General features: G+C 52.9%; 57 protein-coding genes and 1 tRNA gene. 31 read left to right on the plus strand and 27 right to left on the minus strand.

Annotated features, from left to right (window positions below):
* The first annotated feature begins 123 nt into the window (after positions 1 to 123).
* Both P3X23_RS09455 and P3X23_RS09460 read left to right on the plus strand, forming a co-directional pair.
* Complete coding sequence (locus P3X23_RS09455) at positions 124 to 492, plus strand: thioredoxin domain-containing protein (protein WP_300875895.1); 369 nt, start codon at positions 124 to 126, stop codon at positions 490 to 492.
* Positions 493 to 505: 13 nt separating this feature from the next.
* The gene (locus P3X23_RS09460; protein ID WP_300875898.1) at positions 506 to 1,663 is read left to right on the plus strand and encodes a DUF58 domain-containing protein; all 1,158 of its coding nucleotides are present in this window, start codon (positions 506 to 508) and stop codon (positions 1,661 to 1,663) included.
* Positions 1,664 to 1,666: 3 nt separating this feature from the next.
* Here P3X23_RS09460 and P3X23_RS09465 read toward each other — a convergent pair whose 3' ends face one another.
* Positions 1,667 to 4,357 (minus strand): CHAT domain-containing tetratricopeptide repeat protein, encoded by a 2,691-nt coding sequence (locus P3X23_RS09465; RefSeq protein ID WP_300875900.1) that lies wholly within the window; start codon positions 4,355 to 4,357, stop codon positions 1,667 to 1,669.
* A gap of 454 nt (positions 4,358 to 4,811) precedes the next feature.
* On the opposite strand from P3X23_RS09465, the gene P3X23_RS09470 reads away from it, so the two are divergent.
* Together P3X23_RS09470 and P3X23_RS09475 are read left to right on the plus strand one after the other, a co-directional pair.
* On the plus strand, positions 4,812 to 5,072 hold the full coding sequence (locus tag P3X23_RS09470; protein WP_300875903.1) for a hypothetical protein: 261 nt from the start codon (positions 4,812 to 4,814) through the stop codon (positions 5,070 to 5,072).
* A 156-nt stretch (positions 5,073 to 5,228) separates the two neighbouring features.
* Entirely contained in the window at positions 5,229 to 5,444 is a 216-nt protein-coding gene (locus P3X23_RS09475; protein WP_300875906.1) for a hypothetical protein, read from the plus strand.
* On the opposite strand, the gene P3X23_RS09480 is transcribed toward P3X23_RS09475, so the two are convergent.
* Both P3X23_RS09480 and P3X23_RS09485 read right to left on the minus strand, forming a co-directional pair.
* Complete coding sequence (locus tag P3X23_RS09480; RefSeq protein WP_300875909.1) at positions 5,441 to 6,886, minus strand: DUF58 domain-containing protein; 1,446 nt, start codon at positions 6,884 to 6,886, stop codon at positions 5,441 to 5,443. The genes P3X23_RS09475 and P3X23_RS09480 overlap by 4 nt on opposite strands.
* Positions 6,883 to 7,824 carry a MoxR family ATPase gene (locus P3X23_RS09485; protein ID WP_300875912.1) on the minus strand — a complete coding sequence of 314 codons (942 nt, stop codon included), beginning with the start codon at positions 7,822 to 7,824 and terminating at the stop codon, positions 6,883 to 6,885. Before P3X23_RS09485 ends, P3X23_RS09480 begins: the two co-directional genes overlap by 4 nt.
* A 129-nt stretch (positions 7,825 to 7,953) precedes the next feature.
* On the opposite strand from P3X23_RS09485, the gene P3X23_RS09490 reads away from it, so the two are divergent.
* The gene (locus P3X23_RS09490; RefSeq protein ID WP_300875915.1) at positions 7,954 to 8,682 is read left to right on the plus strand and encodes a hypothetical protein; all 729 of its coding nucleotides are present in this window, start codon (positions 7,954 to 7,956) and stop codon (positions 8,680 to 8,682) included.
* Between the two features lie 129 nt (positions 8,683 to 8,811).
* The gene (locus P3X23_RS09495; protein ID WP_300875918.1) at positions 8,812 to 11,340 is read left to right on the plus strand and encodes a glycogen/starch/alpha-glucan phosphorylase; all 2,529 of its coding nucleotides are present in this window, start codon (positions 8,812 to 8,814) and stop codon (positions 11,338 to 11,340) included.
* Between the two features lie 55 nt (positions 11,341 to 11,395).
* Here P3X23_RS09495 and P3X23_RS09500 read toward each other — a convergent pair whose 3' ends face one another.
* A complete protein-coding gene (locus P3X23_RS09500; RefSeq protein WP_300875920.1) occupies positions 11,396 to 11,758 on the minus strand; it encodes a DUF6464 family protein in 363 nt (120 codons plus the stop codon).
* A gap of 123 nt (positions 11,759 to 11,881) precedes the next feature.
* Here P3X23_RS09500 and P3X23_RS09505 point away from each other — a divergent pair, with 123 nt between their 5' ends.
* Complete coding sequence (locus P3X23_RS09505; protein WP_300875922.1) at positions 11,882 to 12,532, plus strand: exopolysaccharide biosynthesis protein; 651 nt, start codon at positions 11,882 to 11,884, stop codon at positions 12,530 to 12,532.
* Between the two features lie 155 nt (positions 12,533 to 12,687).
* Positions 12,688 to 13,314 (plus strand): hypothetical protein, encoded by a 627-nt coding sequence (locus P3X23_RS09510; RefSeq protein WP_300875925.1) that lies wholly within the window; start codon positions 12,688 to 12,690, stop codon positions 13,312 to 13,314.
* 201 nt (positions 13,315 to 13,515) lie between these two features.
* Here P3X23_RS09510 and P3X23_RS09515 read toward each other — a convergent pair.
* The 5 genes from P3X23_RS09515 to rsmH form a co-directional block, all read right to left on the minus strand.
* Positions 13,516 to 13,588, minus strand: a tRNA-Ala gene (locus P3X23_RS09515).
* A 16-nt stretch (positions 13,589 to 13,604) separates the two neighbouring features.
* Positions 13,605 to 14,156, minus strand: a complete 552-nt coding sequence (gene psbP, locus P3X23_RS09520) for a photosystem II reaction center PsbP (protein ID WP_300875928.1) — start codon at positions 14,154 to 14,156, stop codon at positions 13,605 to 13,607.
* Positions 14,157 to 14,180: 24 nt separating this feature from the next.
* Positions 14,181 to 15,947 carry a penicillin-binding protein 2 gene (locus P3X23_RS09525; RefSeq protein WP_300875930.1) on the minus strand — a complete coding sequence of 589 codons (1,767 nt, stop codon included), beginning with the start codon at positions 15,945 to 15,947 and terminating at the stop codon, positions 14,181 to 14,183.
* 5 nt (positions 15,948 to 15,952) lie between these two features.
* Positions 15,953 to 16,393 (minus strand): hypothetical protein, encoded by a 441-nt coding sequence (locus P3X23_RS09530; protein WP_300875933.1) that lies wholly within the window; start codon positions 16,391 to 16,393, stop codon positions 15,953 to 15,955.
* An 88-nt stretch (positions 16,394 to 16,481) separates the two neighbouring features.
* Positions 16,482 to 17,354, minus strand: a complete 873-nt coding sequence (rsmH, locus tag P3X23_RS09535) for a 16S rRNA (cytosine(1402)-N(4))-methyltransferase RsmH (protein WP_300875937.1) — start codon at positions 17,352 to 17,354, stop codon at positions 16,482 to 16,484.
* Positions 17,355 to 17,413: 59 nt separating this feature from the next.
* Here rsmH and P3X23_RS09540 point away from each other — a divergent pair, with 59 nt between their 5' ends.
* The 4 genes from P3X23_RS09540 (at position 17,414) to P3X23_RS09555 (ending at position 20,541) form a co-directional block, all read left to right on the plus strand.
* Positions 17,414 to 17,956: an Npun_F5560 family protein gene (locus P3X23_RS09540; protein ID WP_300875940.1), complete on the plus strand. Its 543-nt coding sequence runs from the start codon at positions 17,414 to 17,416 to the stop codon at positions 17,954 to 17,956.
* Positions 17,957 to 18,119: 163 nt separating this feature from the next.
* Positions 18,120 to 18,269: a hypothetical protein gene (locus tag P3X23_RS09545; protein WP_300875942.1), complete on the plus strand. Its 150-nt coding sequence runs from the start codon at positions 18,120 to 18,122 to the stop codon at positions 18,267 to 18,269.
* 286 nt (positions 18,270 to 18,555) lie between these two features.
* Positions 18,556 to 19,194 carry a hypothetical protein gene (locus P3X23_RS09550; protein ID WP_300875945.1) on the plus strand — a complete coding sequence of 213 codons (639 nt, stop codon included), beginning with the start codon at positions 18,556 to 18,558 and terminating at the stop codon, positions 19,192 to 19,194.
* 27 nt (positions 19,195 to 19,221) lie between these two features.
* Positions 19,222 to 20,541: an OB-fold nucleic acid binding domain-containing protein gene (locus P3X23_RS09555; protein WP_300875948.1), complete on the plus strand. Its 1,320-nt coding sequence runs from the start codon at positions 19,222 to 19,224 to the stop codon at positions 20,539 to 20,541.
* Here P3X23_RS09555 and P3X23_RS09560 read toward each other — a convergent pair.
* Positions 20,538 to 21,788 carry a SufS family cysteine desulfurase gene (locus tag P3X23_RS09560; protein ID WP_300876038.1) on the minus strand — a complete coding sequence of 417 codons (1,251 nt, stop codon included), beginning with the start codon at positions 21,786 to 21,788 and terminating at the stop codon, positions 20,538 to 20,540. The genes P3X23_RS09555 and P3X23_RS09560 overlap by 4 nt on opposite strands.
* A gap of 292 nt (positions 21,789 to 22,080) precedes the next feature.
* Between P3X23_RS09560 and P3X23_RS09565 the strand changes: the two genes are divergently transcribed.
* Positions 22,081 to 23,319, plus strand: coding sequence for a DUF4912 domain-containing protein (locus P3X23_RS09565; RefSeq protein ID WP_300875951.1), 1,239 nt, complete (start codon positions 22,081 to 22,083; stop codon positions 23,317 to 23,319).
* A gap of 56 nt (positions 23,320 to 23,375) precedes the next feature.
* Here P3X23_RS09565 and P3X23_RS09570 read toward each other — a convergent pair whose 3' ends face one another.
* Positions 23,376 to 24,251 (minus strand): alpha/beta hydrolase, encoded by an 876-nt coding sequence (locus tag P3X23_RS09570; protein WP_300875953.1) that lies wholly within the window; start codon positions 24,249 to 24,251, stop codon positions 23,376 to 23,378.
* Positions 24,252 to 24,372: 121 nt separating this feature from the next.
* Entirely contained in the window at positions 24,373 to 24,693 is a 321-nt protein-coding gene (locus P3X23_RS09575; RefSeq protein WP_300875957.1) for a DUF1815 family protein, read from the minus strand.
* A gap of 346 nt (positions 24,694 to 25,039) precedes the next feature.
* Between P3X23_RS09575 and P3X23_RS09580 the strand changes: the two genes are divergently transcribed.
* On the plus strand, positions 25,040 to 25,471 hold the full coding sequence (locus P3X23_RS09580) for an NUDIX hydrolase (protein WP_300875959.1): 432 nt from the start codon (positions 25,040 to 25,042) through the stop codon (positions 25,469 to 25,471).
* A gap of 5 nt (positions 25,472 to 25,476) precedes the next feature.
* Here the strand turns inward: P3X23_RS09580 and P3X23_RS09585 are convergent, their stop codons facing one another.
* From P3X23_RS09585 to P3X23_RS09605, 5 genes are all read right to left on the minus strand, one after another.
* The gene (locus P3X23_RS09585; protein WP_300875962.1) at positions 25,477 to 26,193 is read right to left on the minus strand and encodes a metal ABC transporter ATP-binding protein; all 717 of its coding nucleotides are present in this window, start codon (positions 26,191 to 26,193) and stop codon (positions 25,477 to 25,479) included.
* Positions 26,190 to 27,248, minus strand: a complete 1,059-nt coding sequence (locus tag P3X23_RS09590; protein ID WP_300875965.1) for a metal ABC transporter substrate-binding protein — start codon at positions 27,246 to 27,248, stop codon at positions 26,190 to 26,192. Before P3X23_RS09590 ends, P3X23_RS09585 begins: the two co-directional genes overlap by 4 nt.
* A gap of 127 nt (positions 27,249 to 27,375) precedes the next feature.
* Positions 27,376 to 27,591: a 30S ribosomal protein S18 gene (gene rpsR / locus P3X23_RS09595; RefSeq protein ID WP_181494593.1), complete on the minus strand. Its 216-nt coding sequence runs from the start codon at positions 27,589 to 27,591 to the stop codon at positions 27,376 to 27,378.
* A gap of 14 nt (positions 27,592 to 27,605) precedes the next feature.
* Positions 27,606 to 27,800: a 50S ribosomal protein L33 gene (gene rpmG / locus P3X23_RS09600; protein WP_300875968.1), complete on the minus strand. Its 195-nt coding sequence runs from the start codon at positions 27,798 to 27,800 to the stop codon at positions 27,606 to 27,608.
* A 35-nt stretch (positions 27,801 to 27,835) separates the two neighbouring features.
* The gene (locus tag P3X23_RS09605; protein ID WP_300875971.1) at positions 27,836 to 28,372 is read right to left on the minus strand and encodes an RDD family protein; all 537 of its coding nucleotides are present in this window, start codon (positions 28,370 to 28,372) and stop codon (positions 27,836 to 27,838) included.
* Between the two features lie 88 nt (positions 28,373 to 28,460).
* Here P3X23_RS09605 and P3X23_RS09610 point away from each other — a divergent pair, with 88 nt between their 5' ends.
* The 3 genes from P3X23_RS09610 to P3X23_RS09620 are packed head-to-tail and all read left to right on the plus strand — an operon-like array spanning position 28,461 to position 33,389.
* Positions 28,461 to 30,236, plus strand: coding sequence for an NFACT RNA binding domain-containing protein (locus P3X23_RS09610; protein ID WP_300875973.1), 1,776 nt, complete (start codon positions 28,461 to 28,463; stop codon positions 30,234 to 30,236).
* Between the two features lie 38 nt (positions 30,237 to 30,274).
* Positions 30,275 to 30,733: a photosystem II protein PsbQ gene (gene psbQ, locus P3X23_RS09615; protein WP_300875975.1), complete on the plus strand. Its 459-nt coding sequence runs from the start codon at positions 30,275 to 30,277 to the stop codon at positions 30,731 to 30,733.
* Positions 30,734 to 30,770: 37 nt separating this feature from the next.
* Positions 30,771 to 33,389 carry a DNA polymerase III subunit alpha gene (locus P3X23_RS09620; RefSeq protein WP_300875978.1) on the plus strand — a complete coding sequence of 873 codons (2,619 nt, stop codon included), beginning with the start codon at positions 30,771 to 30,773 and terminating at the stop codon, positions 33,387 to 33,389.
* Here the strand turns inward: P3X23_RS09620 and tmk are convergent.
* Complete coding sequence (gene tmk, locus P3X23_RS09625) at positions 33,324 to 34,040, minus strand: dTMP kinase (protein ID WP_300875980.1); 717 nt, start codon at positions 34,038 to 34,040, stop codon at positions 33,324 to 33,326. The two genes, P3X23_RS09620 and tmk, sit on opposite strands and share 66 nt — an antisense overlap.
* 193 nt (positions 34,041 to 34,233) lie before the next feature.
* Here tmk and P3X23_RS09630 point away from each other — a divergent pair, with 193 nt between their 5' ends.
* From P3X23_RS09630 to P3X23_RS09650, 5 genes are all read left to right on the plus strand, one after another.
* Positions 34,234 to 34,587, plus strand: a complete 354-nt coding sequence (locus P3X23_RS09630) for a hypothetical protein (protein ID WP_300875983.1) — start codon at positions 34,234 to 34,236, stop codon at positions 34,585 to 34,587.
* Positions 34,584 to 35,699, plus strand: coding sequence for an FAD-binding oxidoreductase (locus P3X23_RS09635; protein WP_300875986.1), 1,116 nt, complete (start codon positions 34,584 to 34,586; stop codon positions 35,697 to 35,699). Before P3X23_RS09630 ends, P3X23_RS09635 begins: the two co-directional genes overlap by 4 nt.
* A gap of 33 nt (positions 35,700 to 35,732) precedes the next feature.
* Complete coding sequence (psbM, locus tag P3X23_RS09640; RefSeq protein ID WP_298613563.1) at positions 35,733 to 35,843, plus strand: photosystem II reaction center protein PsbM; 111 nt, start codon at positions 35,733 to 35,735, stop codon at positions 35,841 to 35,843.
* A gap of 74 nt (positions 35,844 to 35,917) precedes the next feature.
* Positions 35,918 to 37,039, plus strand: coding sequence for an iron-containing alcohol dehydrogenase family protein (locus tag P3X23_RS09645; RefSeq protein ID WP_300875990.1), 1,122 nt, complete (start codon positions 35,918 to 35,920; stop codon positions 37,037 to 37,039).
* Positions 37,040 to 38,236: an aspartate aminotransferase gene (locus tag P3X23_RS09650; RefSeq protein WP_300875993.1), complete on the plus strand. Its 1,197-nt coding sequence runs from the start codon at positions 37,040 to 37,042 to the stop codon at positions 38,234 to 38,236.
* A 36-nt stretch (positions 38,237 to 38,272) separates the two neighbouring features.
* Here the strand turns inward: P3X23_RS09650 and P3X23_RS09655 are convergent, their stop codons facing one another.
* A complete protein-coding gene (locus tag P3X23_RS09655; RefSeq protein ID WP_300875995.1) occupies positions 38,273 to 39,544 on the minus strand; it encodes an ABC transporter substrate-binding protein in 1,272 nt (423 codons plus the stop codon).
* A gap of 13 nt (positions 39,545 to 39,557) precedes the next feature.
* Positions 39,558 to 39,974 (minus strand): large conductance mechanosensitive channel protein MscL, encoded by a 417-nt coding sequence (mscL, locus tag P3X23_RS09660; protein ID WP_300875998.1) that lies wholly within the window; start codon positions 39,972 to 39,974, stop codon positions 39,558 to 39,560.
* A 223-nt stretch (positions 39,975 to 40,197) separates the two neighbouring features.
* Between mscL and P3X23_RS09665 the strand changes: the two genes are divergently transcribed.
* The 4 genes from P3X23_RS09665 to P3X23_RS09680 all read left to right on the plus strand — a co-directional run bounded on the left by P3X23_RS09665 (position 40,198) and on the right by P3X23_RS09680 (position 43,499).
* Positions 40,198 to 41,190 carry a 30S ribosomal protein S1 gene (locus P3X23_RS09665; protein ID WP_300876000.1) on the plus strand — a complete coding sequence of 331 codons (993 nt, stop codon included), beginning with the start codon at positions 40,198 to 40,200 and terminating at the stop codon, positions 41,188 to 41,190.
* A 1-nt stretch (position 41,191) separates the two neighbouring features.
* A complete protein-coding gene (gene pdxA, locus P3X23_RS09670; protein WP_300876003.1) occupies positions 41,192 to 42,217 on the plus strand; it encodes a 4-hydroxythreonine-4-phosphate dehydrogenase PdxA in 1,026 nt (341 codons plus the stop codon).
* Positions 42,218 to 42,302: 85 nt separating this feature from the next.
* Positions 42,303 to 42,626, plus strand: a complete 324-nt coding sequence (locus tag P3X23_RS09675) for a DUF1825 family protein (RefSeq protein ID WP_300876006.1) — start codon at positions 42,303 to 42,305, stop codon at positions 42,624 to 42,626.
* A 12-nt stretch (positions 42,627 to 42,638) separates the two neighbouring features.
* On the plus strand, positions 42,639 to 43,499 hold the full coding sequence (locus P3X23_RS09680; RefSeq protein WP_300876008.1) for an aminotransferase class IV: 861 nt from the start codon (positions 42,639 to 42,641) through the stop codon (positions 43,497 to 43,499).
* 27 nt (positions 43,500 to 43,526) lie between these two features.
* Here the strand turns inward: P3X23_RS09680 and P3X23_RS09685 are convergent, their stop codons facing one another.
* Both P3X23_RS09685 and P3X23_RS09690 read right to left on the minus strand, forming a co-directional pair.
* On the minus strand, positions 43,527 to 44,648 hold the full coding sequence (locus P3X23_RS09685) for an aldo/keto reductase (RefSeq protein WP_300876010.1): 1,122 nt from the start codon (positions 44,646 to 44,648) through the stop codon (positions 43,527 to 43,529).
* A 1-nt stretch (position 44,649) separates the two neighbouring features.
* Positions 44,650 to 45,165 carry a bifunctional nuclease family protein gene (locus P3X23_RS09690; protein WP_300876013.1) on the minus strand — a complete coding sequence of 172 codons (516 nt, stop codon included), beginning with the start codon at positions 45,163 to 45,165 and terminating at the stop codon, positions 44,650 to 44,652.
* Between the two features lie 125 nt (positions 45,166 to 45,290).
* Between P3X23_RS09690 and wecB the strand changes: the two genes are divergently transcribed.
* Positions 45,291 to 46,433, plus strand: a complete 1,143-nt coding sequence (gene wecB, locus P3X23_RS09695) for a non-hydrolyzing UDP-N-acetylglucosamine 2-epimerase (RefSeq protein ID WP_300876016.1) — start codon at positions 45,291 to 45,293, stop codon at positions 46,431 to 46,433.
* Between the two features lie 14 nt (positions 46,434 to 46,447).
* Positions 46,448 to 47,095: a diacylglycerol/polyprenol kinase family protein gene (locus P3X23_RS09700; RefSeq protein WP_300876018.1), complete on the plus strand. Its 648-nt coding sequence runs from the start codon at positions 46,448 to 46,450 to the stop codon at positions 47,093 to 47,095.
* Here the strand turns inward: P3X23_RS09700 and P3X23_RS09705 are convergent.
* Positions 47,087 to 47,731 (minus strand): dienelactone hydrolase family protein, encoded by a 645-nt coding sequence (locus tag P3X23_RS09705; protein WP_300876020.1) that lies wholly within the window; start codon positions 47,729 to 47,731, stop codon positions 47,087 to 47,089. The two genes, P3X23_RS09700 and P3X23_RS09705, sit on opposite strands and share 9 nt — an antisense overlap.
* A gap of 1 nt (position 47,732) precedes the next feature.
* Positions 47,733 to 48,689, minus strand: a complete 957-nt coding sequence (locus tag P3X23_RS09710) for a LysR family transcriptional regulator (protein WP_300876023.1) — start codon at positions 48,687 to 48,689, stop codon at positions 47,733 to 47,735.
* Between the two features lie 98 nt (positions 48,690 to 48,787).
* On the opposite strand from P3X23_RS09710, the gene P3X23_RS09715 reads away from it, so the two are divergent.
* Entirely contained in the window at positions 48,788 to 49,531 is a 744-nt protein-coding gene (locus tag P3X23_RS09715; protein ID WP_300876026.1) for a pentapeptide repeat-containing protein, read from the plus strand.
* A 9-nt stretch (positions 49,532 to 49,540) separates the two neighbouring features.
* Here P3X23_RS09715 and ispF read toward each other — a convergent pair whose 3' ends face one another.
* The 3 genes from ispF to uvrB form a co-directional block, all read right to left on the minus strand.
* Positions 49,541 to 50,023 (minus strand): 2-C-methyl-D-erythritol 2,4-cyclodiphosphate synthase, encoded by a 483-nt coding sequence (gene ispF / locus P3X23_RS09720; protein ID WP_300876029.1) that lies wholly within the window; start codon positions 50,021 to 50,023, stop codon positions 49,541 to 49,543.
* 80 nt (positions 50,024 to 50,103) lie between these two features.
* Positions 50,104 to 50,613, minus strand: coding sequence for an allophycocyanin subunit beta (gene apcB, locus P3X23_RS09725; RefSeq protein ID WP_300876032.1), 510 nt, complete (start codon positions 50,611 to 50,613; stop codon positions 50,104 to 50,106).
* Between the two features lie 157 nt (positions 50,614 to 50,770).
* Positions 50,771 to 52,780: an excinuclease ABC subunit UvrB gene (uvrB, locus tag P3X23_RS09730; protein ID WP_300876035.1), complete on the minus strand. Its 2,010-nt coding sequence runs from the start codon at positions 52,778 to 52,780 to the stop codon at positions 50,771 to 50,773.
* Between the two features lie 343 nt (positions 52,781 to 53,123).
* On the opposite strand from uvrB, the gene pyrR reads away from it, so the two are divergent.
* Together pyrR and P3X23_RS12025 are read left to right on the plus strand one after the other, a co-directional pair.
* Positions 53,124 to 53,672, plus strand: coding sequence for a bifunctional pyr operon transcriptional regulator/uracil phosphoribosyltransferase PyrR (gene pyrR, locus P3X23_RS09735; protein WP_300876041.1), 549 nt, complete (start codon positions 53,124 to 53,126; stop codon positions 53,670 to 53,672).
* A gap of 117 nt (positions 53,673 to 53,789) precedes the next feature.
* Positions 53,790 to 53,947: winged helix-turn-helix domain-containing protein (locus P3X23_RS12025; RefSeq protein ID WP_367186592.1), on the plus strand; the 158-nt coding region annotated here is incomplete at its 3' end.

Genomic DNA, 53,947 nt, shown 5'->3' on the forward strand with positions numbered 1-53,947 from the left:
GGGCATCATTGTCTAAATTGTCTAAGCTATTTTTGATCCTACGGCATTCTATCGCCGCAAATCCCTACTGCAAAACTGCCGCTGGCTGTTACCATGATCCCAAGACAAAACGAGATAACAAACGTGAAGGGCATTCAGAAACTTAGTCTTGAAGGATTTCAGCGGCAAATTCGCAGTGCTCCTGGGCCTGTGATTGTACATTTCTGGGCCCCTTGGTGTGGCCTGTGCCGCCTCATTGATCCCCTGCTGGATCAACTGGAGCAATCACTGCCGCAGCGGTTGCAAATTCTCAGAATCAATGCTGATGAAAACTTTGCCTTGAGTCGTCACTTTCAATTGCAAAGCTTACCAACCCTTCTTTTTTTTGATCGCGGGGAATTGGTGCAGCGGTTTGATCCTGTCCTTGTCAAGGGGGACTTGCGTCAAGCCTTTCAACAACTGCTTGCCCACTCCTTTCCCAGCCTATTGCCTGTTGAGTCGCATCGCTTTTAAGACCAACATTCCGATGACGAAACTGCGTCGTCTCAATCAGTTTTTAGAGGAACGCTGGGTAACCCCTGCCTATGCGGGACTGCTGTTGCTGGGCATGAATTTATTTCTCTTTGCAGCAGCCATTAACTCGATGGCGGGTTGGCTCTATGTCATTACAGGGATCATTGTTGGTCTGCTCTTGGTGGCCGCGATCCTGCCGCCTCGGTACTTGCGGGGATTGGTGTTGGAGCGAGCTAAGGCGGATCCAGTGCATGCGGGCGATCGCCTGCGCCTCACGGTCTTTCTCACAAATGTTACCCAAAGACCCCGCCATGACCTGCAAGTGATTGACCCTGTTCCCCGGGGCCTCTGGTCAGCCACCCAGCGAGAATTTCCCCAGCAAGCAATTGAGGAGTTGTTGCCGCAACAAACTGTTCCTTGGCAGTACGATCTCATTCCACCGCGGCGGGGGATTTATGAGTGGCAGCAACTTTGCCTCCGCACCGCTGCCCCTCTGGGACTCTTTTGGTGTCAGCGCTCATTTCCGGTGCCGCAACAGGTGGTGGTTTATCCACCGGTTTTGCAACTGCAACAGTGTCCTTTACTGGATCAACTGGGGCAAGAGATTTCCCAAGAGTGGCGCGATCGCCAGCATCATCTGCACGTGGCTCAAGAGGGGATTACCCGCTCATTACGTCCCTACCGCTGGGGAGACCCTTTGCGTTTGGTGCATTGGCGCACCAGTGCCCGTTATGGCGAGCTGCGGGTACGCGAGTTTGACACCTTTAGCGGCGGCAATGCGGTGACCGTTGCCCTTGATACCCGTCCCCACTGGAGCGGAGAAGACTTTGAGCAGGCGGTGATTGCGGCGGCCAGTCTTTATCTTTACAGTTTGCAACAGCAAATTCCTGTGCAGTTTTGGAGTCCCGCCACGGGGATGCTCCACGGTCAATCAACGGTACTGCGGGCACTGGCGGCGATCGCCCCCTGCGAAACCTATGCTGAGTATCCCATTGATTCCCTTGTCTGGCTCACTGGTCAATGGCCGAGCCCTGAGCCTTTGCCCCCTGGCAGTGTCACTGTACTCTGGGGAGAGCCGCCACTGCGTCAGCAGGGGGCAATTCTCTGGATTGATCGCGATCGCCCCCTAGGGATACAGCTACAAACCGCGATCAATTACCCCCTGGCTTAGGGTCTAGGGAAGTGGGCGCCACTCACCACTGCTGACAAACGCCGCCCAAAAATAGGGAATTTGCTTACGGGGGTCATTGATTAACTGCAACTGCGCTTGCCGTAGGGCTTCACTGCGTCCCTTGCCTGCCGCTAAGTTTTGATAAAAGGCAACCATGAGTTGTTGGGTGGTGGTGTCATCCACCTTCCAGAGAGAACTCACTTGAGTACGTGCCCCTGCCAAGGTAAAGGCTCGCCGTAGTCCATAGACCCCATCGCCATTGAGAATATCGCCGCGTCCGGTGTCACAGGCAGACATCACCACTAACTCCGTACCATCGAGGTTCATGCCGGTGACTTCAAAGGCGGTTAGCACGCCATCATCCACCCCACTCTGCCGTTGATTGAAGCCCGCCAGCGCAAGGCCAGAGCGCAGGAGGGGGTTTTCACCACCAAAGGGGACATAGGCATTGAGACCACGGGTATTTTGCAGCACTTGGGAAGACAGGGGTGGACTTTCTAAGAAAAATCCATGGGTAGCCAAGTGGAGAATACGCGGGCGCTGGGTTGCTTTGAGCGCCGTTTCCGTAGCATCGCTGCCTGTGAGCACTTGGGCTTGCGGCAAAAGCGTACTCAGGGCTTTTACCTCGGTGGCCGTCCCCGGCAATTCGGTGAATGTGAGGCTGCGCAAATCCAGCGATCGCGGGTTTATCCCCCGCTGACTACCTGCTCCAGCACGACGACTCCCCTGACTAAACGTGGGATTCCCTACTACCAAGGGGGGATTTGCGGGTTTACCCCGCTGTTGTAGCCGCAGTAAGTCGCGGCCTGAAGTCAGCAGCGTGATTGTATAGGACTGCACCAGATAGCGCTCCTGCCGATCCACCAAGGCCTCAAAGGATAGGGTATTCAACTGGCCATCGGGAGCCACCAGCAGATGGGTACTGCCTGCGAGAAAGGATTCCAGAGGAGCCAAGAGGCGCTCATAGGCTGCCTTCAAAGAGGGCTTAGTTACCGTAGCCGGCAATCTTGGATCCGCCATTCCCTGTCGTGCTGCCTTGATTAGGGGATTCACCTCCGCCACAGTGCCCAAGTCGCGCCATTGGGGAGCGCCACTATTCTTCAGGGCATAGAGGGCGTAGCGGGGGGCTTGCCAACGGTTGGTTTTCGGGTTGTAGGGGACATATTCAATAAATTCCAGCAACACGGCATGGGCGGGAATTGCTTGCTGTACCGCACCTAGGGTAACGGGGGTAACTTCTAAACGGAAATTAGCATTTTGGCTCACCAGTTGTGCCTCCAGTTGGTTGGCACGCTGTGCCAGTTGGCTAATTTGGCTGGCTAGGGGTGGGCGATCGCGGACAAATGTAAGGCTGGCAATCTGGGTTCGCAGCCGAATGAGTTCATCCAGTTGCGGCTGGCTGGATGCATCCAGTTGACTGCGCAGACGACTGGCCGTTGCTGCCAAAACATCCAACAACCGACCTTTGCGGCGCAAAATGGTTGTCAACGCTAGGTTGGCCACTGCTGGATTTTGGGGATTCCCTTGCAAATGGAAGGCAATGGCTGTATTGGTTGAGTCCTGAAACGTTGCCAGATAGTTGCGTTTATATTCCTCAGAGCCAACCACTAGGTTACGGCTGAGGTTGACCTCTTCGATGTCAAGAGCATGGTTGAGAGCGGTTAAAGCCTCATTGATGGTTCCCTGGGCCCAGTAGGCTTTTGCTAAATTAGCAAGACTCAGCGCCAAGTAGGGATGCTCGCCTCCAAGGGTGCGCTGCCGCAGGGCGATACTGCGTTGATAGAGAGGAAGCGCTGCCCCATAATTGCCCTGTACCCGATACAGTTCAGCGAGATTGTTGAGGCTCGTAGCTACATCGGGGTGATCTGTGCCGAGAACCTTTTCGCGGATTGCTAAACTGCGTTGATAGAGAGGAAGCGCCGCCCCATAATTGCCCTGAGCGCGATAGAGTTCAGCAAGGTTATTCAACACCGTTGCCACTAGGGGATGTTCTTGCCCCAAGGCAGGTTCAAGTAGCCCCAGACTGCGCTGATACAAGGGCAATGCCGTGGCTAAGCTGCCCTGCAAATGGTACATCACTGCTAAGTTGTGCACACTCAAGCCCACATCGGGATGGTTCTTGCCAAGGGTTTGTTCACGAATTGCTAGGGCGCGTTGATAAAGAGGTAAGGCCTCGCCGTAGTTACCCTGATCGGTGTAAAGATTGGCGAGGTTATTGAGGCTGGTGGCCACCTCAGGGTGAGTTGCGCCTCTGGCTTTTTCACGGATAGCTAAGCTGCGCTGATAAAGGGGAATTGCTTCACTAAAGTTGCCCAATTCTTTGTAGGTAACAGCAAGATTATTCAAGGTAGCGGCAACCGTGGGGTGATTGGCTCCTAAGACCCGCTCGGCGATCGCCACTAATTCCCGCGACGGTGCCACTGCTGCGCCATAATTCCCCTGTTTTTGCAACTGCTCAATCTGGTTGGTTAGGGCAATAACATGACGACTGTCGCCGCCAAAGGGCGTTTTGCGAATTACCTCTAGCTCACTAACGGCTGCCTGATAGCGCTGTTGCAGGGTATCCAATCGCTGCATAATATCGCGCAGTTGCTGGGCTTCATTTTGCGCCAATCCCCACCGCTCAAATCCTGTGGCTGTGGCGATCGCCAATAGCATTGCAAACCAACACCGCTGGCTGAACAACTGTTTCATAGGGCACCTGCCGCTGCTACTACCTTCATCCTAGATAATGACGTTTGGAATGCATTCTGATGTAACAACAAATTACAGCTGTTCTCCAGTTGCTGGCGGTTGTTTATAATAGAGATGTTACGGTTGTTAATAATTTCAAAATCTCTCATTTTCAAGACCTCTCAGCCACAGCAATGGTAGCCTGAATAACCTAAGAGCAACAGTTTTAGCCACTCTTGAAAATACTGGCAAAAATCAAAATAGAAGCTACAGCAAGCTTAACTGGACATCCATCTAGCCACCATAAGTATGTAAATAAAGATGATTAATTTTTTGATGAATTTTTTCAGTGTTTTCAATGACTATAAGGTATTAACCATGACGAGAGATGACGCCTGTGTGCTGAACAGGTCATCACTATCAATTAACGTCTCTTCAGTCCATGTTCTGCATCAACCTAGCCGAGAACCATTTTATGGATAGCGATGGTTATTCGTCAGAGATTTTTACCCTGTTGCGGCAGTTTTTCCCCTTGCTAATCAGTCTTTTGGATGATGTCTTGGCGGTTGCCCTCGCTCGCTTTGGCTGCCATGTTCCTTGGTTGGAGAAGATCATGCCTTTTGTCTTCAGTGGAGTGACACTTTATGTTGTCATTCACGCTGGCAAGGTAATCTACGAGTTTTGGCAGCGGAAACGCCACTTCTCCTCCCCGCCAAATGTGTCGTCCTTGCAATAGTGTTCGCAAATTCCCACAAATCCCACGGCATTTTCGTCGTCACTTTTGCAATTGCGAGCGATCGCCTTATGATTGAGGTGAGGCCTATCATCTGTTTGATGGGGGAAGCGCACGGAAGCCTGTGTACCGTGAACAACGGTCAATGGGAGGCAGTCTATGAAACCACAACGTTCAGATTTCCCAGCCAGTGAGCAGGAATTTATTCGACGCCAAGTGGTGAGTCAACTGCTGCAAGCGCGTCTGCGGGCAACCTGTGGACTGGCACAGACCGCGACACCCCTCCTTCTAGCAACACCAACGGGCGATCGCCCACCCCTACAGCCATTGCCAGAAACGGGGGATAGGAGCGTCATCGAGCCTAGCCAAACCTAGAGTCGGCCACGGGCTTTTAGCAACAGATAGCGATCCACCAGTTGCTCACTCACCTGATCTGCTGGCGCATCGAGCACAAGAACCCCCTGTTGTTCAAGGTGGGTAAGAGCACGCTGTCGCTGATGCAGCAGATCGAGGGCTACAGCCTGCTCATAGAGGCTGGCAACTTGATCCACGGGAGCCAATGACTGTGGCCTCAAAGGGCGGTGGGCAAGGGTTTCGATGTGGCGATCGCGCAAAGCAACACAGAGGGATAAAAAACGGGGGGTGAGGCGAGCCATGGCCGCGAGTAGTTCTTGGGAGGCGACTTCATCAATCACTTCCGTAAGAACCACCACAAGGGCACGACGGGGATAGTGTCCTAAAATTGCACTGACTGTTCCCCCATAGTCGGATTCTGCAAGCACCGGTTCACAGCAATAGACCTGATGGAGGATCTGCCCGAGATGGGAATTCCCACTTTGGGGAGCAATCCAGGTATGCAGTTGCTGATCAAAAATCCCCAAGCCCACCTTATCTCCCCGTCGCAAGCCCGTCAAAGCCAGTGCTAATGCCGCGTTTAAGCCCCAGTCAAAGCGTTTCAAACCCGCTACAGTAGCAGTCATCATGCGTCCCCGATCCAAGAGAATGATGAGGGTTTGATCCCGTTCTGGCTCCATGGCACGCACCAGCGGTCGTCCTCGGCGGGCACTGGCCTTCCAATCCATGAGGCGCAGATCATCCCCCAAATGGTACTCCTGCAATTCCGCAAACTCGGTTCCCCCTAAGGCATAGCGTCGTCGCCGTAAGCTGCCACTGGACTCTAAACTGAGGCGAATCGAAAGCGATCGCAACCCGATTAAATCAGGATAGACCTCCACTTCAGTGACAAGCGGGGCAAACCAGCGTCGCCACGCCAAACCCCAAGAACTGCGCAGACGCACATCACAGCCTGACCATTGAAAGGCACCGCGTCGTGGGGGAAACACATGGTACAGGAGTTCCAGCGTCCTCTGGGGAAGTGCCATAAAGGCAAAGTAGGGAGTATCGCCTGTAAACTCAGCAGGCACATCGTCGTAGAGTTCAACCCAGATCTGCTCCCTCAAGGAAACCTCACCACAGGTGTGTAGCTTGAGGCGAATCGGGTTTTGCCGACCAATGGAGAGCCGTGACTCACAGGTGCGCTCTAGGGTAATCTGCCAGCGACCCATACGGATGTAGTCCCACACAGACACGCCGAAAAGCACCAGATCGTACAGCACCATCAGCACCAGTCCTAACCCCAAAGACCAATAGCGCAACCGTTCCTGCAGTACTCCTGGGGGAACCACGTCGGCGATTGGCCACAGTTCTGCTGGCAGGAAAGCAAAGAGTATCCCTAGGAGCAACAGGCCATAGAAACGCACGGTGGGAACCCAGCGGGGGCGATGGCGACCAAACTGGTAACTAGCAGGTGCTTTCATCGAGGGACAGCAACTTTAGCGAGAATACCTTGGATGACTTGGGAAATTGTGATGCCGTCTAACTGAGCTTCGGGCTTGAGAATCAAACGGTGTTGCAGCAGTGGGGTGGCGATCGCCTTTACATCTTCAGGGGTAACGTAGGTGCGATCCTCTAACCAGGCCTGTGCTTGAGTGGCACGTAACCAGCCGATCGCCGCTCGTGGGGAAGCCCCCAACAGCAGTTCTGGATGTTGACGACTGGCCTGCACCAAGGCCAACAGGTAATCGAGCACTGCAGGCTCCACATGGACTTGCCGCACTTGTTGCCGTGCCGCCAAAACTTGCTCAACCGTAATCAATGGCTTCACATTCAGTTGATCGAGATCCCGAGCTTCAAACCCCGCAAGGACATTCTCGAGCATTTGCCGTTCGGAGGCCGCCTCCGGGTAGGGCACTACTAATTTGAATAGGAAGCGATCGAGTTGGGCTTCCGGCAGCGGATAAGTGCCTTCAAACTCTAGGGGGTTTTGGGTGGCCACTGTCCAAAATAAACCGGAGAGGGGAAGGGTGGTGCCGTCTAGGGTCACCTGCCGTTCTTCCATAGCTTCTAGGAGAGCTGCTTGGGTTTTGGGGGGGGTGCGGTTAATTTCATCCGCCAGCAGCACTTGAGTAAAAATTGGCCCCTTGCGCAGGCGAAATGTGCGACTATTAAAGTCAAAGATACTGGTACCGAGAATATCAGCGGGGAGGACATCGGGCGTGAGTTGGATACGGCGAAATTCCGCTGCAATAAGACGAGCGAGCAGCTTCACAAGAAGGGTTTTGGCGGTTCCCGGCACCCCCTCAAGGATGACATGGCCTTCGGCGAGGAGCGCCACAATTAACCCTTGGGCGATCGCCCCTTGACCGACAACTATCTCATTGAGATGCTGCTGAAGGCTACGAAAAAGCTCTTTCACACCAATTCTGTCACTCCTAGACTCCCCCAATGCTAGCAGAGGCTTTGACAATCTCCCTTAAATTGCAATTAATTGATTGCAGCCGAGGGAAATTGCTAAAATACCCGCTGAGGGATCTTTAGCAAACCTGTGACCCCAACCACTTCTACGACTGCCACCGCTGCCCAACAAATCCTCCAGCACCCCCAGCACAGCCGCCTTTTTAAGCTACTGTATGCTCTTCAGCAGAATCAGTGGCCGACCCAGGCGCCGTCGTGGACCCTCAGCGATGTGGAACAGGCACTCATCCAAATCCTTGAACAACTGAAAACCCCCACCCTCTTAGGACAGCGCCTAACTGCCATTGTCAATAGTCTCAATAAAGCACATGCCTATCAGGTTCTCTCAGCAGCACTGCTGCAAATTTTGGTGCCCCTCTACACTCAATCCCCTACAACAACACTGACCATTGAGGCACCAACCCTCAGCACTGCAGAACTCTACGAGTTGCGCTTAGAAGTGACTCGTTACTGTACCCCCTTGCACATGAAACTCCTCGTGGCTGCCCTGTTGACCCCTAAGCCGGTTCATCCCCAAAGTCTAGAGCGGTTTACCCTCATTGATTTACTGCAACGTCTGACTCGCCGCTATGGTGATCTAGAGCTCCTACAGATGCAGATGACTAGTGCTTTGGCGCGTTTGCCGGATGATCCCCTCTATGCCAGTGGGGGCGATCGCCTGATCAAACTTCTGAGTACACTCTATCAACGCTATCAACAAAGCCAAGCCCCAGACGCTACCCTTGACAGTCCCCCTCCACCTGACCCCTTAGAAGCTGAGGAAGAACTCACTTGTCAAGTGTTTCCCCAAGGTCAATAACATAGGGAAAGGCTTGCCCCCTTTGCTAGTAAAAAGATTCTGTACTTCGCAGGGAATCTTTAGCAATCGCGGTAAAACAGAAGGGAAGGGCTGATTATATCGCGTTAATTCTTTGCGAGGATTTCTCCAATGACCAGTCTCATTCCGCCCGGTTGTCCCGCGGTGCTGACGGAAGACGACCGCACCGGTACGAGTATTGAAACCCTGCGCCGCGCCTTTATGGATAATCTCTTCTTTATCCAGGGCCGATTTCCCGAAGTGGCGACGAAAAATGATTACTATTTGGCATTGGCCTACACCGTACGCGATCGCCTGCTGTTGCGCTGGCTGAATTCCGCGAAAACTTATCGCGATCAAGAAAGTCGCACCGTTTGCTATCTCTCAGCCGAATTTTTGCTAGGGCCGCACCTTGGCAATAACCTAGTTAACCTCGGACTCTATGAGGCGGTGGAGGAAGCTGTACGCCAAACAGGGTTGAATCTCGAGGAACTCCTGAATCAGGAAGAGGAGCCTGGCCTGGGGAATGGGGGGCTAGGGCGCTTGGCTGCCTGTTATATGGATTCCCTTGCCACGTTGGAAATTCCCGCCATTGGCTACGGCATTCGCTACGAATATGGCATCTTTGACCAAGAAATTCGCGATGGTTGGCAAGTTGAGATTACGGATAAGTGGCTACGCTACGGCAACCCTTGGGAAATTCCCCGTCCAGAGTTAATCCTGCAAGTGAAATTTGGCGGGCATACCTACAGCTACACTGACGATCAGGGACGCTATCGCGTGGTCTGGGAACCCCACCAAGTAATTCAGGGCATGGCCTATGACACACCCATCTTGGGCTACAAGGTCAATACCGCCAATCTGCTGCGTCTATGGCGGGCAGAGGCAGTAGAGTCCTTTGACTTTCAGGCCTTTAACACCGGCGATTACTACGGTGCCGTCAATCAAAAAATTGCCTCAGAAAACATCACCAAGGTGCTCTACCCCAACGATGAGCAATTGCAGGGCAAAGAACTACGGCTGATGCAGCAATATTTCTTCTGCTCCTGTGCCCTGCAGGACATGATTCGCCTTTACAAGCAATTGGGAAATAACGATCTCAGTCGCTTCCATGAGAAGTTCACTGTCCAGTTGAACGATACCCATCCAGCCATTTCCGTGGCTGAACTGATGCGCCTATTGGTGGATGAGCATCTCATGCCTTGGGATCAGGCGTGGGACATTACCTGCAAGACCTTTGCCTACACAAACCACACCCTCTTGCCGGAGGCATTGGAAAAATGGCCGTTAGATCTTTTTGGCTCACTGCTGCCCCGCCACTTGCAAATCATCTACGAAATTAACCAACGCTTCCTCGATCAAGTGCGCCTACAATATCCGGGGGATAACGATCGCCTGCGGCGGCTGTCAATTATTGATGAAAGTGGCTGTCGCTATGTGCGCATGGCACACTTGGCAGCAGTGGGGAGTCATGCCATCAATGGGGTGGCGGCACTGCACTCAGAACTCTTGAAACAAACGGTGCTCAAGGATTTCTACGAGCTAACGCCGGAGAAATTTTCCAATAAAACCAATGGCGTTACCCCCCGCCGCTGGATAGTGCTCAGCAATCCGGGATTAACCCGTATAATTACCGAGCGCATTGGTGAAGATTGGGTCAAGCATTTGGAGCAATTGCGACAATTGGAACCCTGGGCAGAGGATGCTGAATTTACTGCGCAGTGGCGAGCGGTAAAATATAAAAACAAAGAACGCCTTGCGGAATATATCAGCAATCGCGTCGGGGTAACGGTCAACCCCCATTCTCTCTTCTCGATTTTGGTGAAGCGCATCCACGAATACAAGCGGCAGCACCTCTGCGTCCTCAACGTGATTACGCTTTACCAGATGCTGAAGGACAATCCCCAGCTGGACATGGTGCCCCAAACATTTATTTTTGGCGGTAAGGCGGCACCGGGCTACTACATGGCCAAGCTGATCATCAAGCTCATTAACTCAGTGGCCGATGTGATTAACCGTGATCCAGCGGTGCGCGATCGCCTGAAGGTGGTATTTTTACCCGATTACAATGTGACTTTAGGACAGCGGGTCTATCCAGCAGCGGATCTCTCGCAGCAAATTTCCACAGCGGGCTATGAGGCCTCAGGCACAGGGAATATGAAGTTTGCTCTCAATGGGGCGTTGACAATTGGTACCCTCGATGGTGCCAACGTGGAGATTCGCGAAGAGGTGGGGGCAGAAAATTTCTTCCTCTTCGGCCACACGGTGGAGCAATTACAGGAATTGTGGCGCAACGGCTACCGTCCGTGGGAGTTTGCCAATGGTAACCCAATGCTGAAGCGAGTCCTTGACCTAATTGGTTCTGGCTATTTTTCCCATGGGGATACAGAACTCTTTCGTCCGCTTGTTGAACACCTCTGGCAAAACGATCGCTATTGCCTCTTGGCAGACTACCAAAGCTACGTGGACTGCCATCAACACGCGCTTCAGGTCTATCAAGATCAAGCCCAATGGACAAAAATGTCTATTCTCAATGTGGCACGGATGGGCAAATTTTCTAGCGATCGCGCCATTCGCGAGTACTGCCAAGACATCTGGCACGTTGAACCTGTGAAAGTTGTCCTACCGGAAACATCCTATATGACGCCTCCTGTGCAGTAGGCGAACTGTTTTTGGCTCGCTCTACCCCCCGATGCTCCTCCTAGGGAGGGGCTTTTTAAGGCTCTCGCGACTGGTAATCTAAACAGTCTGGGCAGGAGCCTTGGGGGTTCACAGCACAGCGCAACAAAGGTGAAAGGGCATTCCAGCGACAGGAAGGGTCTCCAATTACCCACCGGCCATTGACCAGCCGGCGATCGCTAGTGGTGTCACTGGGCTGCACATAGAGGGCGATTTTTTCCAGTTGATAGCGTCCACCACGAAAGCAGTAGCGATGACGGCGTTCTAACACCGTGTAGGTTTCCCCTTCATGATCCACATGGCAGCCGGGTTGGGGTGTCCAGTCGAGATAAATCTTTCCCAGCGCTCGCCGGGGGGTGATCAAGTGCAACTCTGTCGGTAAGTCAGATGGGGTTGCCATTTCTTCAGTTTGCTCGCGGCCTGAGGAGCGCCTGTCAACTGTATTCGGCATAACTTACAATCACTCTAGCGTATCCTAGCAGTGGCAACATTTCCACGCTTTCTTAATTTTTAATTAATTTTTATGGCAAAACTGTCCACTGACCTCGAACGTGCCTTTTTGAGTCCTGTGCCCACCCCCAGCGATGGAGAGGTTTTAACGCAGCAACTGGTGTCCTTAGGGGATATTCTTCAGTTGGCTGCAGAGCGAACCTTCGGCTTTTTGTTGGCCGTTCTTTCGTTGCCGTCGGCGCTGCCCATTCCAGCTCCCGGTTACTCCACCCCCTTTGGCATTGTGCTGCTACTGTTGGGCTGGCAATTGCTTGTAGGTGCCTCAACCCCTTGGTTGCCCCCCCGGCTGCTCAAGCGCACGATGCCGCGATCCCAGATTCAAAAGATTGTGCGCACAGCTTTGCCTTGGCTGCGACGGATTGAATTGATCTCCCGTCCCCGCTTGCGCCCCATTTGCGCCACCCGAGGTGGACGTTTGGGTTTAGGAGTTGCGGTGTCGCTAATGGCGATCTCAATGATTTTGCCCATTCCCGGCACGAACACTATTCCAGCCATGGGCATTTTTACGATTGGCTTTGGTCTTTTGGATGAGGATGGCTTAATTAGTCTGGCAGGGGTAGTCATTTCTCTGATTGGCTTAGCCGTGACCACCTCAATTCTTGTTGCCCTTGCTTGGGGGGGAAATAGTCTCCTCGATGTACTCAAGGCTGGGCTGCACTTGTAAGACAGCAAGCCTGTGGTGAGGTAGGCGCTAGCTGCCACTGCGATGGTGGTGAAACCGCCTCGGGGAAGCAGGAAGTAGCAGCAGATTCACCCATTCATAGCTAGATTTACATTGGTATGGTGCAATGGTGTCCTCTCCTTCATCACTCAAGACCAATGAGAACGCTATCCCCTCCTCAGTTCAGTGGCCGATGGTTGAGTGCAGTGGGGGCGATCGCGCTGTTGATGTTGCCTCCCCTCAAAGCGGCTGCCAATACTCCTACAGAAGACTTACCCCTAGCGGTTGCAGCGGCGATTGCCATGCCCGTCAATGAAAAACAAGTTGTGGTCAGCGAGCAACCCTCAGCAGTGGGCTTAACGGTACCCAGTCTGTGGTGGGCAGTGCAGCAGTTGGGTAACGAAGTCATTCAACGCTGGCAGGCCTTTCCAGCAATAGGGAGACCAGGGGGCAGAGTGGAAGCCTTTGTCTCTGCCGCGGCTTGGGGACGCCTGTCCTACTTACAGCGTTTTGCCCTAATCAATCAGTTGGGCAATGCCAGTCGTAGCTTTGGCTATCAGTTGATCCTGTGCGATCGCGTAGCGCGCCTTTCAGGCGATTGCCGACAGATGATTTATGGCGCCTACACCTGTCAATTTGATGCCCTACCCTTTGAATATCTGCCAGAAGTCACCGCTGCCGCAGGCAACCCAATTCCGTTTTTGCCACCCAGTACCGACCTCAACTGTCAAGTCTGGGTCAATCCCAATATTCCCGTCATGTTTCCAACCCAAGGACTTCGCTAACATCAAAAAAATCAAAAGGGGACTTGTGACAGAGGTGCTACCCTCCCTGAGGGAGCCAAGGATTGAAAGGGCTTGTCCACAGCCGCCCCTAAATTGCCCAGTGGCTCCATCGCAACGAGTTCACCCTTCCTCACTGGCTCAATGCCTATCGCCAAGAGGAACTCCAGCGGTTATTGGTTAAAAAATAATGGAATAAAGGTATGGAGAGTAGGGAACTCGAATCCCTGACCTTCGCGGTGCGATCGCGACGCTCTACCAACTGAGCTAACTCCCCGATTCTTTTTTTAATTTTAATATACGGTAAACGAGGACACGATGGTCTTAAATTGGTCTTCCACCTTTGGCCAGCGTTCTTCTGGAGCTGACACACTCAAGGTATAGACCTTGCCTCGGCTCACAACAATACTCGACAAATTGTGCCGCTGCTGAGCATTCTCCCTATCCCCCGGCAGGGTGACAGCATACTCCAGAATATAGTAGGTCTTATCATCAGCCTTTTGGGAACTAGCGGAAATTAGGGCAGAACTGCGTCCGCTTTCACTGGGGGCAATGATATTCCGCAGCAGGCGATCGCCCACCTCCTCTGGCGACCCCAATTCCTCAAGGGACTTTGTGCTCGACACAGTATTAACAACAACGCTGACGTTTTCTGTCGTTTCGATAATATCGTGAAAGACCACATCCACGGGGTCTTTAGCCTGTACCTGTACCCAGCCGCGCGGGTAGAGAAATTGATAACCATCGTAGCTATCGACATAGGCTTGGAGTCCACTGGTGGCTGAACACCCCCCCAGCAAAACCACAAGAATAGCCAACGTTGTGGCAAAAAACCGTTGAATCATACCGTCCTTTTGCACTGTTTTTCCCTATTGTGACACCGAAGCGGGTGCAGCGACGTGCCGCAATTCCTCTGGATGTGAGGGGGGAATCCCCTCAATCGTAATCAGTGACTCTGTAACCGCCCGCACAATTGGAATCGCCACTGTTGAGCCGTAGGCATCATCCCCCTTGGGTTCATCCACCACCGCCAAAATCACGTACTGCGGCTGTTCTAGGGGAAAAACAGCAACAAAGCTGGTAATACGCAAATTGCTATAGGTACCGCCAATTGCCTTTTGCGCTGTACCCGTTTTGCCCCCCAAGCGATAGCCGGGAATCTGTGCCGTCTTACCGGTGCCAGAGCGCACGACTTCTCCGAGCATTTTGATTACCGCCTGACTGGTGCGCTGCGAAAAAACCCGCCGAGGGGGACGTTGTTCAAGGCGTTTTTGCAGTTGGCCATTTTCATCGTAGAGGCCATCAATGACATGGGGAGTGACCATCTCCCCCCCATTGGCGATCGCTCCTAGCAGTTGCACTAGATGTAGAGGTGTCAGGGAAAACCCTTGGCCAAAGGCCGTCGTTGCCGGTTCAATGGGGTAATTAATAAATTGTTCTGGAGGCTTTAATTGGCCAGCGGTTTCAAAGGGGAGATCACTGCCCACCTTCTTGGCCAGTCCCAAGCGATGCAAGTAGCGATAGTAGTGGCGGGCTGGAATGCGGCTCATCATGTGCACCATGGCCACATTACTGGAATAGGCAAGAATTTGGGCAATACTGAGGGCACCCCGGCCACCCCGTTCGCTAAAATCACTGTTTTGAATGGGCCAGCCCCCCACCGTGATCCGACCCTCATCAGGCAGCACCGTATCAGGGGTAATAGCATTGAGTTCAAGGGCAATCGCAACATTGATGGGCTTAAAGGTTGATCCCGGCTCATAGAGATCCGACACCGCCCAGTTGCGAAACAGGGCTGGATCAGCACGATAGTAATAATTGGGATCGTAGGAAGGCTCTGAGACCAATGCCCGCAGTGCCCCAGTTTTCACTTCTAGGACAATGACCGTGCCCCGTTTGGCATTAAATTTGCGCAACTGCTGTTGCAGGGCTTGACGTGCCGTTTGTTGCAAACGACTATCAATCGTAAGGCGCACATGGTACCCCTGACTCAAAGCGCGTGGATCCGCAGAGGCAAGAGCCGGTAACCACTGACCCAAGGCATTCATCGAGAGAAGTTGACGGCTACTGCGAACCTGTAAAAACTCGTTTTGGCTAAACTCAATCCCCGCTTGGCCTTGATGCTCTCGATCCACATAGCCGACAATGCCCGCCATGAGGTCCTGTTGGGGATAAATGCGCTGCCACGCTTGGTTGAGTTCTAGGCCATCGTAGTTGAGGGCGCGAATTTTGGCAGCAGTTTCCTCGTCAATGTCGTAGGCTATGGGGACGCCTGTAGGATAGGTGCTGAATTTGGCCAACAGTTGCTCTGGAGATTGCTTGAGTAAAGGAGCTAGATCGCGGGCGATCGCTGGTCGCTCCACTTTGAATTGAATCGGATGGGCAAAAAGGGTAAACACTGGCCGATCTAGGGCAACAACCATCTGCCGGCGATCGGTAATTGGGTAGCGTGCCAAGGTTGGCGGGGTGTAGCGCCGTTGTTGTTGCTGTGCCCGTGCCGCTAAGGTTTCTCCCTGCACCACTTGCAAATAAACTAGGCGGGCAACCACGCCCCCCATCACTAGGAGTAAAAAGCCGAAGATCAGGCCAACCCGCAGGGGGGGCAAGGATTGGTTTTGGGGGCGAGCTGTTCTCATACCGGTCAGTAATTGACGGTGCGCTGAGGTGGGGTCATTACAGGTGGCCGCTCAAAATCTGTTTTGGCGGCAATCTTGCCCTCATTGGGCACAAAAAGAATATGTTGCGGCGTTTGGGGCACAAGACCTTGGGGCGCGCGCTGCACTTGCTGCGTCACTCGATAGCGTAGGGTTTCATTGCTCACGAGTAGCTCTCGCTCTTGCCGTTTTAGGGTTTCCAAGCGGTCATAGGCCTGACTCCACTGCTGTTCACAGAGGGCTGACCAACCATAGAGAGGAAGCACGGCCACGAGGACACCGCTGGCCGCCACCCCAGAAACCCATTGAATCCCCAGCAAAGTTTTCTGCCAAAGGGGCATCTGTGGCCTGGGGAGTGGCCGAATTTCCGTCAGAGCTGGCGATGATTGGGGAATCAATCGGGATTTGAATTTAGGGGCAGCAACCATAGACTCCAGCACTCCTCAGCAATTTATTACCCTAAAAGATTATGACCCACTGTAAAGATACCCATAAATAAACCATCATGCAGGCAATTCATGCAAAAGCACGCGTCGCAATTCGTAGCTTTGCTGAGCGCGATCGCGGGTTGAGGCTTACTTCCGCCGCATCCGCCACAATTGGTTTACGAGTCACAACCTCTAGGAGAGGATTGGCGCGCCACGCCTGCTTGACCCGGCGATCCTCTAGGCTATGGAAACTAATAACGGCAATGCGTCCTGCGGGCTTTAACCAGTGGGGCGATCGCGCCAAAAATTGGTCAAGCACTGCTAGCTCTTGGTTGACATAGATCCGCAAAGCCTGAAAAACCCGCGTGGCGGGATGAATGCGTTGCCGGGGAGAAGCTTTGAGGCAGTGGGCAACCAACTGCGCCAGTTCTTGGGTGGTTCCAAGGGGACGACGGGCAACAATTTGGCGGGCAATGCGGCGGGCAAATCGTTCTTCTCCATACTTATAGAAAATATCCGCCAGTTCTCGCTCACTGTAGTGGTTGACTACCGTTGCAGCTGTCAAAGGGTTATGGGGATTCATGCGCATATCGAGGGGGGCATCAAAGCGAAAACTAAAGCCCCGCTCTGGGCAATCCAACTGGGCAGAACTGACTCCCAAATCGGCGAGAATGCCGTCAAACATTGGCTCAGCCACAACCAGATCGGCAAAGTTGCCTTGCCAAAACTGGACGCGATCGCCAAAGGGGGCAAGGAACTCCTGAGCCGCTGCTAAGGCCATTGGGTCTTGATCAATTGCCAGTACGCGACAGGTCGGCTCCGCCCGTAATAAAAGCGCTGTGTGTCCACCCCCGCCTACCGTTGCATCCAAGTACAGCCCCCCGGCCTTGGGTTGGAGAGCCTCAACAACTGCAGTTGCCAGCACCGGTTGATGGTAGGTGGAAAATTCCAAATCTTGCATGAGCGGATCAGAAGCAGCGTAGAATTTGCCACAGCACAGTCCCTTGGAGAGTAGCCGCCGTGAACGATACTTCCTTCAACTTAGCCGATGAACTCCTAGTACGAGATCAACTCGTGCAGCAACTCTCAGAGGAACTCTATCAACTCATGGTGCAGCATCCTGAGTTATTTGTGCGTTTTTACCAAGCTCGCAAAGCCGAGGCCGCCCATGCCGAAGCCCTGAAGTTATTGCAGGCACAGGTGCAACAGGTGGAAGCACAAATCACGGCCTATCAGGAGCAGATTCTTGCCTACCAGCAGCAGGCACAAAGCCGCGAAGCGCAAATGAATGACTTGAAAGCTCAAGTGATTGAATTGAGCGATCGCAACCAGATGCTAGAGCGCGTCATTCAAGAAATGCCTGAAGTTTATCGGCAAAAATTTAGTGAGCGGCTCAGTCAAGTCAATCTTAAGATTGAAAGCCTTGAAAAAGAAAACGCCCAACTGCGTGCCGAACTGCGCAATTTGCAAGTCCTTTTGGCCGCCCAAGCCCGTCAGCAGCAGCAGGGATTTCCCTCATTACAACCAGCTCGCGTTGGCCTGATTCCCAGCTTTAATACCTAGGTGGCTAGGAATTAAATTAAAGCTTGACTGCCGCCGGTGAAGATCCGTGGGAACTCAAAAATATACTAGAGGACTTTTTCACAGAGCTTCCCCTCAAGGTCTACGCGCTGTCCGCGGCACCCTCCGCTAAAGCTCTGACCTAGAGGTGGTAGATGGATTAGCAGTGTCCGCCGCCTTGCGATCGGAGTCCTTGCAGCGGGAATTGCGTAAATTAGCTCAGGGAAGGATTCGTGGTTGGGCAAAGGGCGCTGGCCAGTTTGCAGGAACTGCTCCTCAGTGGGCCGACAAATACCATTGTGATACCGCCATTTAGCGATTTGACTCTACTCTAGAGGCTCTCTGGAAAGCAGCACAGCTATATCTACGGGAACGCAAAGGATTCGACATTGCCTCAGCAAAGGAGTGATCTGTGCTGGCTTGGTTCTTGGCCGACTTACTTGAAAGGACACCCGCTGAGCATTGCAAATGGTGGACGATCGCAATTGAACCGCCCATACCTACAATGAGAGTTTGACGGAGGCGATTCTCTTGCAGGTAGCACAGTACACCGCGCTCAAGGATCGCTGGTTGGCCGCCTTCGTAGCAGGAGGATGGGAGGATTGAAAATCCGGATTTGGTGTGCGGCGCAGCCGACGGGGGCAGAGCTGTCTGCTGATCAAGTAGTGACGCAAGTAGTGCCACTGCTGCAACAGTGTCAGGGCAGTGCCGAAATTGCGGTTTGTCCTCTTGATGCTGCGATCAAGGTTATTCCGCAGCCTGGAGTGCTTGACTATAGCCTCACCCAGTGGGCACCCTTGACCCCCGACCTTTGGCAGCAGTCTCTATCTTTGAGTTCCTTGGTTGGTCAGTGGGGGATACGGACAGGGACAGGAGGTCTCTATCAGTTACCACTGGCGCAAACAGCAAAAGGGACGCTCTTTGGCGAAATTATTGGCTGCATTGAAGGGGCATGGCAGTTACCAATCCATGCTAGCGATCGCCAGCGCCAAACTCTCTATGCCCTCGGACGACGACTGTTAGATCAGTTGCAAGCACCCGTGGGCTGCTATTTTCTGCAATTTGACTGGCAAGGAGAAGTCATCTTTGAGCGGCTGTGGCCTTTTCCCACTGTGGCCGCCCTAGCGAGTATTGGTGTGCAAACCCCCGATTGGTTGACGGCTCACTACCAGTGTTTGAGGAGGATGCCATTGCGGGATGTGCGCATTCCTGCTTGCGACACCGTACGACGATTAGAATAAAAAGCGCAGTGTGGGGACAACTGAAACGTGAAGATTGTTGGCCGGCGCCTAGTGGGTTGGCAAGCGGTCTATGACATTGGTTTGGCCGGAGATCACAATTTTCTCTTGGTCAATGGAGCGATCGCCGCCAATTGCTTTAACAAGTCTCACTCCACAGCCTATGGCTATGTGACATACCAAACAGCCTTTCTCAAAGCCAACTTTCCTGTGGAGTATATGGCGGCGTTGCTGACGGCCAACAGTGGCGACCAAGACAAGGTACAACGCTATATTGCCACCTGCCTCAGCATGGGGATTGAGGTGCTGCCCCCCGATGTGAATCGCTCGGATATTGACTTTACGCCAGTGGGGAACAAAATTCTTTTTGGTCTGTCGGCGGTGCGCAATGTGGGTCAGGGGATGATTGAGGCTATTTTACAGGCACGGGCAGAGGAGGGCGATTTTCAAAGTTTGGCGGATTTTTGTAAACGGATTACGGATAGTCGCATTCTCAACCGTCGTGCCCTTGAATCCCTAATTGCCTGTGGTGCCATGGACAGTCTCCATCCCCAGCGCAACCGCAACCAACTGATGCAGGATCTGCCCCTTGTGCTGGAGTGGGCACAGGCGCGCGCCAAAGATCGGGCGGTGGGGCAAGTGACTCTCTTCGATATGTTGGCGGGTGATGATCCAGCGCCCAGTGCACCGCCGGTTGATGATTTACCAGATGCGGAAAAGCTCCGCTACGAGAAAGAGCTGCTGGGATTTTATGTGTCGAACCATCCCCTTAAGGATATTCACCGACCAGCGGCTATGATTGCCCCCATTAGCTTGGCGGATCTGGAACAGCACACGAGTCAAGGAATGGTGAGTGTGATTGCCCTACTGACTGCACTCAAACCCATTACCACCAAGCGCGGTGAGCGGATGGCCATTCTCCAATTGGAAGACCTCACGGGTCAGGCAGAAGCAGTGGTTTTTCCTAAAGCCTACGAGCGCATTCATAGACAATTGCAGTCTGATCAGCGCCTGTTGCTGTGGGGAACTCTAGAGATGCGCGACGATCGCCCCCAACTGCTGATTGAAGATGCTGAACCCCTTGAAGAGGTGAAACTAGTGCTGGTGGATTTACCCGTGGAACAGGCAGGGGACATTCAAGCCCAAAATCGTCTCTCGGAGGTGCTCAAACAACAGGTGGGAGAGATGCCCAAGGTACCGGTGGTGGTCAAAGTAACCGACGGTTACCACGCCCAGTACGTTCGCCTAGGGCCGCAATTTCGAGTTGAGGATGCCGATCGCGCCCGAGTTGCCCTCACTGATGCCGGTTTTCACGCCCAAGCCAGTGAACTCCTCAGCCTCAAGCTCTAGGCAAAGACATCACTAAAGAAGTCAATCGCTTCCCCAAGGGCAGTAATAAACTGATCAATTTCAGCGCGGGTGTTGTAGAAATAGAGGCTTGCCCGTGCCGTGGATTGAACCCCTAAATGGCGGTGCAAAGGCTGTGTGCAGTGATGTCCCGCTCGGATGGCAATCCCCGCCTGATCAAGAATGGTCGAAAGATCATGGGGGTGAATCTCACCAACGGTAAAGCTGGCCAAAGCAGCGCGATCGCCCGACTTTGGGCCATACACTGTGACGCTGGGAAGCTCTTGGAGGCGTTCAAAGAGATAGGCCGTGAGTTCCTGTTCATAGGCATGGATGTGCTCCATCCCCCACTGGTTAAGGTAATCTACCGCTGCACCCAGGGCGATCGCCTCAGCAATGGCGGGCGTTCCCGCCTCAAACTTATGGGGAATATCGGCATAGGTGGCATGGTCGAGAAAGACATCGGCAATCATTTCGCCACCACCCAAAAAAGGGGACATTTGCCGCAGCAGCTCCGCGCGTCCCCAGAGAAAACCAATCCCTGTGGGTGCACACATTTTATGACCAGAGGCCACAAGCCAATCACAGCCCAACTGCTGCACATCAACGGGAAGATGAGGCACACTTTGGCAAGCATCCACCAGTACCCGCGCCCCCTTAGCATGGGCAAGACGGACAATCTCCGGAATCGGGTTGAGGCACCCCAGCGTGTTTGAGACATGAGCCACAGCCACCAATCGGGTGCGATCGCTCAACAGACTTTCATAGTGCTCCAGATTCAATGTTTGTTCTGGGGTGAGTTCCACAAACTTGAGGCGAGCACCGGTTTTCTGGGCAACAAACTGCCACGGAATCAAATTGCTGTGGTGCTCCATCACCGTCAGGATGATTTCATCCCCTTCCCGTAGGCTATTCATGCCCCAGCTGTAGGCAACAAGGTTAATCGCTTCACTGGCATTGCGGGTATAGACAATCTCCTCGGGATGGGCAGCATTGACAAAACGCGCCACTTTCTCCCGTGCCCCCTCGTAAGCCGTGGTGGCCTCAGCACTGAGGGTGTGTACGCCCCGATGGACATTGGCGTTGTAGCGACGGTAGTAGTCCTCAAGGGTATGGAGAACCGCCAAGGGCTTCTGGGAAGTGGCAGCATTGTCAAAATAAATCAAGGGGCGATCGTGTACCTGTCGCGCCAAAATCGGAAAATCAGCACGGCAACGGTCAGCGAGGGAGCGGCTAGGGGCGATCGTCATAGCAGTTGGCAGGGTATCAGTTACGTCGCACAATTCCTAGGGAGAGTGCAGGAATCCATCCTTTTTCACTATACTCCCTTGCCGCTGGTACCAAAAGGGATTACAAACCGCTATCGTGATCCCCATACTGCATCAATGTTATAAAATCCTGACATCTGATCTCCGCAAAGGGATAAATTGTGTATAAACTCTTAGGGGAATGTCGCAATTCCCTTGACGCTCCAAAGCTTTTTTGCCAAAGATCAAGGGCAAAGGATAGCCCTGTCTATCAACCCACGATAAGGAGGCACCCATGCCGAAAGATCGCCCCCCTTTAGAAGAAATGACATTGCGGCAGTTACGGCGCGTCGCCAGTGAACTGCAAGTACCCCGTTATAGCCGTATGCGCAAAGATCAACTCCTCGCTGCTATCCGTGAAAAACAGGCGCAAGCCAACGGATCAACCACCACCATTTCTGTACAACCTGTCCCCTCTAGCTTGGAGTCGCAAGAAAAAGTGGAAGCAGCAAAGTTTGACCTCGGTCCTGCTCAAGAGGATGTGCTTTTGGCCTCAGTGGATGAAGGCCTCGGGGATTTGCCCGGTGGCTATGGTGAAAGCCGCATTGTCTTGATGCCCCGCGATCCCCAGTGGGCCTACGCCTATTGGGATGTGCCCAACGAGCACCGCGAAGAACTGCGGCGGCAAGGGGGTCAGCAACTGGCTCTGCGGCTTTACGATGTCACCAATATCAACCTCGACAATCAAATTCCCCACAGTGTCCAGGAGTACCCCTGCGATGAGTTGGCGCGGGAGTGGTATCTACCGATTCCTGTGAGCGATCGCGACTATGTGGTGGAAATTGGTTACCGCTGTGCCGATGGACGCTGGTTGGTTCTAGCCCGTTCTGCCCCCGTTCATATTCCCCCCACCTACCCCTCCGATTGGGTCTGGGATCAATTCATTACAGTGGATTGGGACATGGATCTACGGGGCAAAACTCTCTTTGATCTGGGGGCACCCTTGGCCAGCAGCGGCGAACCCAGTCCCATTTACGAAGGCATTTTTGCCATGGCCGAAGGGGCAGAAGCACAGCGAGTGGCAGGTTCCCTGTTTGGCTCTATGCACCAAGTTCCCGGCTCCATCTCCCAGTTGCCGGCAATGGCCATTAGTTCCTATGTCTTCCCGTCTGGGGTTGGGCTATGGGCTGTGCCGACGGTTTCAGGTCTGACCATGTCGGGCGTTGGTTTCTCAGCGTCGGCAGCACCAATTCGTCCGCGCAAATTCTGGTTAGTGGCCGACGCCGAACTCATTGTCTATGGCGCTACGGAGCCAGATGCCACCGTCACGATTGGTGGGCGCCCCATCAAACTGAATCCTGATGGCACCTTCCGCTTCCAGATGTCCTTCCAAGATGGCCTCATTGACTTCCCGATCTTGGCAGTGGCAGCAGATGGCGAACAAAACCGCGCTATTCACATGAAGTTTACCCGTGAAACCCCCGAACGCCGCACCAATACCAAGGAAGAAGCAGTACTGGAGTGGCTGGCCTAAGCTAGTTGGTTTAATTGATCAACTCCCTTCCCCCTGCCTAGCGGTGGGGGGATTTTTTATGCCCGCAAAAAGGCAAGGAGTTCGCGATTCACTAGACCAGGGACTTCCTGTTGTGCCCAGTGGCCACAGTCAGGCAGGTATTTCAGCCGCCACGGCGCATGGAGCCATGCTTCGATCCCGTTGGCCAAGCTGGGTTGGGTGAGGGGATCATCCGCGCCCCAGAGAATAAGGGTGGGGCTAGTAATGGCTTCCGTGTGTTGTTGTAGTAGGTGCCACCACTGCTGGGGTGAAAAAAGATGGCGATAACTTTTAAGAACAGCAGCGATCGCCCCCGCTTTTTCCAGTGCTGCTTGATAGAGTTGGACGGTTTCTGCCGAAAAGGCAGCCTTGCGGATGGCGTAGCGTTGAAAGAGATCCTGCAAAAAACTACGCAGATGATGCCCTAGCCAGTACTCCGCCAAACCGGGAATATGACAGGCCAGCAGTGGCCAATTGCGCCAAAAATGCTCCAACTGCTGCCAGAGTTCTAGTCCCACGCGGTAGGGGTGTGGGGTATTCAAGACCGCTAAATGCTGTACCATCTGCGGAAAGCGTGCTGCCACGTGCCAAGCAATCAGGCCGCCGCAATCATGGCCGACAATATGTGCTCGTTCATAGCCCAGTTCTTGGATTAGTGCCGTTACATCTTGGCTAAGGGTATCGAGATCATAGCCGTGGTCTGGTTTTTCGGAGTCATTGTAGCCCCGCAAATCAGGCACGACAACCTTGAAATAACGAGCCAGTACGGGAATTTGAAATCGCCAAGAGTACCAAAACTCTGGAAAGCCATGCAACAAGATCACCAACTCACCGCTGCCTTGGGTGACATAGTGCAGGCGCACTTGGTTAACGCTGAGATACCGGTGTTGCCAACGAAAAGATGCTTCAGTCATCGAGGGTGGGGTCAACGTGAGAGAGGCAGCATTGAGATGCACTACTTTTAAGCTAGCACTGAAGCTCGATCCCCAGCACAATGACGGGGAAGGTTTAAGGGGCTGCTGTATCCTTATATCGTTACACCGTTGCTGGAACACTGGCTTTCTTAAGCAGATTGGCCAGTTCTTGGAGTTGGTTAATGGCTTCCGCCCCTTCTAGTTTCATAAGTTCGCGGTCATCGCGCATTTCAGTCCAAGTGATCCCATAGTCAGAGACCAAAAAGCGAATTAAGTGGTTGTCGGCCAAACTGACCATAAAGGAGGCACTGTTAAGTTCACCGCCACAGGTGTAGCAAGAGGCCATGTAGCCTTGATTTTCCAAGGCGATCGCTAGGGCTTGGAGATTCAGCACTAAGTCGCGAACAAACTGGCGGTGTTGTTCGGCTAAACGGTAAAACATAGGACAATTAACTCCACAAAGGAAATCAAATCAAGTGGTCAGAGAGCCCCAAGACAAATATTAAGACAATCTTAAGAATGTGCCATTATGTACCAATTTGTAAAATCTTATAAAAAAGATGTAAAAACGTAAAATTTGCTATAGGCGTGAGCAATCTTGATTGGGCTTCAAGCCAACGGCAACCCTCTCTAAAAATGTACCCTTACGTCCAATTCACCATGGATTGCCGTGTTGATTGTCTTTGCTCTGGCAACCTGCCACCTTTTTTAGGGGCTATGCTTTTTATTTTACTTTAAGATTGCGACTTCTAGGGTACCGTAGATCTACAGACCTATTTAGCAAGACAATGCCAGCAACAACAATTGTTCCCGTTGCCCTTGCCATTCTTTACCAAGGCGATCGCGTTCTGATGCAACTGCGGGATGACAATCCCAATATTCTCTATCCCGGCCACTGGGGACTTTTTGGTGGCCACCTTGAACCCGAAGAAGCACCGATAGACGGTGTGCAGCGGGAAGTCTATGAGGAAATTGGTTACCTCCCACCCCACCTGACCTTTTTTGGAGAGTACGGTGATCCCCAAGTGCATCGCTATATTTTCACAGGCCCTTTAACCTGTGAATTGGAAACCTTGATACTCAACGAAGGGCAGGGCATGGACTTAGTACCCTATGGTTCTGTGGTGGCGGGGGTTCACTACGCCAAGACCCTAGGGGAAGATCGCCCTTTGGGAAAGATCCATCAGCGAATCCTGCTCGATTTCTTTGCAAGAGAATAGCAAGTTTAAGCAGCAAACTGTTGAAGCACCCGCTCAGGGGTTCCTAGCCCCTGGACAGAGCGGTTCAGATACAGAACTTGATCACAGGTTGCCCTTACCCGCTCTAGGTGATGGGAAATCTGGAGAACCGCCCAACCTTCACTTGCTTTGAGGTTCTCCAATAGATCGTAGAACTGTTGCTCACTGTGAAGATCCAAACCCGCTGGAGCCTCATCCAAAATCAACAGACGACGGGGTCGCACTAAGCAATAGGCCAAGAGGGCACGCTTGATTTCACCCCCCGAAAGGGAACTCATGGGTTGTGCCGCAAGATGCTCTAGGTGCAGACGTTGGAGACTTTCAAAGATGGCGCGATCGCGCTGCTTTCGGTACTGCCAAGGCCACTGCCCCGTGGGTTTCCCCCAGCCTAAGCCGACAAATTCCGCCACAGTGATGGGAATACGCGGATCACACTGAAAGTTTTGCGGTAAGTAGGCCACCTGCTGGCGCACATAGGGGAGGGGGCGACGATAGGCCATGCCGTGTCCCAAGAGGGTTACTCGTCCCCGCTGGTAGGGGATAATGCCAAGAATGGCTTGGATCAAGCTACTTTTGCCTGCACCATTAGGACCAATAACCGCCATGTTCATACGGGGCAACAGAGTAAAAGACACCCCTTCCACTACCCAGCGATCGCCCCGCCGCACCGAGAGATTTTCCACCTCTAGTAGGTATTCACTCACAGCGCTGCCCCGAAGGGTATGTTCACCCGCATCCATGATCCCACCACAGCAATTGAATCAGGATGACGATAGGCGCGCTGTTGCGCCCCAAAAGCCTCAGCTAGATTGCGGATATTTTGCTCCATGGTTTGCAGGAAGTAGGCAGGGGTGAGATCTGCTAAAGAGGGAGCACGCTCTAGGGGATCAAATACACTCACTTGCACCCCCAAATCCTTAGCTAGGCTCTCAAAGACCTGTTCTTGACCTGGTTCAGTCAGGAGCGTTTTTAATTCACTTTGCTGTACCGCTTGCATCACCCGCTTCACATCGTCTGGGGAAGGATTAACCGAAGGGATGCCCACAAGGTAAGTAGTCTTCAAGTTGTAGCTTTCAGCAAAATAGGGAGCCACATCGTGGTAAACAACAAATGTTTTGCCGGCAAAGGGGGTGAGTTTTTCCCGTGCCAGTGTATCGAGAGCCTGTAATTTCTCAATAAAGGCCGCACTGTTTTTCTCGTAAATTGTTGCACCATCAGGATCAACAGCAGTGAGACCATCGCGAATATTTTTCACTTGCTGTATGGCGCGCTTAGGGTCGAGCCAGATGTGGGGGTTGAATTCACCGTGGTTGTGATCCTCTTGATCGTGAGCGTGGTCGTGTTTGTGGTCATGATCCTGCTGTTTGCTGGCAATAGTCGCCACTCCCGCACTGGTATCAATAATCTTGAGATCAGGGTTGGCAGCATTTTCGATGAGTTTATCTAGAAAGGTTTCCATCCCTAGGCCATTTTTAACCAAGACCCTTGCGGTGCTCAGACGCTGCACATCTTCAGGCCGCGCTTGAAAATCATGGGGACCCGTGTTATGGGGTAAAAGTTGCTCTACGGTGGCGCGATCGCCCGCAACTGCTTTCGTAAAAGCCGTAATGGGCAAGAAGGTCGTCACAATTATCAGCTCAGGTTCTGGCTGGGTTACCTTTTGTGCCTGTGGTCGTTGGGCTTGGGGGGCACAGCTGCCGAGAAACACACCAAGAATGACCAAAACTCCCCAAGGCTTTAGAGTAGGGCGAATGGGCATAGGCAAACAGGTGAATGATAACCATTCTCATATTTGCACATTGAGTAAGGGAGGGCAAGCAAAAATAAAGGGGCAAGCCTAGACTTACCCCGTTTAAGCTCTAAATATGAAGGGCGATCGCGAAGTTTTAGCCTTCAAGATTCAAGAAGGGCAACAGGGCCATAATCCGTGCTCGCTTAATGGCGACTGCGAGCTGCCGCTGTTGTTTAGCCGTCAGACCCGTCACCCGCCGCGGCAAAATTTTACCGCGCTCGGTAATAAAGCGGCGGAGTAAATCCACGTCTTTGTAGTCGATGGGCTGGTTGGGGGGAATGGGGGAAACGCGGCGCCGATAAAATGCCATAGTTCTCCTCTAAGTTACTTGATTTCTTTGTGAATGGTGTGCTTGTTGCAGTAGCGGCAGTACTTTCTGAGTTCTAACCGTCCTGTGGTGGTGCGGCGATTCTTAGTGGTGGTATAGCGAGACACGCCGGGCGATCGCTGTGCCGGATTTGTGCGACATTCCGTGCACTCTAGGGTAATAATAATTCTGGCGCCTTTTGCTTTAGCCATGGTTTTGCCTATTCATCCAGTGAGCCAATTTTTAATTATGGCAGATCTTTGCGGATTTTGCTCACCAGTTGGATGAGTTTGCGATCAAGGGCAAAGCCCCGCCGACAGCGATAAACCTTTGTCCCCCCCAAGCGATCGTGAAGCGTGCGGTGCTCTTCATCAATCCAAGCCAAGCTACAGTCCACAGCTAGGGGCAGTGCCAAAATAATTAGTGCCATACTTGGTCCATGGGACTCCACCCCTGCTAAGGTCAACAGTGCCCCCACGCCAATCACCAGTTCTCGCTTGCTGAGGGCAAGGAGATCCGGAGTGCGCTGCCGCTGATCTAAAAGGCGCACATTCATCAACCAATGGCCGGGACTTTGACCCCGATTGCGATTGACCATTGCCACCCGCAACAGCCACCAGACCAGAGCAAAGACGGCAATTTGACCCCACTGAATGGCTGCGCCCGGCGTGATACCGACAACACTCGTCAGCCAGATCAAGATAAAGTCAATGGTTGTGGCGATCGCCCGTCGCCAAGGCTGAGCTAGCGGCAGGGAAGGGGGATACTGACGGGAAAGTGCCATGACGAAAACGCGGTGGCAATAGGCCAGAGAGTGGCTAGACTAGTATAGCTTGATGCCGATGCTCTCAAAATGTTGCGGAGTTTAGACGGTGCAACCCGTTGACTTGACCACCTTACGTGCTGTTTGTGCCGATCTCCAACATTGGCTACCGGCACGGTTAGAAACAGTTTATCAGCGCGATCGCCATACGATTGCCTTGGCTCTACGCACCCTGAAAAAACAGGGTTGGTTAACCCTCAGTTGGCATCCTCAGGCGGCACGCATCGCCTTTGAACCACCGCCGCCGCGCCAACCCGACACATTTACCTTTAGCCAGCAACTCCATGCCCAACTCAATCGCCTTGCCCTTGTGCGCGTGGGGTTGGTCAACCCGTGGGAGCGCGTCGTTGTTTTGGAATTTGCCCCCCGTCCGCAGGAAGCAACCCAGTGGTATCTCTATGCAGAGATCATGGGCAAGTACAGCAACGTCATCCTAGTCAATGCGGAGGGCGAAATTGTAACCGCTGCCCACCAAGTCAAAGCCCAACAATCGCGCTTGCGCCCGATTCTAACCGGTCAACCCTACGTGCCCCCACCCCCCCTGACATCAGCCCTGCCCAGTCGCGAAATTTCCTTTGAGCAGTGGCAACAACAGGTGAGCGTGATCTCTGGACTGCTGCGGCAGCAACTCCTCAAGGCCTATCGAGGACTCAGTCCAGCCTTAGTACAGCAACTCCTGATGGATGCCGCTGTGTCCCTAGAAAGCCACACTACAGACCTCACTCCTGAAGCGTGGCGGCAACTGTTTGACCATTGGCGGCACTGGCTGGATTGTTTAGAAGGCGGGCATTTTGTACCTCAACTCACGCCAACGGGCTATCGCGTTATCCCCCCCCTGGGGAGTCGGATGCCGCCGACCATAACCATCCATCAGCTCCTTGCCACCTATTACCAAGAACAATTGCGGCAGCAGCAAACACGGCAACTTCAGCAACGGTTACATCAAGCGGTACAGAACCAACGCCAGAAACTCCTTGCCAAGATTGAGGGCTTTCGAGAACAATTGGCCGCTGCGGCCGGGGGCGATCGCCAGCGCTATCTTGCGGATCTACTGATGGCCCATGCCCATTTGTGGCAGCCCGGCATGACCGAACTGATTGTGACGGACTTTGTCAGCCAAGAACGCCTTGCCATTGCCCTCTCTCCAGAAAAAAGCGCAATCCAAACCGCTCAAGAGCTGTACAAGCAACAGCAAAAACTGAAACGCGCCCAACAGCACATTAGCCCTCTGCTGACGGCTGCAGAAAGTGAACTGGCCTATTTAGACCAGGTGGCGGCCACCCTTGCTACGGCCACCTCCTTGGATGTCCTTGAGGAGATTCACGCCGAACTAATTCAACAGGGGTACCTGACAGCTCCTGATTACTACCGCCCCCCCACAACCCCCAGTCCTTTCCTCCGCTACACAACACCGAGTGGCTTTACTGTTTTGGTGGGGCGCAACAACCGCCAAAATGACGATCTGACGTTTCGGGTGGCCAGTCCCTACGACTGGTGGTTTCACACCCAAGAAATTCCCGGCAGCCATGTGATCCTCCGCCTTGAAGCGGGAGAGGTGCCCAGTGACAAAGATATTCAATACGCAGCGGATTTAGCAGCTTACCATAGCCAAGCCCGCGCCAGTGCCCAAGTCCCCGTGGTTTATACGCGCCGCAAGTATGTGCAAAAACCCAAGGGCGCCAATCCGGGCATGGTGATCTACGATCAGGCAACAGTGGTGTGGGGGCATCCCCTCAACGCCAAGGATTACCCTTCAGATTTGCCCCAAGGGGGCGAGCAGCTTCGCTGCGCTAGGGGCGATCGCAGCGGGATCATGGCAGAATAGAACCGTATTTTAATGACACCTTTGACTGCTGAGGTTCTATGCTGCGCCTAAATCGAAACTCCCTAATTTCAATCCTATTAAGTGTTCTTGCCATTATTTTAGTTGGCTGTGGCGGTCCTAGTGCCACAACGACACCGCCCCCTACCTATACTGAGCTGCAAATTACTCGCATTCAAGACTACCGGAGTGACATTGAGAAAAACGCTGAACGCTTTGCTGATTTAGAGGTCAGCATAGCCAAGGGAGATTGGCAAGAGTCGCGCAATATTATGCGAGGCCCCCTCGGCGAAATGTTGATGGATATGCGCGCTCTCAACCGCAACCTCTTGGCCAAGGATCAGGCGACCCCGATGGCTTTGACCCGTGCTCTGACCAATGACTTTCTAAAGATTGATCAGGGGGCAGAGCTGGATAGTATTACCGTGGCTCAAGAGGGTTTCCGAGAGGCGGAAGCGGACTTTAGAGCCTATCTCAACAGCTTGCCTAAGTTGTCCTAAGTTTTCCACCGGTTGCTAAGGGGAATCTCCATTGCCTATGTCCTTTGTCGGTCTGCATATTCACAGTGATTACAGTCTCCTCGATGGGGCGAGTCAACTTCCCGACTTAGTGGCACGGGCAATGGAATTGGGAATGCCGGCGATCGCCTTGACGGATCATGGGGTAATGTATGGCGCCATTGAACTGCTAAAGTTGTGCCGCGGCAAGCCCCTCAAGCCTATCATTGGCAATGAAATGTATGTGATTAACGGGGACATTACTAAGCAGGAACGTCAGCCCCGTTATCATCAAGTGGTCTTAGCCAAAAACAAGCAAGGCTACCACAATCTATGCAAGCTCACCACCATTTCCCATCTTCAAGGTTTTCAAGGCAAGGGAATTTTTGCTCGCCCCTGCATCAATAAAGAATTGTTGGCGCAGTACCGTGAAGGCCTGATTGTTACCAGTGCTTGTTTGGGTGGCGAGATTCCCCAAGCCATTTTACAGGGCAAACCTGATTTAGCTCGCCGTGTTGCCCAGTGGTACAAAGAAACCTTCGCTGAGGATTTTTACCTTGAGATTCAAGACCACGGCAGTCAAGAGGATCGGGTGGTCAATGTGGAACTGGTGCGCATTGGCCGTGAGTTGGAAATCAAAATTATTGCCACCAATGATTCACACTTTATTTCCTGTAATGACGTTGAAGCCCACGACGCCTTGCTCTGTATCCAGACCAACAAGCTGCTCACCGATGACAAGCGGATGCGCTATACCGGTACGGAGTACCTGAAATCCGCTGCTGAGATGGCGCGCCTGTTTCGAGATCACTTGCCCGAAGAGGTCATTCAAGAGGCCTTGGCAAATACCCTCGAAGTGGCCAACAAGATTGAACCCTATAACATCTTTCGTGAACCCCAAAGTCCAGAGTTTCCAGTACCTGCGGGTCATACGGCGGATACCTATCTAGAGCAGGTGGCGTGGCAGGGGTTATTGGAGCGATTTCACCTCAGCGATCGCCGGCAGTTAGATGCCACCTATCGGCAGCGACTGGAATATGAATTAAAAATGCTGCAACAGATGGGGTTCTCGAACTATTTTCTGGTGGTTTGGGACTACATCAAATATGCCCGCGATCACAACATTCCCGTCGGACCAGGCCGGGGATCAGCAGCAGGTTCCCTTGTGGCCTATGCCCTGCGCATTACCAATATTGATCCTGTACACCACGGCTTACTGTTTGAGCGGTTTTTGAACCCTGAGCGCAAGTCAATGCCCGATATTGATACGGACTTCTGTATTGACCGCCGTGAGGAAGTAATCCAGTACGTCACCGAAAAATATGGGAGCGATCGCGTAGCGCAAATCATCACCTTCAACCGCATGACCTCAAAGGCAGTGCTCAAGGATACAGCACGGGTACTGGACATTCCCTACAAACAAGCGGATCAAATGGCAAAGTTAATTCCGGTGGTGCGGGGCAAACCGGTCAAATTGGCAGTGATGATCTCCGAGGACACGCCTTCGCCGGAGTTTAAGGAAAAGTACGACAGCGATCCAGTTGTGCGCCGTTGGATTGATATGGCAATGCGCATTGAGGGCACCAACAAAACCTACGGCGTCCATGCGGCTGGCGTCGTCATTGCCCCAGAACCCCTAGATCAACTGGTGCCGCTGCAACGTAATAACGATGGTGCGGTGATTACCCAGTACTTCATGGAAGATCTAGAGTCCCTTGGCCTTCTCAAAATGGACTTTTTGGGTCTGAAGAATCTAACGATGATCCAAAAAACGCAGGAATTGATCCAGAAAAACCACGGCAAAACCCTTGATCTCGATGCATTACCCCTCAACGATGCCAAGACGTATCAACTCTTGGCGGAAGGCAAACTGGAGGGCATTTTCCAATTGGAATCTTCAGGGATGCGCCAAATTGTCCGAGAACTTAAGCCTTCCAATTTAGAGGACATTTCTTCAGTGCTGGCGCTCTATCGGCCGGGTCCTTTGGATGCAGGTCTGATCCCCAAATTCATTGACCGCAAGCATGGGCGGGAACCCATTCAATACCAACATGAGCTTTTGAAGCCTATATTGAGCGAGACTTACGGAGTTCTTTGTTATCAAGAGCAGATCATGCGGATGGCGCAGGACTTGGCAGGCTATTCCCTAGGTCAAGCGGACCTGCTGCGCCGCGCCATGGGCAAAAAGAAAAAAGAGGAGATGGAAAAACACGAGGCTCTCTTTATTGAAGGAGCGGTCAAAAATGGTGTACCCAGTGCAGTTGCCCAAGAACTCTTTAAGCAGATGCTCGATTTTGCTGAATACTGTCTGAGTGGCGAGACGGCGGTGATGACGGTGGAGTATGGGGCTGTGCCCATTCGCCGCTTAGTGCAAGAACGGCTGGCTTGTCAGGTGTATAGTCTTGATTCCCAAGGGCATCTATATACCCAGCCCATTGTCCAGTGGCACTTTCAGGGTTTTCGTCCCGTATATGAATATCAACTTGAGGATGGATCAACCATTTGGGCAACACCAGATCACCGCTTTATGACCACCGCTGGCCAGATGCTACCCATTGAGCAAATTTTTCAGGAAGGACTAGAGCTTTTGCAATTAGCGATCGCCCCGCCGCAAACGTTCCTTCAAGGTCTCAAACCAGTGGTGCAGATGAGCTGCTAGGCAATTTTGAATGGCTTCACTCACCTGATCGAGGGGTTGATTGGCATCCATCCGCTGCCAGCGATCGCCCCCCTCCTGAGCCAGTGTCATAAATCCCTGACGAACCCGCTCATGAAAGGCCACTGCATTCTGCTCCAAGCGATCCGCAGTTCCCCGCTGCTGGGTACGGGCCAGGCCAACCCTCACGGGGAGATCTAACCAGAGAATTAAATCTGCTGCCAGTCCACCCGTGGCCATTTGGTTAATTTGCTGAATCATCTGCAAGTCCAGTCCCCGCCCATATCCTTGGTAGGCAATCGTCGAAGCAGTATAGCGATCGCATAGAACAATACCCCCCCGTTGCAGTTGCGGACGGATGCCAGTGGCCACGTGTTGGGCGCGATCAGCGGCATAGAGGAGCAGTTCCGCCATAGGATCAATCTCTAAATCGCTATGGAGGAGGAGTTGGCGCAGGCCTTGGCCAAGGGGCGTTCCCCCCGGTTCACGGGTGAGGAGCAGGGGCGGATCAATGTCAGAGGCTCGTAATTTTGCCAGCCAGCCACTTGCCTCTAGCCATGCAGCAATTGCCCCCATTTGGGTGGTTTTGCCGGCACCCTCTCCCCCCTCTAGGACAATAAACAAACCAGCGTAAGGATGGGCAGAAGAATGCATGAATCCAGCGATTTAGAGGCAAGGTTTGATATAATCGCGGCATCCTGCCAGTCCTTTGCAGGGCACCCTACAATGGGGGTAGCGCTTCATTCCCTGTCGATTTGTAAAAATATCAGCAGTAACGACACCCCATCTGTTCTGTGATTACACTAGAACCATTGTTCGCGAATTACTAGTTTACCACTTGGCGGTTATGGCTCGATATGCTCGTGTTGTTACGATTGCACTCCCTCGGGCACGGCTAAAGGAAGAGCTGGTGCAAACTCTAGAAGCCTGCGATTTAACAGTGACCCATGTGGGGGATGATTATGTTGTCGCACGGGAGAGTGCGCTCGATACGGTTTCAATGTCCCAACTGGTAACGGTTGAAGTGCTCATTGACAAAACCACGCCCCAAAGTGATGTCACCAAGTTTGATCTGGTGCTTAAAAATAAAGAACTGACCCTGAAGAAAAATAACCACTGCTTTGAATGGTTTGATCGTTTGAGCCGCGCCATTGCCGAAAATGAAAACTGGGAATTGGTCAATACGGTCGCGACACTGTGACAGTGCTGCCAGCAAATGCAACAGTAACAATTCTGGGTGCCGGAGTCGTTGGCTCGGCAATTGCCTACGAACTTAGTCGGGCGTTTGATCCTGCGCAAACGCCGATTCTTGTCCTTGAGGCGCAGGGAGAAGAGGACTGGCAAGCCACCGGTGCGGCTCTGGGTGTGCTCATTGTCCACCTGAGTCGGCGACGACGCGGACGTAATTTTCAACTGCGGCAAGCCAGTTTAGCGCGTTATGAAACCCTGATTCCGGAGCTGGAAGCACAAACAGGGGTTAAGATTCCCTACCAGCGCCAAGGTATTATTGAAATCTGCACCACGGAAGCAGAGGCGATCGCCACCCGAGCATGGCTACAAGCAGAGGCTCCCCAAGGGGTGCAGTGGCTTTCTCCAGAAGAAGTAGAGCGTCAATTGCCACTGATCAATACTCGGCTTGTTCACGGCGCCCTCTGGGCAACAGGCGATCGCCAAGTGGCGCCAAAGCCCTTGACTCAGGCTTTGCGGCAAGCGGCTCGTCAGCGTGGCGTGTGGTTTGCTTATCACAGTCCTGTCAGACATCTCCAGCGATCGCCCCAAGGGGGGTGGATTCTGAACCTAGATCAGACCTCCTTTGAAACTGAATACCTGATCTTGGCGGCGGGTCTAGGGACAACGCCCCTTGCTCAAACCCTCGATTCCCCTGTCACTGTGCAACCTGTTCTCGGTCAAGCCCTAGAATTTGCCTGTGAGACTTATGTCAATACGCCAGTGATGACAGCGGCAGGAATTCACTTTGTCCCCTTGCCTTGGGGACGAGTCTGGGTGGGTGCCACTGTCGAGTTCAACACCCAAACCGGGAATCCGCAAGCACTCGCTCAACTGCATGAACGAGCCATTGAGCTTTGGCCGATTCTGCAAACAGCGCCCCTGACGCAACAGTGGCAGGGACTGCGACCTCGCCCTAGCGATCGCCCGGCACCAATCATCGAACAAACAGACGCCCACACTTGGCTGGCCACTGGCCACTATCGCAATGGGATTCTGCTTGCTCCTGTCACCGCCCAAACAATTGCCCAGTCTGTGAGTGCGACCTTGGCGATGAGGAATCGCCGCAGTGAGGCAAAGGATTGATAAAATAAAGTTCAGCGTTGTGGGATAAATACCATGGAAGTCAATCCTTTCGGCTTAGTGGCAACGGCTCTGTTTGTCATCGTGCCAACGGTGTTTTTGATTATTCTGTACGTACAAACGGAAAGTCAGCAGAAAAGTAATTAAGATAGATCTCTATGGCAAGAGCAAAAACTGCTCTATTGTGCCCGAGGATCAAATAATCATTGTTTGTACGGCCTGTGACTGCTGCTTCGTTTTCATCCCTTTGTGTTGCACCTACCCATATCTATCGCGGTTGGTCAATTGTCTCCCAAGCAGGAGAAGCCATTGCGCAGTTGGGGCGGCGTCCCCTTTTAGTGGTTTCACCGCGGCGGTATCAACAGCTTGAGCCGGAGTGGCAGGCGATCGCCCGCTCCCATCATCTCACCCTTACCGTGGGAACATTCCATGGTGAGTGCAGTGAACCCACCCTTGCCCAGCTCCGCCAAGAGGCCCAAAGCAGCGATCTGATTATCGGCATTGGTGGTGGTAAAGCCCTAGATACCGCTAAACTTTTGGGGCATCAACTTCACTTGCCCGTGGTAACCATTCCTACATCAGCAGCCACCTGTGCTGCTTGGACAGCCCTTTCCAATATCTATACAGAGGCCGGTGCCTTTGCCTACGATGTAGCACTCCGCCGTTGCCCAGATCTGCTGCTGCTGGACTACGCCCTAATTCAAACAGCGCCTAAGCGAACACTGTTGGCCGGTATTGGCGATGCCCTTGCCAAATGGTACGAAGCTTCGGTGAGTAGCGGTCATCGCCAAGAAACCCTGATTGTTGCTGCTGTACAGCAAGCACGGGTATTGCGTGATATTCTCTTGCAGCAGTCTGCGGAAGCCTTGGCCAATGTGGGCAGCCCCGCTTGGGAAAATGTGGTTGATGCCAGTGTTTTGATGGCAGGGATGATTGGTGGATTGGGAGGCGCCCAATGCCGAACAGTTGCCGCCCATGCAATCCACAACGGTCTCACCCAACTGCCCCAAAGCAAAAGCACGCTCCACGGTGAAAAGGTGGCCTACGGCATTCTTGTGCAACTGCGTTTGGAAGAAATTGTCCAAGGCAGTCAATTGGCCGCTAGCGCTCGCCACCAGCTTTGCCAATTTTATGAACAGGTGGGCTTGCCCCTGAGTCTAGAGGACTTGGGCTTTCAAGAGGCCAGCTTGGCACAACTCCAACACGCTGCCACGGTTGCCTGTATGCCCCACTCCGATATTCACTATCTGCCGTTTCCGGTGACGCCTGATCTGGTACTAGAAGCAATGGTATCCACGCTGGTCGGTTACAGCGCCAAAGTTTTGGATGGGAGTGCCCGCTAAATGGGGTTAGAGTGGATTCAGCCGGCTGATCGCTTGGGAGCATTGCCACCCTATGTGTTTGCCCGCCTCGATGAACTGAAGCTAAAGGCACGGCAGCAGGGACTGGATTTAATTGACTTGGGTATGGGCAACCCCGATGGCGCCGCCCCTCGTCCAGTTATTGAAGCAGCGATCGCCGCCTTTGAGGAACCTAGCTACCACGGTTATCCCCCCTTTGAAGGCACAGCCGTTTTCCGTCAAGCCATTACCCGTTGGTATCAGCGGCGCTACAACGTCTCTCTTGATCCCGATGGTGAAGCTTTACCCCTGTTGGGATCAAAAGAAGGACTGACGCACCTTGCTTTGGCCTATGTGAATCCGGGGGATGTGGTACTTGTTCCTAGCCCGGCCTATCCGGCTCATTTTCGTGGTCCTGCGATTGCCGGAGCCACCATCTATCCCCTCATTCTCAAGCGAGAAAAAGGCTGGCTCATTGATCTGAGTGAGATTCCCAGCGACATTGCCCGCCAAGCCAAGGTTTTGTACTTTAACTACCCCAGCAATCCCACAGCAGCGATCGCCCCCCGTTCCTTTTTTGAAGAGATTGTTGCCTTTGCCCGCGAATACCAAATCCTCCTTGTGCATGACCTTTGCTACGCGGAGCTGGCCTTCGATGGCTATCAACCCACTAGCTTACTGGAAATTCCTAATGCCAAAGATATCGGCGTTGAGTTCCATACCCTCTCAAAAACCTACAATATGGCAGGTTGGCGGGTTGGCTTTGTGGTGGGTAACCGCCACATTATTCAGGGCTTGCGTACGCTGAAAACGAATTTGGACTATGGGGTTTTTTCGGTTTTACAGAAGGCGGCAGAGGTGGCACTGAGTTTACCCGATAGCTACATTGCTGCTGTGTGCGATCGCTATCGCCAACGGCGTGATTTTCTCATCCAAGGCTTAAATGAACTGGGTTGGCAACTGACGCCGCCCCAAGCCACCATGTATCTGTGGGTACCCGTACCAAGGGGCATGAGTTCCACCGATTTTGCCCTAAAGCTACTTCAGGAAACGGGTGTGGTGGTGACCCCGGGAAATGCGTTTGGCGAAGGGGGAGAAGGATATGTGCGCATCAGCCTCATTGCCGATCGCGAGCGTTTGGGTGAAGCCCTCAAACGCATGGCTCAAGCCAATATCCGCTTTGATAGCTTAAGTCGCTAACAGTCTCAAGTACCTTGGCCTTTGCAGTGAGGGCACTTATCCCAAGCGGCTATTCCATGTGGTTTCTGCATCCTTGAGTGCCTGATCAAGGGTCTTTTGTTCCAAAAGAACTGCCTGTAAATTTTCATAGAGGAGTCGTTGCAGCTCTTTAATATCCCGCAGGGGGGGAAGGAGTACCTCTGCTTGGTTCATTTGTGCAGCGCTGACAGCTCGGGCAATGTCCACAGGTGGGGCATTTTCTTTGACGGTGCGAAAGTAAGGATCCGCTAAGGCTGCTTTGGTGGAAGGCAGGACATTAGCTTCCTTGGCAAAGGCCAGTTGGTTCTCACTATTGGTCACAAAGAGGGCAAATTCTACGGCCAGTTGAGGATGGCGACTCTGGCGGGGCACGAGTAAATTCATTACCGCAACATTTTTCTTGCCGGTTTCGCCGGTCACCTGGGGGGCGGGGGCTGAAACTGCGGCAATACTGGGGGCATTGGTGGCGATCGCGTTCAAAAATTCTGGGCTAGTCATCAATAGCGCCGTTTGTCCCGATTGATAGAGTTCGATGCCTTGGCGATGGCCTTCGGTGAGCACTTGCGGCGGTAAGAGTCCTTGACGATACAGATCAACCCAATACTGGAAAACAGCCTTGCCTGCGGGCGAATTAAAGGCAGCACGGCCTTGAGCATCTACTAACTTCACCCCCATCTGTACCATGGTCTGCATCAGCTCTGCGGAGTCTTCGGGCACCATTGTGATAAAGAAGGCGTATTTGCCTGTTTTCTCCTTCACGGCTTTAGCGACCTTGGCCAGCTCAGCAAAGGTCTGGGGGGGGCGATCGACCCCCGCAGCGGCAAGAATTGCCTTGTTATAAATCGTTATCCGCGATGTCAAGTACCACGGCACGGCAAAGCTTTTGCCTTCCAATGTGGTTGCTTGCCAAATGTTTGGTAAATAACGCTCGCGTACAGCCGGCGGTACATAGTCATTCAAATTGAGCCACGCATTGCGTCCTGCCAATAGCGCCGCAAAGTCGGGATTTAGGTTCACCACATCGGGGGCAGTGCCCGCTAGCACCGCCATGAGAATTTTGCTCTGCATTGCGGTCCAAGGAATATCTACCCAGCGCACGTGGACATGGGGATGTTGGGCTTCAAATTCAGCAATCAAACGGTTGAAGTAATCCGTAAATTTGGGTTGCAGTTGCATCGTCCAGAATTCAATCTGGGTACCTTGGGTGGGGGGTGCTGTTCCACAACCGGTTAAGATGGCCAGCCATAGCCCCACCAAGAGTCCACAGATGCAGCGTTGCCACAATCGCATTAATTGAGGACTCCTAAAGGGGTGGCAGTTCCGAGGTACAGGCACGGCAACGGGTGGCTTTCAGGGGCACAGACTCCAAGCAGTAGGGACACTGCCGTTGTTCAAGTGCAGGGGACTTCTTGGGTCCTAGGGGCAAAATCAGCTTCAGGAGAATAAACAGGCTGAGGGCAATCACGCCAAAATCGAGTAAGCTGCCTAAAAACTTACCGATCCGAATCCCTGAACCCACTGTGAGTTCCCGCCAATCTCCCCCTGGGATCAGCGGATTAATGAGAGGCATTATCAAGTCTTCGACGACAGAAGTGATAATGCGGCCGAAGGCACCACCTACGACCACCGCGATCGCTAAATCAATTGCATTGCCCTTCAGGGCAAATTCACGAAATTCCTGCCAAAATTGCTTTACCTGTCGGCGGTTGAGTCGCGCCATGCCAGAGCCTCAGTAGCACACAAAACTTAACATTTATCTTGACCCTTGGCAAAAATTTTATCGATCCTGCTAGCCAATAGGCAAACTCTAGGCTAATATTGTAGATCCAGTCAGAAAGTGTTCGAGCGATCGCTGGTATGATTGCGTATGGCACCCACTTCTGCCCGCTTGATAACTCACTATACACCCCCATTTTCGTTAAAGGAGCTAGGAAAACACTCGCATGGTCAATCAGGAAAAAACGTTAGACGTGGGCTTTACGCATGCTGATTTTGCAGCCTTACTGGACCGGTACGATTACCACTTCAACCCCGGCGATATTGTTGCCGGCACCGTCTTTAGCATTGAGCCAAAGGGTGCCCTGATTGACATCGGTGCAAAAACCGCTGCCTACCTCCCGATTCAAGAAATGTCTATTAACCGGATTGACAGTCCGGAAGAAGTACTGCAACCCAATGAAACCCGCGAATTCTTTATCTTGGCGGATGAAAACGAAGAAGGGCAGCTTACCCTCTCGATTCGCCGCATTGAGTACATGCGGGCATGGGAGCGCGTTCGCCAGCTACAAGCTGAAGATGCCACCGTGCGTTCTCAGGTCTTTGCCACCAACCGCGGCGGTGCCCTTGTGCGCATTGAAGGGCTGCGGGGTTTTATTCCCGGTTCCCACATCAGCACCCGCGTGAACAAAGAAGAGCTGGTGGGTGAAGAACTACCGCTGAAGTTTTTAGAAGTGGATGAAGAGCGCAACCGCCTCGTACTGAGCCACCGCCGTGCCCTTGTCGAACGCAAGATGAACAAACTAGAAGTGGGCGAGGTTGTGGTCGGAACTGTACGCGGAATCAAGCCCTACGGTGCTTTCATTGACATTGGTGGCGTCAGTGGTTTGCTGCACATTTCCGAAATTTCCCACGATCACATTGATACCCCCCATAGTGTGTTCAATGTCAATGACCAAGTCAAAGTGATGATCATTGACCTAGATGCCGAGCGGGGTCGGATTTCCCTATCCACCAAGCAACTGGAGCCAGAGCCCGGTGACATGGTGAAAAATCCGCAGTTGGTCTATGAAAAGGCTGAAGAGATGGCCGAGCGCTATCGTCAGCAACTCCTGCAACAACAGCAGCAGGCTACCGCAGAGGCCACTGAGGAAGTGGTGGAAGACATTCCCGCAGCTACGGACGAAGATACGGCTGAGCCAATTCTCCAAGAAGCTTAGGATGTCCCTTGCCCTGACCCTTGGGGATCCAGCGGGCATTGGCCCAGAAATTCTCCTGAAAGCCCTCGCTCATCTGCCCTCAGAAATGTTAGGGCAGCTTTTTATTTCAGGTACACAGCAGGTCTTGCAGGACACGTACACTCGCCTACGTCAGCAGGGACAGGTGACCCTTGATCCGGCTCAACTTCAGATTTGGGAGCATCCCCTGGAGGAGGCAATTGTGCCGGGGCAACCCAGTATCGTCAGTGGAGCCGCCAGCTTTGCTTACCTAGAAACAGCGATCCAGCGGGCGATCGCCGGTGACGTAGCAGGCATTGTTACTGCACCCATTTCTAAGGCGAGTTGGCAGGCGGCAGGCTATGCTTTTCCTGGTCAAACGGAAGTGCTGGCTCACTTTACAGGAACTGCCAATGTAGGAATGGTGTTCTTGGGGCGATCGCCCGTAACGAACTGGGTACTGACCACTTTACTCGCGACTACCCACATTCCGCTGCAAGACGTTCCCACAGCACTGACCCCCGAACGGCTCAATGAAAAACTGGCACTTCTTGTGCAGTTTCTAAGGGAGCAGCGGCATCTGCAGCGGCCTCGCATTGCTATTGCTGGCTTGAATCCCCACAGCGGTGAGCAGGGACACTTAGGCCAAGAGGAAGTGGCTTGGCTGATTCCATGGCTTGCGGCAGCTCAGCAGCAGTATCCCCAAGTTGAACTCATTGGCCCTGTTCCCCCCGATACCCTCTGGATTGGGGCTGCCGATGCATGGTGGGGGCGCCCTTCCTCGACCCCTGCCTACGATGCTTACTTCGCTCTCTATCACGATCAGGGCTTAATTCCTGTGAAGATGCTGGCCTTTCGCGAAGCAGTAAACACCACAATTGGCCTGCCTTTTATTCGTACGTCTCCAGATCACGGTACGGCCTTTGATATTGCCGGCACAGGGGTGGCAGACCCCCAGAGTTTTCTGGCGGCAATCGCTTGGGCACAAATCCTGAGTAAAGGATCGGTTTTCCCTCTTACCCCTGCCTGAAGTGCCTTTGATAGAATGCAACTAAATAACAAACCAAACGGTCAACGGTTGGCATTTTGGTTGTTGCTGTATCGGGCAAAGTCATATGGGATTCTTTGATTCGGAAATTGTTCAACAGGAAGCGCAACGCCTGTTTCAGGACTACCAGGAATTGATGCAGCTTGGCTCCGAGTACGGCAAGTTTGACCGCGAAGGGAAAAAAATTTACATCGAAAAGATGGAAGAACTCATGGATCGCTACCGTATTTTTATGAAGCGGTTTGAGTTGTCCGATGACTTTATGGCGCAGATGACAATCAAACAACTGGAAACGCAACTCAGCCAGTTTGGCATGTCTCCCCAAGCTATGTTTGATCAAATGTACCAAACCCTTGAGCGCATGAAAGCCGAAGTGGAACGCCAACCCTAGGGGAGACGGCGGGTGCGACTGTGTAATTTGGATGGAGTGATTACGCCAGAGGCCACGATTTCTGTTTTTGATCGTGGGTTTCTCTACGGCGATAGTATTTATGAAGTGATTCGTACCTACCGCGGGATTCCCTTTGCCCTGCCAGAGCACCTGGCCCGGTTGCGAGCCTCGGCCGCCTATCTCTACATGAGTGTGCCGTGGTCCGATGAGTACATTACCCAAGAAGTCCAGCGCACCTTAGCCGCTGCTCCCCCGGGAGAGTACTACATCCGTATTGTTGTGACTCGTGGGGGCGATCGCCGTATTGGGCTATTGCCAGAAGCGAGCACCCAACCAAGGTTATTAATTGTGCTGATGGCGATTGACCCCGAACCCACCTTGAGTGAACAGGGAATTCGCCTCACTATTGCTAAGCGACAACGCACGAGCATTGCTGCCCTTAATCCTGCAGCCAAAACAGGCAATTACCTCAACAATATCTTGGCGCTATTGGAGGCGCAGCAGAGCGGTTTTGAGGACGCCCTTCTTCTCAATGCCCAAGGGCAGATCACCGAGGCCACAACCAGTAACCTCTGGATTGTCCGTGAGGGGGTAGTCGAGACACCGCCCACCACTGTTGGCATACTCCACGGAATTACGCGAGCAATGCTGTTAAAGATCGTTGCAGACTTGGGCATGCCCCATCGCGAAGTGATTCTCACCCCACAGGATCTAGCAACAGCCAGTGAGGGTTTTCTCAGTTCCTCGGTGCGCCTGCTTATGCCAATTCGCCAAATAGACAATGTGGTTTTACCAACCTGTCCAGGTCCGGTGACCCAAAAGCTATGGCAGGAATTGTTAACAGTGATGGAGAAGGCGGCTCTGGCGGTCTAGATACACCCTTTTCTGATCTGGATTAAATTAAACATCCTGCCAAAGGCGCGATCGCGAGGGACCTTGCAACTGCTCATGGGTTTCCCGCAGTAGCCGAGGAATCTCCAAGCCACTGGGACAGCGCGGCAAACACTCTCCACATTCAGTGCAATGATCCGCAGGTTGGCCGGGAAACCAATGGCCGGCACGGCCAAACATGCCATAACGATACTTACCAAATTCAGTCATCTCGTAGGCGACAGCCAAGTTGCGAAGCCGCAATACCTCGGGGATGTGAATCTCCTCTGGACAGGGCAGACAGGCATAACATTGTTGACACAAATCGCAGCCTAGGGTTTCCTGCATCACTGCTTGCAGGCGATCGCCGACGGCTTGCTCTTCAGCGCTAAGGGGTCCCACCTGATCGGCCACGGCTAGGGGAAAAGCCAACTCGGCAACAGTGGCAGGTCCAATGCTCAAGGTGGTGATGGCAGGTTGGCTGAGCAACCAACGATAGCTCCAGTGAAGGGGATGAAAGGGCGCGCAGAGGTCTTGGAGGCGGGGGGAAGGCTGGTAGAGTTTCCCCCCTTTATCTGCAGGGGAGATGATGAAAATCCCCATCTCCCGCTCCGCGGCAGCAGCGATCGCCGGAGCATTGCGCTGTTGAAAGTAGGTGTAATGCAGATTCACAAAGTCGAACTGGTTGCTGGCGATTGCCTGCAAAATTACAGACAACGAGCCATGACTCGAAAACCCCAGAGCACCAATCACCCCCTTTGCTTGCAATTGCCGCAGCATTGCCATTCCGCCACTAGTTAGCCATGCGAGATGCTCAGGGGTATTGAGCCCATGCAGGGCAACACCGTCTAACCGTGAGACTTGGAGACGCTCAAGGGATTGATCAATTTGCCGCTGTACCTGATCCGCATCCCCTTGGGGCAGTAATTTGGTGGTGATAAAAACAGCAGGCTGACCTAGCGCCTTGAGGGCACGACCAATATAGGCTTCACTGGCACCGTAGGCGGCAGCGGTTTCAATGTGGTTAATGCCGTGGGCGATCGCTCCCTCAATGACCGCCTGCATCACCTCAGGACTGCCCAAGGCACGCATCGTTCCGAGGGAAAATACTGATAGATTTAGCCCCGTGCGACCAAAGCGGCGGTAGTGCATTCTAGCCTGCGGAGGAATCCTCCTCCATTCCCCGTCCCTGCTGAATAAAATCTTCGGGTCGAATCGAATCTAGAAAGCGGCGAAAGGCTTGGCGTTCTTCCTCATCCGCATCGCGATCCACGGGAATCGAAGCATCGGCAACCACTGCTTCCATTACCCAAATCGGACAATCACAGCGCAGCGCAAGGGCAATGGCATCACTGGGACGAGCATCAATTTCCTTGCGCGTTTCCCCTTGACGCAGCGTCAGCACTGCATAGTAGGTGTTGTCTTCGAGGGAGTGAATCACCACCCGCTCTAGGGTCATATTCCATTCGTTGAGAATATTCGCCATCAGATCATGGGTCATTGGTCGCGGTGCCCGTTGATTTTCCAAGGCCATTAAAATTGCCCGCGCCTCATTGTCTCCAATCCAAATGGGCAGTGCTCGCCGTCCAGCACCGTCTTTGAGCAACACAATTGGCGTGCGATGGTTAGTGGCATCAAGGGCAATTCCAGCAACAGTCATTTCAATCATGGCCACCTCAGCGAGCGCAATGGCGGTGCATTCCTTTCTATTATTAACATACAGTTCTTTTCATAGGGACGGCACACTTGCTTCCGTTTACACTAAGAATGATTGTTCTCAGCATCTAGGTGGCTATGGTTGCTTCCCCCATCCCAATCTGTATTACGTTGGGTACACGCCCGGAGGCAATCAAATTGGCACCGGTCATTCAAGCTTTCCAGCGATCGCCCCTGTTTGAACCCTACGTTGTTCTCACTGGGCAGCACCGCGAAATGGTGGATCAGGTAATGGCGCTGTTTGACCTGCGGGTTGATCGCGACTTAGCAATTATGCAACCAAAGCAAACCCTGACCGAAATTACCTGTCGTGCTCTCCAAGGCCTCGAGCAACTTTATCAAGAACTCCTGCCCTGCCTTGTGTTGGTACAGGGGGATACGACAACGGCCTTTGCCGCTACCCTTGCCGCCTTTTATCAGCAGATCCCCGTCGGTCACGTGGAAGCGGGCTTGCGCACTGATGACCTCTATAATCCCTATCCAGAAGAGGCCAACCGCCGTCTCATTTCCCAATTGGCGCAGTTACATTTTGCGCCTACCGAGCAAGCCGTCAAGAATCTTCAGGCCGCCGGGGTCACAGGTACAATTCACTGGACAGGGAATACTGTCATTGATGCCCTCCTACAGGTGGTCGATCGCCAGCCTGTGTGTGATGTCCCCGGCCTAGACTGGCAAATGTACCGAGTCCTGTTGGCCACTGTTCACCGCCGTGAAAACTGGGGTGCCCCCCTTGAGGATATTGCCAATGGTTTCCTGAAGATTTTGGACGCCGTTCCCGATACTGCCTTGCTATTGCCTCTACACCGCAATCCCACCGTGCGTGAACCCCTTAAGCGCTATTTAGAGCACCATCCTCGCGTTTTTCTCACCGAGCCGCTGGACTATCCTGCCCTCGTGGCCGCGATTAAGGGATCAACTCTTCTGCTTACGGATTCCGGTGGCCTGCAAGAGGAGGCACCTAGCCTCGGTAAACCCGTACTGGTCTTGCGAGAAACCACTGAACGGCCGGAAGCCGTTGCCGCTGGCACCGCCAAACTGGTGGGCACGTCTGCGGATACAATTGCAGCGGCAGCAATTGAGCTGCTCACGGATTCAGAAGCTTACAAGCGTATGGCAACGGCAATTAATCCCTTTGGCGATGGTCAGGCGAGCGATCGCATTCTGGAAATTGTGACACAGTTTTTTGCCCAGCACGCAAAGCAAAAGGCCACCGCTAACTGAGGAGAGCAATGAGAATGTTCTGGGCAGGTATTTTGGTCACAGGTTGGCTGGGCTTAGTGCTGGTCATAGCAGAACTCATTCACGCTGGGTTTCCCAATGCCAAAGAATGGTCACGGAAAGTGGTTCACATCGGTGCCGGTCAAGTTATCCTCATTGCCTACGTCCTAGGGGTTCCCACGAGTTGGGGCATTGTGGCCGCAGCGATCGCCAGTGTGATTACACTTCTTTCCCATTGGGTGCCTATTTTTCCCAGTATTAGCGGGGTGGGGCGACAAAGCTGGGGCACGTTTTTTTATGCCGTGAGTATTGGCACATTGATGGCGCTCTTTTGGGACAGGCTGCCGGAACTTGCAGTTCTGGGAATTTTAGTGATGGCTTGGGGAGATGGCCTAGCTGCCCTTGTGGGGATTCATTGGGGACGACATCCTTTACTGCGAACGGGTAAAAGCTGGGAAGGAACGCTGACAATGTTCTCGGTGAGTACCCTCGTCGCCGCTTTATCTCTCACTCCTGTTGCTGCTTTGGATTTGCTCTGGATTGCCCCCTTGCTGGGTCTGGGGGCTACCCTCTTGGAATTGATTGCTTGGCGGGGAATTGATAATCTCACAGTTCCAATTGGCAGCGCCCTACTCGGCTATGGGTTACTTAGTTTGTTAGTTTGAGTTGATTTGAGAAAGGGCATTTTCGATAAACCGGCGGGCGATCGCTATTGCTGTGTCATTAATTTCATGGGCCATGGGCAGGGCATGAAACACTCCCTTGACACCTGCTGCTTGCAGTGCCTGCCAACTGGCTTGGGCACTGGCAAAGGGCACTATAGGATCCGCTGTGCCATGGATCATTAGCACCGGTGGTGCGGTGGTAGTCACCACTGGCGGGCGCACCACATAGCCACTAAAGACCACTAACCCCGCCAACGGCAATGTTAAGCCCACGGCCAATGTCAGTGCTCCCCCTTGGGAGAATCCCCCTAAAATTGTGCGGCTTAGATCAATGGGCAAGCTGGCAATCCACTCCCGCAGTGCAGCTTCACTGGTGGCTAAATCTGTTGCCCGCTCATCTAACAATAATGAGCCGCTGAGGGCATCGTGCTGATTGAGGTCATACCACATCCGTCCTTGGGCAACGTAGGGATGGGGAAAGGGGGCTTCCGCCGCATAGGTTTGGGCTTGGGGCGCCAGCAATGACCCCAGGGAAATTAAATCTGCGGCATTGGCACCCCAGCCATGGAGCAACAAAAGACTGTGCGCTGCTGCGATTGGCGGATCGGGAAGGGCGAGAAATTGCAGCTTGACCATGCTAGACAGGGTTGAGTTCCTTGGCAGGAGCCGCTCCACTGGGGTAGGTGAGGCTGGATTCAATCATCTCTCGCCCCTCAGTTGAGACATATTCAAAAAAGGCTTGAGCCACCACCGACAGTTGCTTGCCCGCAGGATAAACCAGATGCCAGTGCCGCTGAATTGGGAAGTGTTCCACATCGAGAATAGTCAACTGGCTGGACTCACGGTCAAGAGCCAAACAGTGATGGGAAAGCACAGAAATTCCCAAACCACCGGCGATCGCCTGCTTAATGGATTCGTTGCTCCCCAATTCAAGACGGATATTGATGGGCACACCGTGCTCTGCGAAGAGTTTCTCCACCGCTTGACGGGTGCCCGACCCCTGCTCCCGCATAATAAAGGGTTCTCCTGCCAACTCTTGAATTGGAATTTTACTGCGGCCACTGAGGCGATGGTGACTGGGGGCAACCACCACTAGGGGGTTGTCTAGAAAGGGATGGCATTCCACATCCACATTCTCTGGCGGGCAACTAGGAATGTAAAGATCATCCATATTGCCTCGGATGCGCTCCACCACCTGTTCGTGGTTGGTAACCGTGAGGGAGACATCAATCCCAGGATAGCGCTGGCAAAAAGGACCCAGTAATCGAGGAATCACATATTTGGCCGTGGTAATCACACACAGCCGCAAGTGTCCCTGCTTTAGACCTTTGAGGTTAGCAATGGCCATTTCAAACCGCTCAAGCCGCTCAAAAATGTCTTGACAGGTGGCCAACAGTTCTTTGCCAGCTTCAGTGAGATAGAGCCGTTTGCCCACTTGCTCAAAGAGGGGCATACCAACGGCACGGGTCAACTGCTTCATTTGGATCGAGACGGTGGGCTGCGTCAGAAAGAGTTCCTCAGCAGCACGAGTAAAACTTCCGTGGCGAGCAGTGACCTCAAAAACCTTAAGCTGATGTAGGGTTGCCTGTTTCAAACCCACTCTCCTTTCGTCAGCGATAAAGCTACATAGATTGAATTCTATCAAATTTCGCGTCACGATAACGAAATGTGAAGAATCTCGAGGCAAGAATGATGATCAAAAGGCACTCAACTCAGGTAGTCAGCGATCGCCTGCGGGGGGGGCAACACCTCTGGAACCAGTGGCGGCAAACCTATCCTCAGCTTACTGTAGATTTAAGTGACATGAATTTGACGGGCATGGATCTGCGGGGCTACGATTTGCGGGGATGTAACCTTAGCCGTGCCTGCCTGCGGGAAGTGAACCTTGCCCATGGAGATTTACGCTTTGCCAACCTTTATCAGGCAGATTTAACAGCCGCCAACCTCAATGATGCTGATTGTCGCGGCGCGTTGTTTTTGAAAACGGTGGGCGATCGCGCCACTGCCCAGCGGGCAAATTTTCAGCTGGCCAATCTACAGCACGCCCGGTTTAGCTATGCCGATTTCTCTTGGGTTACCCTTGAGCAGGCAGATTGTCGCCACAGCAATTGGTGTGAAGCCGACCTCAGCCATGCCCAGGCCGCTGCCAGTGACTTTTCCTTTGCCCTGCTCATGGGAGCGAGTCTCAACGAAGCTACACTCCGCTTTGCTCAACTGGTGCAGGCTTCCCTTGAGGGGGTTCAGGCCTATCGCTGCAACTTTTATGGAGCCAACTTAGCCGATGCGGGATTGACTCGGGGGTACTTTGCCCACGCCCTTTTTGTTCGTGCCAACCTCAAGCGGGCGACCTGTTGCTGGGCAAACTTTCGCCATGCCAATTTAGAGGAAAGCCAGTGCGAGCAAACGGATTTTCACCACAGTCTCTATGTCAGGTAATGACTCATCCTAGGCTGCCGATTGGAGTAGGGCGACCGCATAGGCAGCAATCCCCTCTTCCCGCCCCACAGGTCCTAGTTTTTCATTGGTGGTGGCTTTAATACTAATCTGGTCACGATCAATGCCAAGAGTCATTGCCAGGCGATCGCGCATGCGGTCAAGGTAGGGCTTGAGTTTGGGACGCTCTGCCACGACTACCGCATCAATATTGCCCACTTGCCAGCCCTGTTCTGCAATCAGTGCCGCCACTTTTGCCAATAGGACTTGACTATCTGCCCCTGCCCACTGCGGATCACCGGGAGGAAAGTAATGGCCAATATCGCCAAGGCTGAGGGCACCCAAGAGGGCGTCCATAATTGCATGGGTCAGGACATCGGCATCACTATGTCCCAAAAGTCCTAGGGAGTGTTCTAGTTTGACACCACCTAAAATCAGCGGTCGCTCTGGAACCAATTGATGGATGTCGTAACCATTGCCAATGCGGATTTTCATAGTTGCTGCACAAAACAAAAAAGGGGCGATCGCCGCTGCTACCGCCCTCTATTGTTGCAGAGTCTTCTGCCTTAGCCAACCTAAATATTCACTTCACTCAGTTGGCGGCACATATAGTCAAAGGGCTGTTCAACAATGTTGGTGTCTTCAATGCCAGCGGCAGCGACGCGATCGCGCACAATCTCTTTCATAATTTGAATGCCACGCACCGTTGGACCAATAGGCACCCCAAGGGAGTTGTAAGTTTCCCGCAGACCTTCAAGAACACGCTCATTGAGGACATCGACATCTCCAGCCACAATAGCATAGGTAGCATAGCGCAGGTAGTAGTCCATATCCCGCAAACAGGTGGCATAGCGGCGGGTGGTGTAGGCATTGCCGCCGGGTTGAATCAGTTCCGGCTGCTCCGTGAAAAGGGTAGCAGCAGCCTCCTTAACAATGGCTGCGGCATCGCTATTGATCACCGCCGCCGCTTTAACCCGCGCCGCACCGGAATTAAAGTAAGAGCGCAAACGGTCAACAGCATCGCGATCGAGGTAGCGACCGGTGGAGTCATAGTTTTTAATCAGTGTGGTGACGGCATCACGCATAAGTTTTTCTTACTCCTAGAACTGGTAAAACTAGCGTCAACCCGAAGGCCAGCCAAAATGCGCGGATCTAAAATCGTACTTAGCTTACCATGGGCGGGTTTCCCCCCCTTTGCTCCCCTTTACGGACTGTTGCGAACTATTACAAAAGTTCATAATTCTAGGAGTGGCCCAGCAAGCGATCGCGCAGACGCTTAATTTGATCGCGATAGCGAGCAGCCTCTTCAAAGGCCAACTCTTGAGCAGCTGTCTTCATTTTTGCCTCTAGGTCTTGGATAAGTTGGGGAATGTCCTCTAGGCTAAGTTCCTGTAGCGTTTGGGAAGACAATACCGGCACCGCCTCGGCATTCAGACGGCGGGAAACCTCCAAAAAGGCCAAAATGGCGTTGCTGGTTTTCTTGACAATGGGCTGGGGGGTGATGCCGTGGGCTTGGTTATAGGCCAGTTGAATGGCGCGACGCCGCTCCGTTTCTTGGATGGCTTTTTGCATACTTTCGGTGAGAGTGTCGGCATAGAGAATGGCCTGTCCTCGCACATGGCGGGCTGCGCGGCCAATCGTTTGAATGAGCGATCGCTCTGCCCGCAAAAACCCTTCCTTGTCAGCATCTAAAATGGCCACCAAGGAAACTTCCGGCAGATCTAGCCCCTCCCGCAGCAGATTGACCCCCACCAGCACGTCAAAGTCCCCTTGGCGCAGGGCTTCGAGAATTTCAATTCGCTCTATGGCATTGATTTCTGAGTGCAAGTAGCGCACCCGCACTCCCCGCTCCTGTAGGTATTCTGTCAGATCCTCCGCCATGCGTTTGGTGAGGGTAGTTACCAGCACTCGTTCCTGGCGATCGCAGCGCAAGCGGATTTCCCCATATAAATCATCCACCTGTCCTTGGGTCGGGCGGACAAAAATTTGTGGATCTACAACCCCTGTGGGGCGAATAATTTGCTCCACCACTTGCCCTTGCGATACCGCTAATTCCCAATCGCCCGGTGTTGCCGACACAAAGATACACTGGTTAACCTTCTGCCAAAATTCCTCCGCCTTGAGGGGGCGATTATCTGCCGCGCTGGGCAGTCGAAAGCCATGGTCAATTAAGACTTTTTTGCGGGCTTGGTCGCCATTATACATGCCGCGAATCTGGGGCACTGTAACGTGGGATTCATCCACCACCAGTAGCCAATCCTCAGGAAAGTAATCAATCAAACACTCCGGCGGTTCCCCCGCTGCCCGGCCTGCCAAGTGACGCGAGTAATTCTCGACCCCATTGCAGTAACCCACCTGCCGCAACATTTCCAAGTCATAGCGGGTGCGTTGGCTAAGTCTTTGCGCCTCTAGGAGCTTATTCTCTGCCTCTAGCTGGGCAACTCGCGCTTCCAGCTCGGCCTCAATGGCTTTACAGGCGGCTTCAAGACGCTCAGCAGGGGTGACAAAGTGTTTGGCAGGGTAAATATTCAGCCGTTCTACACTCTGCAATGTTTCCCCCGTGAGCGGATCTACATAGCGGATGGCTTCAATTTCATCGCCAAAAAACTCGACGCGAATAATGCGATCTTCATAGGCCGGACCAATCTCTAAAACATCCCCTTTGACCCGAAAACGCCCCCGTCCCAATTCCACATCATTGCGAGTGTATTGAATCGTGGCTAATTGCCGCAGGAGTTGCCGCAGATCCGTTTCACAACCCACTTCTAGAAGAATGGCTGCTTTTAGGTACTCCGCTGGAATTCCTAGACCATAAATGCAACTAATCGAGGCAACCACAATGACATCCCGCCGTTCAAAAAGGGAGCGAGTGGCAGAGTGGCGCAACATATCAATCTCTTCGTTAATCGAAGCACTTTTTTCAATGTAGGTGTCGGTAACAGGAATGTAGGCTTCAGGCTGGTAGTAGTCGTAGTAGGAGATAAAGTACTCAACTGCATTTTCTGGAAAGAAGGAGCGCAGTTCGTTGCACAGTTGCGCCGCTAGGGTTTTGTTGTGGGCAAGGACAAGGGTGGGGCGGCCAACGGCCTCGATGACGCGGGCAATCGTGTGGGTTTTGCCCGTACCCGTTGCCCCTAGCAGCGTTTGGAAGCGATAGCCCGCCTGAACCCCTGCAACCAGTTTTTGAATTGCTTGGGGTTGATCACCGGTGGGTTCAAAGGGAGCATGAATGCGAAACGGAGTGCTGGTCATTGCCCAATATTTAAATTAAAGAACTCTTGCCTAGCTCTTAGGGTAGTCGAGGGACAGAGGAGCAAGCCACCCACAGTCTTTTAAGGATTGAAGACGCTTGAAACCGCCCAAACTAGATTTCTACTGAGAATTTGATATTATAAATAACAGTTTCTCATGTATCGTAACAGTTAATTGCGCCAAATCTAAAGAATTGGTAAAAGCTTTAGCTCCCCCAAAAGATCGGCAGTATCGTAGGGAAGCAAGATACCTCCTAACTGCGTCTTTGACCCTACCCGCTTGGCGTAGGGTCTCTTTTTGCGGGAATTTCGCTAAAATTTGTAAATTCCCTACCGTGACGGCCATGGCTGGTGAAGTCATTGAAATTTTAAGTGCTGATGATCTGCGGCGCACCGTAACGCGCTTAGCCTCCCAAGTGGTGGAAAAGGCTCGCGATGCCCTCGACAAATTGGTGTTGTTGGGTATTCATACCCGTGGAGTTCCCCTCGCCAAGCTCCTAGGGCAACAAATTGCACAATTGGAAAGGCTGAGCCTGCCCATTGGTGAGTTGGATATTACGTTTTATCGCGATGACTTGGATCGCATCGGCCCGCGCACACCCCAGCAGACTCTGATTCCAGTTGATCTTTCTAAGCGGATTGTGGTCTTGGTGGACGATGTTATCTTTAGTGGCCGCACGATTCGCTCTGCCCTCAATGCCGTCCATGACTACGGTCGCCCCAGTGCCATTTGGCTATTGGTACTCATTGATCGCGGACACCGAGAATTGCCGATTCATCCCGACTTTACCGGCAAAGTTCTGCCTACGGCTCGCGATGAAGCCGTCAAGGTGCTTCTACAGCAGGTGGATAAGCGAGATGGCGTCGAGTTGTGGAAGCCTTCTCGTTGCTAGGCTCTTCAGTGAATTCTTGCCTTGATTGACTGAGAAAAGGGATGTCATGAACCCTGAAGACCCCGACGAGGACTGCGTCTAGAATATCTTTATCGGCGTACAGAAGAGAAAGTAGATATGCCCATTCCAGATTTCCAGTCCATAATGCTGCCCTTACTCGAGTTCGCCAGTGATGGACAAGAACACTCGCTTCGAGAGACCATAGAGGCCCTTGCCGACAAGTTCAATCTCACTGAAGAGGAACGCAGTAAGTTGTTGCCTAGTGGACAGCAGGC

This window comes from Thermosynechococcus sp. Uc, from assembly GCF_029335995.1.
In the GTDB taxonomy this organism is placed as follows: Bacteria; Cyanobacteriota; Cyanobacteriia; order Thermosynechococcales; family Thermosynechococcaceae; genus Thermosynechococcus.

Coding starts and splice junctions, on each gene's coding strand:
- tmk (WP_300875980.1), bottom strand. CDS start 34,040: ATGCATTCTTCTGCCCATCCTTACGCTGGTTTGTTTATTGTCCTAGAG.
- P3X23_RS09665 (WP_300876000.1), top strand. CDS start 40,198: ATGGTCAATCAGGAAAAAACGTTAGACGTGGGCTTTACGCATGCTGAT.
- P3X23_RS09565 (WP_300875951.1), top strand. CDS start 22,081: ATGCCGAAAGATCGCCCCCCTTTAGAAGAAATGACATTGCGGCAGTTA.
- P3X23_RS09530 (WP_300875933.1), bottom strand. CDS start 16,393: ATGGTTGCTGCCCCTAAATTCAAATCCCGATTGATTCCCCAATCATCG.
- mscL (WP_300875998.1), bottom strand. CDS start 39,974: ATGGCGCGACTCAACCGCCGACAGGTAAAGCAATTTTGGCAGGAATTT.
- P3X23_RS09495 (WP_300875918.1), top strand. CDS start 8,812: ATGACCAGTCTCATTCCGCCCGGTTGTCCCGCGGTGCTGACGGAAGAC.
- rpmG (WP_300875968.1), bottom strand. CDS start 27,800: ATGGCTAAAGCAAAAGGCGCCAGAATTATTATTACCCTAGAGTGCACG.
- P3X23_RS09620 (WP_300875978.1), top strand. CDS start 30,771: ATGTCCTTTGTCGGTCTGCATATTCACAGTGATTACAGTCTCCTCGAT.
- P3X23_RS09575 (WP_300875957.1), bottom strand. CDS start 24,693: ATGTTTTACCGTTTAGCCGAACAACACCGCCAGTTTGTTCGCGACTTA.
- P3X23_RS09525 (WP_300875930.1), bottom strand. CDS start 15,947: ATGAGAACAGCTCGCCCCCAAAACCAATCCTTGCCCCCCCTGCGGGTT.
- P3X23_RS09560 (WP_300876038.1), bottom strand. CDS start 21,788: ATGACGATCGCCCCTAGCCGCTCCCTCGCTGACCGTTGCCGTGCTGAT.
- P3X23_RS09650 (WP_300875993.1), top strand. CDS start 37,040: ATGGGGTTAGAGTGGATTCAGCCGGCTGATCGCTTGGGAGCATTGCCA.
- P3X23_RS09715 (WP_300876026.1), top strand. CDS start 48,788: ATGATCAAAAGGCACTCAACTCAGGTAGTCAGCGATCGCCTGCGGGGG.
- psbM (WP_298613563.1), top strand. CDS start 35,733: ATGGAAGTCAATCCTTTCGGCTTAGTGGCAACGGCTCTGTTTGTCATC.
- wecB (WP_300876016.1), top strand. CDS start 45,291: ATGGTTGCTTCCCCCATCCCAATCTGTATTACGTTGGGTACACGCCCG.
- P3X23_RS09475 (WP_300875906.1), top strand. CDS start 5,229: ATGAAACCACAACGTTCAGATTTCCCAGCCAGTGAGCAGGAATTTATT.
- P3X23_RS09510 (WP_300875925.1), top strand. CDS start 12,688: ATGAGAACGCTATCCCCTCCTCAGTTCAGTGGCCGATGGTTGAGTGCA.
- P3X23_RS09675 (WP_300876006.1), top strand. CDS start 42,303: ATGGGATTCTTTGATTCGGAAATTGTTCAACAGGAAGCGCAACGCCTG.
- P3X23_RS09570 (WP_300875953.1), bottom strand. CDS start 24,251: ATGACTGAAGCATCTTTTCGTTGGCAACACCGGTATCTCAGCGTTAAC.
- P3X23_RS09700 (WP_300876018.1), top strand. CDS start 46,448: ATGTTCTGGGCAGGTATTTTGGTCACAGGTTGGCTGGGCTTAGTGCTG.
- P3X23_RS09630 (WP_300875983.1), top strand. CDS start 34,234: ATGGCTCGATATGCTCGTGTTGTTACGATTGCACTCCCTCGGGCACGG.
- psbQ (WP_300875975.1), top strand. CDS start 30,275: ATGCTGCGCCTAAATCGAAACTCCCTAATTTCAATCCTATTAAGTGTT.
- P3X23_RS09505 (WP_300875922.1), top strand. CDS start 11,882: ATGGCAAAACTGTCCACTGACCTCGAACGTGCCTTTTTGAGTCCTGTG.
- apcB (WP_300876032.1), bottom strand. CDS start 50,613: ATGCGTGATGCCGTCACCACACTGATTAAAAACTATGACTCCACCGGT.
- psbP (WP_300875928.1), bottom strand. CDS start 14,156: ATGATTCAACGGTTTTTTGCCACAACGTTGGCTATTCTTGTGGTTTTG.
- pyrR (WP_300876041.1), top strand. CDS start 53,124: ATGGCTGGTGAAGTCATTGAAATTTTAAGTGCTGATGATCTGCGGCGC.
- pdxA (WP_300876003.1), top strand. CDS start 41,192: ATGTCCCTTGCCCTGACCCTTGGGGATCCAGCGGGCATTGGCCCAGAA.
- P3X23_RS09690 (WP_300876013.1), bottom strand. CDS start 45,165: ATGATTGAAATGACTGTTGCTGGAATTGCCCTTGATGCCACTAACCAT.
- uvrB (WP_300876035.1), bottom strand. CDS start 52,780: ATGACCAGCACTCCGTTTCGCATTCATGCTCCCTTTGAACCCACCGGT.
- rpsR (WP_181494593.1), bottom strand. CDS start 27,591: ATGGCATTTTATCGGCGCCGCGTTTCCCCCATTCCCCCCAACCAGCCC.
- P3X23_RS09465 (WP_300875900.1), bottom strand. CDS start 4,357: ATGAAACAGTTGTTCAGCCAGCGGTGTTGGTTTGCAATGCTATTGGCG.
- P3X23_RS09580 (WP_300875959.1), top strand. CDS start 25,040: ATGCCAGCAACAACAATTGTTCCCGTTGCCCTTGCCATTCTTTACCAA.
- P3X23_RS09685 (WP_300876010.1), bottom strand. CDS start 44,648: ATGCACTACCGCCGCTTTGGTCGCACGGGGCTAAATCTATCAGTATTT.
- ispF (WP_300876029.1), bottom strand. CDS start 50,023: ATGAAAATCCGCATTGGCAATGGTTACGACATCCATCAATTGGTTCCA.
- rsmH (WP_300875937.1), bottom strand. CDS start 17,354: ATGCAAGATTTGGAATTTTCCACCTACCATCAACCGGTGCTGGCAACT.
- P3X23_RS09655 (WP_300875995.1), bottom strand. CDS start 39,544: ATGCGATTGTGGCAACGCTGCATCTGTGGACTCTTGGTGGGGCTATGG.
- P3X23_RS09605 (WP_300875971.1), bottom strand. CDS start 28,372: ATGGCACTTTCCCGTCAGTATCCCCCTTCCCTGCCGCTAGCTCAGCCT.
- P3X23_RS09590 (WP_300875965.1), bottom strand. CDS start 27,248: ATGCCCATTCGCCCTACTCTAAAGCCTTGGGGAGTTTTGGTCATTCTT.
- P3X23_RS09460 (WP_300875898.1), top strand. CDS start 506: ATGACGAAACTGCGTCGTCTCAATCAGTTTTTAGAGGAACGCTGGGTA.
- P3X23_RS09470 (WP_300875903.1), top strand. CDS start 4,812: ATGGATAGCGATGGTTATTCGTCAGAGATTTTTACCCTGTTGCGGCAG.
- P3X23_RS09480 (WP_300875909.1), bottom strand. CDS start 6,886: ATGAAAGCACCTGCTAGTTACCAGTTTGGTCGCCATCGCCCCCGCTGG.
- P3X23_RS09500 (WP_300875920.1), bottom strand. CDS start 11,758: ATGGCAACCCCATCTGACTTACCGACAGAGTTGCACTTGATCACCCCC.
- P3X23_RS09705 (WP_300876020.1), bottom strand. CDS start 47,731: ATGGTCAAGCTGCAATTTCTCGCCCTTCCCGATCCGCCAATCGCAGCA.